At 66.5% G+C, this 57,671-nt stretch carries 49 protein-coding genes, 1 tRNA gene and 2 pseudogenes (1 of these 52 running past the window's edge); 35 read left to right on the top strand and 17 right to left on the bottom strand.

Annotated elements, in window-relative coordinates; translation table 11 throughout:
* The 6 genes in view from ASG92_RS29765 to recN are tightly spaced (at most 13 nt apart) and all read left to right on the top strand, a layout consistent with a single transcriptional unit that may run on beyond the window.
* On the top strand, nt 1-212 hold the end of the coding sequence (locus ASG92_RS29765) for a hypothetical protein (protein ID WP_240987105.1). 667 nt of this gene lie to the left of the window's left edge; the window shows 212 of its 879 coding nt (coding positions 668-879); its start codon lies beyond the left edge, outside the window; its stop codon occupies nt 210-212.
* Between the two features lie 6 nt (nt 213-218).
* Nucleotides 219-1,208, top strand: a complete 990-nt coding sequence (locus tag ASG92_RS11865; RefSeq protein ID WP_056628328.1) for an HAD-IIA family hydrolase — start codon at nt 219-221, stop codon at nt 1,206-1,208.
* A 9-nt stretch (nt 1,209-1,217) separates the two neighbouring features.
* Nucleotides 1,218-1,547 carry a hypothetical protein gene (locus ASG92_RS11860; protein ID WP_056628325.1) on the top strand — a complete coding sequence of 110 codons (330 nt, stop codon included), beginning with the start codon at nt 1,218-1,220 and terminating at the stop codon, nt 1,545-1,547.
* Nucleotides 1,548-1,549: 2 nt separating this feature from the next.
* Nucleotides 1,550-2,362: a TlyA family RNA methyltransferase gene (locus ASG92_RS11855; protein WP_056628322.1), complete on the top strand. Its 813-nt coding sequence runs from the start codon at nt 1,550-1,552 to the stop codon at nt 2,360-2,362.
* A 13-nt stretch (nt 2,363-2,375) separates the two neighbouring features.
* A complete protein-coding gene (locus ASG92_RS11850; protein ID WP_056628320.1) occupies nt 2,376-3,404 on the top strand; it encodes an NAD kinase in 1,029 nt (342 codons plus the stop codon).
* Between the two features lie 3 nt (nt 3,405-3,407).
* Entirely contained in the window at nt 3,408-5,147 is a 1,740-nt protein-coding gene (gene recN, locus ASG92_RS11845; protein WP_056628316.1) for a DNA repair protein RecN, read from the top strand.
* 37 nt (nt 5,148-5,184) lie between these two features.
* On the opposite strand, the gene ASG92_RS11840 is transcribed toward recN, so the two are convergent.
* A complete protein-coding gene (locus ASG92_RS11840) occupies nt 5,185-5,703 on the bottom strand; it encodes a DUF2867 domain-containing protein (RefSeq protein ID WP_240987104.1) in 519 nt (172 codons plus the stop codon).
* Between the two features lie 77 nt (nt 5,704-5,780).
* Here ASG92_RS11840 and ASG92_RS11835 point away from each other — a divergent pair, with 77 nt between their 5' ends.
* The 5 genes from ASG92_RS11835 (at nt 5,781) to ASG92_RS29760 (ending at nt 11,463) form a co-directional block, all read left to right on the top strand.
* On the top strand, nt 5,781-7,601 hold the full coding sequence (locus ASG92_RS11835; RefSeq protein WP_056628313.1) for a CTP synthase: 1,821 nt from the start codon (nt 5,781-5,783) through the stop codon (nt 7,599-7,601).
* Nucleotides 7,602-7,628: 27 nt separating this feature from the next.
* Entirely contained in the window at nt 7,629-8,291 is a 663-nt protein-coding gene (locus ASG92_RS11830) for an NUDIX hydrolase (RefSeq protein ID WP_056628309.1), read from the top strand.
* Nucleotides 8,291-9,376 carry a site-specific tyrosine recombinase XerD gene (gene xerD, locus ASG92_RS11825; RefSeq protein WP_082579466.1) on the top strand — a complete coding sequence of 362 codons (1,086 nt, stop codon included), beginning with the start codon at nt 8,291-8,293 and terminating at the stop codon, nt 9,374-9,376. The genes ASG92_RS11830 and xerD overlap by 1 nt, the downstream gene beginning before the upstream one ends.
* A 99-nt stretch (nt 9,377-9,475) precedes the next feature.
* Nucleotides 9,476-9,967 (top strand): 8-oxo-dGTP diphosphatase, encoded by a 492-nt coding sequence (locus tag ASG92_RS11820; protein ID WP_056628307.1) that lies wholly within the window; start codon nt 9,476-9,478, stop codon nt 9,965-9,967.
* 74 nt (nt 9,968-10,041) lie between these two features.
* On the top strand, nt 10,042-11,463 hold the full coding sequence (locus tag ASG92_RS29760; protein ID WP_240987103.1) for a sigma factor: 1,422 nt from the start codon (nt 10,042-10,044) through the stop codon (nt 11,461-11,463).
* A 106-nt stretch (nt 11,464-11,569) separates the two neighbouring features.
* Here ASG92_RS29760 and ASG92_RS11810 read toward each other — a convergent pair whose 3' ends face one another.
* The 4 genes from ASG92_RS11810 to ASG92_RS11795 all read right to left on the bottom strand — a co-directional run bounded on the left by ASG92_RS11810 (nt 11,570) and on the right by ASG92_RS11795 (nt 15,858).
* The gene (locus ASG92_RS11810) at nt 11,570-12,709 is read right to left on the bottom strand and encodes a bifunctional 2-methylcitrate synthase/citrate synthase (protein WP_056628302.1); all 1,140 of its coding nucleotides are present in this window, start codon (nt 12,707-12,709) and stop codon (nt 11,570-11,572) included.
* A gap of 68 nt (nt 12,710-12,777) precedes the next feature.
* A complete protein-coding gene (gene prpB / locus ASG92_RS11805; RefSeq protein WP_056628299.1) occupies nt 12,778-13,683 on the bottom strand; it encodes a methylisocitrate lyase in 906 nt (301 codons plus the stop codon).
* On the bottom strand, nt 13,684-15,204 hold the full coding sequence (locus ASG92_RS11800; RefSeq protein WP_056628295.1) for an MmgE/PrpD family protein: 1,521 nt from the start codon (nt 15,202-15,204) through the stop codon (nt 13,684-13,686).
* 12 nt (nt 15,205-15,216) lie between these two features.
* Nucleotides 15,217-15,858: a GntR family transcriptional regulator gene (locus tag ASG92_RS11795; RefSeq protein WP_056628292.1), complete on the bottom strand. Its 642-nt coding sequence runs from the start codon at nt 15,856-15,858 to the stop codon at nt 15,217-15,219.
* 173 nt (nt 15,859-16,031) lie between these two features.
* Between ASG92_RS11795 and ASG92_RS11790 the strand changes: the two genes are divergently transcribed.
* The gene (locus ASG92_RS11790; RefSeq protein WP_056628289.1) at nt 16,032-17,939 is read left to right on the top strand and encodes an AMP-binding protein; all 1,908 of its coding nucleotides are present in this window, start codon (nt 16,032-16,034) and stop codon (nt 17,937-17,939) included.
* A 37-nt stretch (nt 17,940-17,976) separates the two neighbouring features.
* On the opposite strand, the gene ASG92_RS11785 is transcribed toward ASG92_RS11790, so the two are convergent.
* On the bottom strand, nt 17,977-18,690 hold the full coding sequence (locus ASG92_RS11785; protein WP_056628287.1) for a response regulator: 714 nt from the start codon (nt 18,688-18,690) through the stop codon (nt 17,977-17,979).
* The gene (locus ASG92_RS11780; RefSeq protein WP_056628284.1) at nt 18,687-20,333 is read right to left on the bottom strand and encodes a sensor histidine kinase; all 1,647 of its coding nucleotides are present in this window, start codon (nt 20,331-20,333) and stop codon (nt 18,687-18,689) included. The genes ASG92_RS11785 and ASG92_RS11780 overlap by 4 nt, the downstream gene beginning before the upstream one ends.
* A 139-nt stretch (nt 20,334-20,472) precedes the next feature.
* Here ASG92_RS11780 and ASG92_RS11775 point away from each other — a divergent pair, with 139 nt between their 5' ends.
* The 10 genes from ASG92_RS11775 to ASG92_RS11730 all read left to right on the top strand — a co-directional run bounded on the left by ASG92_RS11775 (nt 20,473) and on the right by ASG92_RS11730 (nt 30,225).
* On the top strand, nt 20,473-21,822 hold the full coding sequence (locus tag ASG92_RS11775; RefSeq protein WP_056628280.1) for a cation:dicarboxylase symporter family transporter: 1,350 nt from the start codon (nt 20,473-20,475) through the stop codon (nt 21,820-21,822).
* A gap of 262 nt (nt 21,823-22,084) precedes the next feature.
* Complete coding sequence (locus ASG92_RS11770; RefSeq protein ID WP_056628275.1) at nt 22,085-22,984, top strand: AAA family ATPase; 900 nt, start codon at nt 22,085-22,087, stop codon at nt 22,982-22,984.
* Between the two features lie 5 nt (nt 22,985-22,989).
* Entirely contained in the window at nt 22,990-23,892 is a 903-nt protein-coding gene (locus tag ASG92_RS11765; RefSeq protein ID WP_056628273.1) for a ScpA family protein, read from the top strand.
* A gap of 32 nt (nt 23,893-23,924) precedes the next feature.
* Entirely contained in the window at nt 23,925-24,563 is a 639-nt protein-coding gene (locus tag ASG92_RS11760; protein WP_056628355.1) for an SMC-Scp complex subunit ScpB, read from the top strand.
* A 107-nt stretch (nt 24,564-24,670) separates the two neighbouring features.
* Nucleotides 24,671-25,879: a pseudouridine synthase gene (locus tag ASG92_RS11755; protein ID WP_056628269.1), complete on the top strand. Its 1,209-nt coding sequence runs from the start codon at nt 24,671-24,673 to the stop codon at nt 25,877-25,879.
* Nucleotides 25,880-25,882: 3 nt separating this feature from the next.
* Complete coding sequence (locus tag ASG92_RS11750; protein ID WP_056628264.1) at nt 25,883-26,992, top strand: prephenate dehydrogenase; 1,110 nt, start codon at nt 25,883-25,885, stop codon at nt 26,990-26,992.
* Nucleotides 26,993-27,706, top strand: a complete 714-nt coding sequence (gene cmk / locus ASG92_RS11745; protein ID WP_056628261.1) for a (d)CMP kinase — start codon at nt 26,993-26,995, stop codon at nt 27,704-27,706.
* A gap of 58 nt (nt 27,707-27,764) precedes the next feature.
* The gene (locus ASG92_RS11740) at nt 27,765-28,448 is read left to right on the top strand and encodes a lysophospholipid acyltransferase family protein (RefSeq protein ID WP_157372193.1); all 684 of its coding nucleotides are present in this window, start codon (nt 27,765-27,767) and stop codon (nt 28,446-28,448) included.
* A gap of 10 nt (nt 28,449-28,458) precedes the next feature.
* Nucleotides 28,459-30,009, top strand: coding sequence for a ribosome biogenesis GTPase Der (gene der, locus ASG92_RS11735; RefSeq protein ID WP_056628255.1), 1,551 nt, complete (start codon nt 28,459-28,461; stop codon nt 30,007-30,009).
* A 139-nt stretch (nt 30,010-30,148) separates the two neighbouring features.
* Nucleotides 30,149-30,225: transfer RNA gene (locus tag ASG92_RS11730), tRNA-Pro, on the top strand.
* Nucleotides 30,226-30,311: 86 nt separating this feature from the next.
* Here ASG92_RS11730 and ASG92_RS11725 read toward each other — a convergent pair.
* Entirely contained in the window at nt 30,312-31,184 is an 873-nt protein-coding gene (locus ASG92_RS11725; RefSeq protein WP_056628353.1) for a DNA-formamidopyrimidine glycosylase family protein, read from the bottom strand.
* Between the two features lie 142 nt (nt 31,185-31,326).
* On the opposite strand from ASG92_RS11725, the gene gcvH reads away from it, so the two are divergent.
* The 5 genes from gcvH to ASG92_RS11700 all read left to right on the top strand — a co-directional run bounded on the left by gcvH (nt 31,327) and on the right by ASG92_RS11700 (nt 34,404).
* Nucleotides 31,327-31,713, top strand: a complete 387-nt coding sequence (gene gcvH, locus ASG92_RS11720; protein WP_056628252.1) for a glycine cleavage system protein GcvH — start codon at nt 31,327-31,329, stop codon at nt 31,711-31,713.
* Nucleotides 31,714-31,845: 132 nt separating this feature from the next.
* Nucleotides 31,846-32,322 carry an FHA domain-containing protein gene (locus tag ASG92_RS11715; protein WP_056628249.1) on the top strand — a complete coding sequence of 159 codons (477 nt, stop codon included), beginning with the start codon at nt 31,846-31,848 and terminating at the stop codon, nt 32,320-32,322.
* A gap of 22 nt (nt 32,323-32,344) precedes the next feature.
* The gene (locus tag ASG92_RS11710) at nt 32,345-33,061 is read left to right on the top strand and encodes a MerR family transcriptional regulator (RefSeq protein ID WP_056628248.1); all 717 of its coding nucleotides are present in this window, start codon (nt 32,345-32,347) and stop codon (nt 33,059-33,061) included.
* Nucleotides 33,061-33,564, top strand: coding sequence for a bifunctional nuclease family protein (locus ASG92_RS11705; protein WP_056628245.1), 504 nt, complete (start codon nt 33,061-33,063; stop codon nt 33,562-33,564). Before ASG92_RS11710 ends, ASG92_RS11705 begins: the two co-directional genes overlap by 1 nt.
* 243 nt (nt 33,565-33,807) lie before the next feature.
* Nucleotides 33,808-34,404 (top strand): MerR family transcriptional regulator, encoded by a 597-nt coding sequence (locus tag ASG92_RS11700; RefSeq protein WP_056628244.1) that lies wholly within the window; start codon nt 33,808-33,810, stop codon nt 34,402-34,404.
* Nucleotides 34,405-34,515: 111 nt separating this feature from the next.
* Here the strand turns inward: ASG92_RS11700 and ASG92_RS11695 are convergent, their stop codons facing one another.
* A complete protein-coding gene (locus ASG92_RS11695) occupies nt 34,516-35,337 on the bottom strand; it encodes a ParA family protein (RefSeq protein ID WP_056628349.1) in 822 nt (273 codons plus the stop codon).
* A gap of 304 nt (nt 35,338-35,641) precedes the next feature.
* Between ASG92_RS11695 and ASG92_RS11690 the strand changes: the two genes are divergently transcribed.
* From ASG92_RS11690 to ASG92_RS11680, 3 genes and pseudogenes are all read left to right on the top strand, one after another.
* Complete coding sequence (locus ASG92_RS11690; protein WP_056628241.1) at nt 35,642-39,037, top strand: pyruvate carboxylase; 3,396 nt, start codon at nt 35,642-35,644, stop codon at nt 39,035-39,037.
* A 142-nt stretch (nt 39,038-39,179) separates the two neighbouring features.
* Entirely contained in the window at nt 39,180-40,574 is a 1,395-nt protein-coding gene (locus tag ASG92_RS11685) for a MinD/ParA family protein (RefSeq protein WP_056628239.1), read from the top strand.
* 99 nt (nt 40,575-40,673) lie between these two features.
* A pseudogene (locus ASG92_RS11680) lies at nt 40,674-41,999 on the top strand (aspartate aminotransferase family protein); the annotation flags it as partial.
* 65 nt (nt 42,000-42,064) lie between these two features.
* Here the strand turns inward: ASG92_RS11680 and ASG92_RS11675 are convergent.
* Nucleotides 42,065-43,912 carry a long-chain fatty acid--CoA ligase gene (locus tag ASG92_RS11675; protein WP_056628235.1) on the bottom strand — a complete coding sequence of 616 codons (1,848 nt, stop codon included), beginning with the start codon at nt 43,910-43,912 and terminating at the stop codon, nt 42,065-42,067.
* A gap of 298 nt (nt 43,913-44,210) precedes the next feature.
* Here ASG92_RS11675 and ASG92_RS11670 point away from each other — a divergent pair, with 298 nt between their 5' ends.
* A complete protein-coding gene (locus ASG92_RS11670) occupies nt 44,211-45,200 on the top strand; it encodes an ROK family glucokinase (RefSeq protein ID WP_157372191.1) in 990 nt (329 codons plus the stop codon).
* A gap of 28 nt (nt 45,201-45,228) precedes the next feature.
* Here ASG92_RS11670 and ASG92_RS11665 read toward each other — a convergent pair whose 3' ends face one another.
* The 3 genes from ASG92_RS11665 to ASG92_RS11655 are packed head-to-tail and all read right to left on the bottom strand — an operon-like array spanning nt 45,229 to nt 47,433.
* Complete coding sequence (locus ASG92_RS11665) at nt 45,229-45,843, bottom strand: hypothetical protein (protein ID WP_056628233.1); 615 nt, start codon at nt 45,841-45,843, stop codon at nt 45,229-45,231.
* Nucleotides 45,836-46,648, bottom strand: a complete 813-nt coding sequence (locus ASG92_RS11660) for an alpha/beta fold hydrolase (protein ID WP_056628230.1) — start codon at nt 46,646-46,648, stop codon at nt 45,836-45,838. Before ASG92_RS11660 ends, ASG92_RS11665 begins: the two co-directional genes overlap by 8 nt.
* Nucleotides 46,645-47,433 (bottom strand): alpha/beta fold hydrolase, encoded by a 789-nt coding sequence (locus tag ASG92_RS11655; protein WP_056628227.1) that lies wholly within the window; start codon nt 47,431-47,433, stop codon nt 46,645-46,647. Before ASG92_RS11655 ends, ASG92_RS11660 begins: the two co-directional genes overlap by 4 nt.
* Before the next feature lie 111 nt (nt 47,434-47,544).
* Here ASG92_RS11655 and ASG92_RS11650 point away from each other — a divergent pair.
* Nucleotides 47,545-48,225 (top strand): annotated as a pseudogene (locus tag ASG92_RS11650) (lysophospholipid acyltransferase family protein); the annotation flags it as partial.
* Nucleotides 48,226-48,737: 512 nt separating this feature from the next.
* Complete coding sequence (locus ASG92_RS11645; protein WP_200951952.1) at nt 48,738-50,129, top strand: 3-deoxy-7-phosphoheptulonate synthase class II; 1,392 nt, start codon at nt 48,738-48,740, stop codon at nt 50,127-50,129.
* A 127-nt stretch (nt 50,130-50,256) separates the two neighbouring features.
* Here the strand turns inward: ASG92_RS11645 and ASG92_RS11640 are convergent, their stop codons facing one another.
* Together ASG92_RS11640 and ASG92_RS11635 are read right to left on the bottom strand one after the other, a co-directional pair.
* Nucleotides 50,257-52,476, bottom strand: a complete 2,220-nt coding sequence (locus ASG92_RS11640) for a PASTA domain-containing protein (protein ID WP_056628221.1) — start codon at nt 52,474-52,476, stop codon at nt 50,257-50,259.
* Nucleotides 52,477-52,578: 102 nt separating this feature from the next.
* Nucleotides 52,579-53,889: a lytic transglycosylase domain-containing protein gene (locus ASG92_RS11635; protein WP_056628218.1), complete on the bottom strand. Its 1,311-nt coding sequence runs from the start codon at nt 53,887-53,889 to the stop codon at nt 52,579-52,581.
* A gap of 248 nt (nt 53,890-54,137) precedes the next feature.
* Here ASG92_RS11635 and ASG92_RS11630 point away from each other — a divergent pair, with 248 nt between their 5' ends.
* Entirely contained in the window at nt 54,138-54,491 is a 354-nt protein-coding gene (locus ASG92_RS11630) for an Rv2175c family DNA-binding protein (RefSeq protein ID WP_056628216.1), read from the top strand.
* Nucleotides 54,492-54,560: 69 nt separating this feature from the next.
* On the opposite strand, the gene ASG92_RS11625 is transcribed toward ASG92_RS11630, so the two are convergent.
* Nucleotides 54,561-55,655 carry a polyprenyl synthetase family protein gene (locus ASG92_RS11625; RefSeq protein ID WP_056628213.1) on the bottom strand — a complete coding sequence of 365 codons (1,095 nt, stop codon included), beginning with the start codon at nt 55,653-55,655 and terminating at the stop codon, nt 54,561-54,563.
* Nucleotides 55,652-56,185 carry a hypothetical protein gene (locus tag ASG92_RS11620; protein WP_082579464.1) on the bottom strand — a complete coding sequence of 178 codons (534 nt, stop codon included), beginning with the start codon at nt 56,183-56,185 and terminating at the stop codon, nt 55,652-55,654. The genes ASG92_RS11625 and ASG92_RS11620 overlap by 4 nt, the downstream gene beginning before the upstream one ends.
* 74 nt (nt 56,186-56,259) lie before the next feature.
* On the opposite strand from ASG92_RS11620, the gene dinB reads away from it, so the two are divergent.
* Nucleotides 56,260-57,486, top strand: coding sequence for a DNA polymerase IV (gene dinB, locus ASG92_RS11615; protein WP_056628209.1), 1,227 nt, complete (start codon nt 56,260-56,262; stop codon nt 57,484-57,486).
* Nucleotides 57,487-57,671: the final 185 nt, after the last annotated feature.

Genomic DNA, 57,671 nt, shown 5'->3' with positions numbered 1-57,671 from the left:
AGCAGGCCGCCGGCATCACGCCGGCCGCCGAGACGGCTCCCGCCCGGCCGGACGGGACGTCCGCCGATGACAACATCGACGACGTCGAATCGGACTACTTTGAGTCCGACGACGCCGAGTCCGACGCCGACTCCGCAGAACCGGATGAGGACGAAGACAGCGAGGGTGAGGCAGCCGCCAAGGATCCCCGGCGCGAGGGCCAGGAGGACTAGGCACGCATGGGTGACGCTCAACTGATCTCGCGATTCGACGCCCTGCTCTCGGACCTGGACGGCGTGGTCTACGCAGGCCCGCATGCCATCCCCGGAGCGGTCGAGTCGCTGCTGCGGCTGTCCGGCATCGGCGTGGGCCTCGGCTACGTGACCAACAACGCCTCACGCACGCCGGCGCAGGTGGCCGCTCATCTGCGCGAGCTCGGGGCTCCGGCCGAAGACCACCAGGTGGTGAGCTCCTCGCAGGCGGCGGCGGAGCTGCTGGCATCGCTGCTCCCTGCCGGCGCCGCAGTCCTGATCACCGGCAGCCCGGCGCTGGCCCACGAAATAGAGCTCGTGGGCCTCAAGCCCGTACACGGCGCCGAGGACAAGCCGGTGGCCGTGGTCCAGGGCTTCAACCCGGGAATCGGCTGGAAGGATCTGGCGGAAGCGTCGTACGTCGTGGCGGGCGGCGCACTGTGGGTCGCCACCAACACGGACATGTCCATTCCGCAGGCCCGCGGAATTGCGCCGGGCAACGGCACCCTCGTAGCGGCCGTCGCTGCAGCAACACGCCAGACCCCCCTCGTCGCAGGCAAACCCGAGGCCCCGCTCTTCCATGCCGCGGCGAAGCGGCTTTCCGCGGAGCGTCCGCTCGTGGTGGGCGACAGGCTGGACACGGACATCCTGGGCGGCAACAAGGCCGGCTTTGCAACGGTCGCCGTCCTGACCGGCGTCGACACGCTGGAAACCATCCTGGCCGCCCGGACGGACGAACGGCCCGGGTACATCATCAACAACCTGACCGAGCTGTATGAGCCGTATCCGGATGTGGAGAGCGACGACGGAACGTACCGCTGCGGCGACGCAACAGCGTCCGTGGACAGCAACGGCATCCGGGTCAGGGGTGACAAGTCGAGCCTCGATTCGTGGCGTGCGGCGTGCGCTGCCTGGTGGGCGGCCCACCCCCATGCGGCGGAGCCCACGGCTCCCGAGCTTGAGTGGCTGGATCAATAGACTGGTGCCATGACCGAGCTGAATCACAACGCCCTCGCCGAGGCCGCGCCCGAGGTTGCCTGGCCTGAACTGCCCCTCTCCGAGGCCGAAGACTCCGAAGCCACGGTCCCGGACTCCGAACCGTCCGGCAGTACGGCAGCCGGCGGTACGGCGTCCGACAATACGGTCCAGGCGGTCCTCCGCCGGGTCCGGGACGTTCCGGGGCTCCCGGTCTCCGAGCACCCTGCCGCCTACACGGACATGCATGACGCCCTGCTCGAAGCGCTGAACGAGGACACGTCGTCCGCGCCAGGTGCCGGGTCCGGAGCCGCGCCAGGTGCCGGGCCCGGGGCCGCCTGACCATGGCAAGACTCGACCAGATACTCGTCAGCAGGGGACTGGCGCGGTCCCGCACGCACGCCGCGCGGCTCATCGCCGAGGGCAAAGTCTCGTCGGCGGGCGATGTGCTCGCGAAGGCGTCCCTGCAGGTCGCCGATGACCGTGAGCTATCCGTGGCGGAAGACGCCACGGATGCGTATGTCAGCCGCGCCGGCCACAAGCTTGCCGGGGCGCTCGACGCGTTCCCCGCCGTCGCCGTCGGCGGCAAAAGGTGCCTGGACGCGGGTGCGTCCACCGGAGGTTTCACTGATGTCCTGCTGCGGCGGGGCGCCGCGAATGTGGTGGCGGTCGACGTCGGGCACGGCCAGCTGGTCCCGCAGCTCCGAAGCGACCCGCGCGTGACGGTCCACGAAGGGCTGAACGTCCGCTACATGGATCCGGAAGCGATCGGCGGCACGGCCGAGCTGACCGTGGCGGACCTCTCCTTCATTTCCCTGACGCTGGTTCTGGCACCGCTGGCTGCATGCACCAGCCCCGGCGGCGACCTCGTGCTCATGGTCAAGCCGCAGTTCGAGATCGGCAAGGACCGGCTGGGACGCACCGGCGTGGTCACGTCGGAGCGCGAACGGCGGATGGCTGTCGGTAAAGTGGCGGGAGCCGCGATCGACGCAGGCCTCGAACTGCGCGGACTGGCCGCCAGCCCCTTGCCCGGGCAGGACGGAAATGTCGAATACTTCCTGTGGATAAAACGAAGAATTGCCGAAGACTTGCCTAAGATCGAAGAGCGGGATGCAGCCGTGGCTGCGTTGCTGGGAAAGATCTGGCCGAACCATTAGAGAGCGGAACCCGATGAGCAGGCGTGTACTGGTACTTGCCCACACCGGCCGCGAAGAATCCCTGAAGGCTGCCTGGGAGGCGTGCGCCCAGCTGCACGCCTCGGGCATCATCCCCGTGATGCAGAAGTCGGAACTGGGTGACATGGAAGGGTTTTTCGGCCGGCTGGAGCAGCCGGTCGAGATCCTGCATGACCATATCCAACTGCCCGACGTCGAACTCGTCATGGTCCTCGGAGGGGACGGCACCATCCTGCGCGCCGCGGAACTGGTGCGGGAAGTGGACGTACCGCTGCTGGGCGTGAACCTTGGCCACGTCGGCTTCCTGGCCGAAAGCGAGCGCGCGGACCTCGCCCAGACGGTCGAATGGATCGCCAGCCGTGAATACACGGTGGAGGAACGGATGACCATCGACGTCCAGGTCTGGGTCCGCGGCCACAAGATCTGGCACACCTGGGCCCTCAACGAAGCCGCCATCGAAAAGGGCAACCGGGAGCGAATGCTGGAAGTGGTCACCGAAGTGGACGAACGTCCGCTGACCTCCTTCGGCTGCGACGGCGTGGTGCTGGCAACTCCCACGGGCTCCACCGCCTACGCCTTCTCCGCCGGCGGCCCCGTGGTGTGGCCCGAAGTGGAGGCCCTGCTGATCGTCCCCATCAGCGCCCACGCCCTGTTCGCGAAGCCGCTGGTGGTGTCCCCCCGTTCCCGGCTGGCAGTGGAGGTGCTGAACCGGACGGATGCCCAGGGCGTGCTGTGGTGCGACGGCCGGCGTTCGGTGGACCTGCCGCCCGGCGCCCGCGTCGAAGTCACCAGGTCCGCCACGCCGGTCCGGCTGGCGCGCACTCACCAGACGCCGTTTTCGGCGCGGCTGGTCCGCAAGTTTGAACTGCCCATCCATGGCTGGCGCGGACCCGTGCCGCAGTCAGAGGCCGTCAACACCGGCCCGGTGCCCATAGTGCGCACGCCCCGGCCCATGACGCCGCCCTCCGCGCAGCACCCTGCTGCCGCGTCCGACGAAGAATCCGAGCCTCCGACGGAGAAGTGAACCATGATTGAAGAACTGAGAATCCGAGATCTGGGCGTCATCACCGACGCCACGCTGCCGCTGGGCCCCGGGCTCAGCGTGGTCACCGGCGAGACCGGTGCCGGCAAGACCATGGTGGTCACCGCCGTCGGGCTGCTGCTCGGCGCGCGATCGGATGCGGGCGCCGTGCGCAGCGGAGCCAAGAGCGCCTCCGCCGAAGCCGTGGTGCGGCTCGACGCCGGGCACTTCGCCCTGGAACGCGCCCGTGACGCGGGCGCGGAGATCGAGGAGTTCGACGGCGGCGCGGAACTGCTGCTGGCCCGGCGCCTGGGCGCGGACGGACGCAGCCGGGCCTTCCTGGGCGGCAGGGGCGCCCCCGTGGGCGTGCTGGCCGAAATCGGCGAATCGCTCGTGGTGGTGCACGGGCAGTCGGACCAGATCAGGCTCAAGGGCTCCGCGGCGCAGCGTGAAGCCCTCGACAGGTTTGCGGGGGAAAACCTGGCCGCCACGCTGGGCGGCTTCCAGGAACTGTACGGCTCGTGGAAGTCCAGCCAGGCCGAGCTCGAATCGCTCCGCAGCGCCGCGAGGGACCGGCTGCGCGAGGCGGAGTCACTGGAGGCGGCCCTGGCGGAAATTGATGCCGTGGACCCGCAGCCGGGCGAGGACGATGCCCTCAAGGCCGAGGCCGTGAAGCTCGCCAACGTCGAGGAACTTCGCATCGCGGCCACCACGGCGCACCAGGCCATCATCGCCGAGGACTTCGCAGAGACCGGCGATGCCACGTCCCTCGTGGACGCGGCCAAGCGGACGCTGGAGCACGTGGCCGAGCACGATGAGGAGCTCGGCGCGGCCGCGGCGCGCCTCGCCGAAGTGGGCTTCCTGCTCAACGACATCGCCACGGAACTGGCCAGCTACCAGGCCGGTCTGGATTCGGAGGGCCCGGAGCGGCTGGCCGAGATCGAAGACCGCCGGGCGGCCCTGGCCAAGCTGGTCCGCAAGTACGCGCCGAGCATCGACGAAGTCCTCGTGTGGGCGGAAAACGCCCGTGTCCGCTTCGACGAACTCCAGGATGACTCCACCCGCATTGAGGCCCTGGACGCCGAAGTGGTGCGGGCCGAGGCTGAACTCAGGAAACAGGCAACGGCCATCAGCAAGATCCGGGCCAAGGCGGCCAAGGACCTGTCGGCACGGGTCAGTGCGGAGCTGAAGGCCCTTGCCATGGCGGATGCCACGCTGGTGATCACCATCGAAACCGCCGGACAGCTGGGGCCCCACGGTGCGGACGAGATTTCCTTCCTCCTCCAGCCGCACTCCGGCGCGCCCGCGCGGCCGCTGGGCAAGGGCGCCTCCGGCGGTGAGCTTTCCCGCGTCATGCTCGCCATCGAGGTGGTGCTGGCTGCCGTTGATCCGGTGCCGACCTTCGTCTTCGATGAGGTGGATGCCGGGGTGGGCGGGCGTGCCGCCGTCGAGATCGGACGGCGGCTGGCCATGCTGGCGCGGCATGTGCAGGTCCTGGTGGTCACACACCTGCCCCAGGTTGCGGCCTTCGCCGATCAGCACATCCGCGTGACCAAGACCTCCGTACGGGGCTCCGACGGCGGCACCGCCACCGGGTTCACCTCCAGTGACGTCCAGCTCCTCGACGAGGCGGAACGGGTCAGGGAACTGGCCCGGATGCTCGCCGGCCAGGAGGACTCCGAAACGGCGCAGGCCCACGCGCAGGAACTGCTGGACGACGCCAGGCTGCTGCCGCAACGCGCCTGAGGCGGGGCGGCCGGCAGGCCTACGGAGCCCCGGGGTCCTACGGACGCCGCAGGCGGGCCGCTGCCCGGAACATCATCGCGCGCACCACAAGCGGGTGCAGCACGCGGACAGGTGCGAAGTAGAGCCGCCCCCGCCGGCCTTTGAGGCGCACGGCGGTGGTCACCCGCAGGAGCCGTGCGCCGGCGTCGAACGCCACGCCGCAGCGGAAGTCTAGGTGCGTGTCGTCGGCGCTGATAAGCGCCTCCTCGCCGCGGACATCCGAGACGGCGAAGACGTCTTTGGGGGCCCTGTTGATTCCGGCGAGGCCCACGAGGGCCTGCCGCAGGCCCATGAGGGCCGCCACCCAAGCCGGCATGGACTGCGGCGAGAATATGGTCTGCGCCCAGATCCGCGGATCGGACGGGCCTCCCTCGGGAACTGGGAGGACAATCACATCGGCATAGTCCGGGACCGGGATCGAGTCGAGCGCGAGGGACCTGAAAACCGGGCTGAGCGCCGTCCGGGCCGTGTCCTGCTGGTGTTCCCGGGGTTCGCCGGACGTATCCTCCGTGGTCACCCCTTGATCGTAGTGGGGCGGCAGGGGAGACTGAAGCATTTGGGGAATCCGATTTTCGACCGTGGAAGGCTCAATTGATGATAGGCTCGAATTCCGTGGTGCAGCGATCAAATTCCCGTGTAAATTCCCGGTTCCCGGGCTCGTCCAAGACGACCAAACACATCTTCGTCACCGGTGGTGTGGCGTCCTCGCTAGGCAAGGGACTGACGGCTTCGAGCCTCGGCCACCTGCTGCGGGCACGCGGTTTGTCTGTAACTATGCAGAAGCTCGATCCCTATCTGAACGTGGATCCGGGCACGATGAACCCCTTCCAGCACGGCGAGGTCTTCGTCACGGACGACGGCGCCGAGACCGACCTGGACATCGGCCACTACGAGCGCTTCCTCGACGAGAACCTCGAGGGCTCGGCCAACGTGACCACGGGCCAGATCTACTCCACCGTGATCGCCAAGGAACGCCGCGGCGAGTACCTCGGCGACACCGTCCAGGTCATCCCGCACATCACCGATGAGATCAAGCGCCGCATGCGGCTTCCCGCCGAGGGCAAGAACGCGCCGGACGTCATCATCACCGAGATCGGCGGCACGGTAGGCGACATCGAGTCGCAGCCGTTCCTTGAGTCCGCCCGCCAGGTCCGCCAGGACATCGGCCGCGGCAACGTCTTCTTCCTCCACGTCTCCCTGGTTCCCTACATCGGACCGTCCCAGGAACTGAAGACCAAGCCCACGCAGCACTCCGTGGCCGCCCTGCGTTCGATCGGCATCCAGCCGGAGGCGATCGTGATCCGCTCGGACCGCGAAGTCCCCGACGCCATGCGCGAGAAGATCGGCCGCATGTGCGACGTCGACATAGACGCCGTGGTCAACGCCGCCGATGCTCCCAGCATCTACGACATCCCCAAGACGCTGCACAGCCAGGGCCTGGACTCCTACATCGTCCGCGCCCTGGACCTGCCGTTCAAGGACGTCGACTGGACGAGCTGGGACAAGCTGCTGGAGGCCGTCCACAACCCCAAGCATGAGGTTGAGGTTGCCCTCGTGGGCAAGTACATCGACCTTCCGGACGCCTACCTGTCCGTGACTGAGGCCCTGCGCGCCGGCGGCTTCGCCAACAACGCCAAGGTCAAGATCCGCTGGGTCCCGTCGGATGAGTGCGAAACGCATGAAGGCGCCGTCAGGTCGCTGGAGGGCGTGGACGCCATCTGCGTGCCGGGCGGTTTCGGCATCCGCGGCCTGGAAGGCAAGCTGGGCGCGCTGAAGTTCGCGCGTGAAACCCGCCTGCCGGTGCTGGGCCTGTGCCTGGGCCTGCAGTGCATGGTCATTGAATACGCCCGCAACGTGGTGGGCCTCGAGGGAGCTTCCTCCAGCGAGTTCGAGCCGGACTCCAAGTATCCGGTGATCGCCACGATGGAAGAGCAGCTGGACATCGTTGAAGGCAAGGGCGACCTCGGCGGCACCATGCGCCTGGGCCTCTACGAAGCCAGGCTCGATGAAGGCTCCGTCATTGCCGAAACCTACGGCACCACCACGGTCAGCGAACGCCACCGCCACCGCTACGAGGTCAACAACAAGTACCGCGAGCAGATTGCCGCCCAGGGCCTGGTGTTCTCCGGAACGTCCCCCGACGGCAAGCTCGTGGAATACGTGGAGCTGCCGCGCGAGGTGCACCCGTACTACGTGGCAACACAGGCCCACCCGGAGCTGAGCTCACGCCCCACCAGGCCGCACCCGCTGTTCGCCGGCCTCGTCAAGGCCGCCCTGGAGCACCAGAGCAGCAGCGCTGAGAACGGCTCCGTGCCCACCGGCGCAACGGCCGGGGAAGCAGCAACAACGGAAGCAGCAACTGCCCAAGCAGGTGCCGATGCCAGCAAGTCTGCCCGCACCGTAACCGCAAAGTAGATACAGCCACAACGTAAGGACGGCGCGATGCCCGGTACTTCTGAAAATACTCCTGCTGCCCGGCAGGTTTCGGATGCGCCGAGCCCGCGCCGTCTGTTGTCTACGGCAAAGGTCTACGAGGGACGGATCTGGGACGTCGTCAGTGACAGCTTCAAGCTCACTGACGACGGCGAGGCCCTGGTCCGCGACTACATCGACCACCCGGGGGCCGTCGCCGTGCTGCCCATGAATGACGCCGGCGAGGTGCTGCTGATCAAGCAGTACCGGCATCCGGTGGGAATGGACCTCTGGGAGATTCCGGCCGGCCTGCTGGACGTGGAGGGCGAAGACTTCGTGGCGGGCGCCGCACGGGAACTCGCCGAGGAGGCGGACCTCGTGGCCGGCACCTGGAATGTCCTGGTCGATTTCTTCAATTCGCCGGGGTCCTCCAGCGAGGCGATCCGCATCTACCTGGCGCGCGGGATCAGCGAGGTGCCGCATCACGAGCTCCATGTGCGCACCGACGAGGAGGCGGAAATCGAACTCCACTGGATTCCGCTCGAGGACGCCGTTGCGGCGGTCCTGGACGGCCGCCTGCACAACCCGTCCGCCGTCGTCGGGATTCTTGCCGCGGCGGCGGCGAAGGCCGATGGCTTCGGCGGCCTCCGCCCGGCTGACGCGCCGTGGCCCGCCCATCCAAGCCAGCGCTGATGACTGCGGGCACGGCAGCAGCAGAAAAGCCTCCGGCAGGCGCTCCCGGGGAATCAGCGCATGGAGAACCGGCGCCTCCGGAACCCGCACGCCAGGAACCCGCACGCCAGGAACCCGCACGCCAGGAACCCGCACGGCAGGAACGCCCGCGCACGGCCGTCGACCGCGCCGTGACGGATTACCTCCAGCACATGGGCGTCGAACGCGGACTGGCCGCCAATACGCTCGCTGCCTACCGACGTGACCTTGCCCGCTACTCGAACTACCTCGCCGCCGAGGGCGTCAGCCGCCCGGGCGATGTGACCCGCCACCACGTGACAGGCTTCGCGCAGGCACTGTCCGACGGCTCCGACGGCGGCACGCCCCTTGGGGTGCGGTCCGCGGCCCGGACGGTGGTGGCCGTCCGCGGGCTGCACAAGTTCTGGGCGCTGGAAGGCACCACGACGGCGGATCCGGCCAGCGATGTCCACCCGCCCATGCCCGGGAAGAGGCTGCCCAAGGCCATCACGGTGGACGAAGTCACCAGGATCCTCGAGGCGGCCGGCACTGACACCGCCACCGGCCTGCGGGACCGGGCACTGCTTGAGTTCCTCTACTCCACGGGTGCACGCATCAGCGAAGCCGTGGGGCTTGACGTGGATGACATCTCGCTGCAGCCGGCCGAGCACGGGCCCGCGATTGTGCGCCTGTTCGGCAAGGGGTCCAAGGAGCGGCTCGTTCCGCTGGGTTCGTACGGAGCCCGGGCCCTTGATGCCTATCTGGTCCGCGGCCGCCCCCTGCTGGCCGCGAAAGGCAAGGGCACGCCAGCGCTTTTCCTTAACGCCAGGGGAGGGCGCATCAGCAGGCAGAGCGCCTGGACCATCCTGAAGGCCGCCGCGGACAAGGCCAATATCACCAAGGACGTTTCCCCCCACACCCTCCGTCACTCCTTCGCCACCCATCTGCTTGAGGGCGGGGCGGATGTGCGCGTGGTCCAGGAGCTCCTCGGCCACGCGTCCGTGACCACCACGCAGGTCTACACCCTGGTGACGGCCGATACCCTGCGGGAAATCTACGCCGCCGCGCACCCCCGGGCCTTGGGCTAAGCGCCCCGGGCGTTTCGCCGGTCTCGATGCGGCCCGTGCCTGCACACACGTCGCTCCGGATTGCGGCCTGACAGTACTTCCGCGGCTAGGCTGGTCTGCATGACCTCTGTGCCCGTCACCCTGTGCTTCCTCCTCCGGGAGCGCCCGGATGAAGGAACCGAGGTTCTGCTGGGCCTGAAAAAGACCGGATTCGGAACCGGGAAGATCGTCGGCCTGGGCGGGCACGTGGAAGCGGGGGAGACGGACGCCGAGGCCGCCTGCCGTGAGGTGCTGGAAGAGGCCGGCATCGTTGTCCTTGAGGAGGACCTGCGCGATGCGGGAACGGTGGAGTTTGTTTTTCCCGCCCGACCGGACTGGAACATGTCCACACGACTCTTCACGACTCGTCGATGGGCGGGCGACCCCGTGGAGAGTTCCGAGATTATTCCGGAGTGGTTCCTGACCTCCGCCCTACCCCTGGACCGCATGTGGCAAGATGCAGAGCACTGGCTGCCTGTGGCGCTAAACGGGGGCGTCGTCGATGCGGTCATCACGCTGAATGAGGACAACGAAACAGTGGCGTCCGCCGAATATTCTTATCGGGGCGTGTAACCGCGCGCTACTTCGCGGAAACTAAACGGTTAGCCTGCAAGGTCAGGACACAACTTGTTTACGTTTGGGGATGCGTGGAATCGGAACGCGAACTGGCGTTCATCGCCGTTCACAGGGACAGCTATCCGCGGGTTTACAGATTTGTGCGGCGGCGCGTGGAATCGACGGAGCTTGCCGAAGAGCTCGCCGCGGACGTGTTCCGCGTGGTGTGGCAGATATGGGGTGACCCGCCGCGGACCGACATCGCGTGGATGTTCACAGTGGCGCGGAACCTGATCGGAAATGCCTACAGGATCCGTGACGGGCTCCTGGCGCTCAAGACAAAACTCCGGGCATCCGCTGAGCTCTGCTCCGGCACGGAGTCCGAGGACCTGGTGGTCCACGACGCGCTGGCCGCCCTGCGCGACAGTGATTGCGACATCCTCCAAATGGCCTATTGGGACGAGCTGAGCAATGCCGAGATCGTCCACTTTCAGCATCCGGCCATCTGGCGAGTAACCGAAACCATTGAAAGCACCGTCAGCGATCTCCGGTACTGGAACAGGACCATCCGGGTCAAGGACGCCAGCGGAAAACTGCTGAGCAGCCTTCACATCGCCCCGGACGCGGCGGGGGGAAGCTGTACGCCGGTCCCGTATCAAACCCTCGACCCGGTCACGCTGGACATTCCGCAGAGGCCCACGTCGAGTCCGTACGTAGGCCCCACCCAGTTCAAATATCGCGTGATGGAGGGCGCCCAGGTCTTCGGTGCCCTGACCATCGACTCTTCCAGCGTCGCCCCGGTAGGCACGGCCTGCCTCCTGCTGTCAGCTATTCAACCTCCCCAGAACGTCCCGGCGGTCTCCTTCGGCATGGGCGCTTTCCTGGAGGCCGAAGGTAAAGGTGGAGGCGAGGGCGCGGCCGCACAGAAATCATTCGCCTCGGTGGCTGAGGCGAAGGCCTATATGGACACACCTGAGTACCGGGACATCAAGCGCGGGGGTAAGGCCTCCTTCAACCTGCCGCTCGGCTGGACGGCGAAGGACGTACCGGTGGATTCGCCGGATTACCCAGGCTCGGCAATCCGAGTGACCGACGAAACCGGCAAAACGGTGGCCAACTTCCACCACGGTGCAACCGGCGGTCTTGGTAGTGCCTGCGCCAGGAATTACCCGATAACCGAACTGGACACGGCCACGACATCACTGAACGCACAATGGCCTACGTCTGCGGTGGTCCGGTTCTCCTACCGTGTGAGGGACCAGACGTCCGTCGGGAAGGGACTCAGCTACCAGGTGGGGCTGGTGGACAAGGACAGCGGCCAGGTGCAGGACACCCTCCTGATGTACACGGTTGTCACCGGGACCCCCAGAGGCATCCTGTCCTTCGCGGACCGGGCGGTGCAGGACGCAGCCGAGCCGCGGTTTGCCAGCATGGCTGAGGCACGCGCGTATATGGAGACGCCCGAATACCGGAAGCTGAAGGCCATGATCCGAAGCCTGGAGATCAACTCCTGACAGGGTGATCTCCCGACCCGGTTATCTCACATCAGGCGTAACGGCGCCGGGCCGGGCACCCCATAAGGTGACCGGCCCGGCGTCGTGCGTTCTGCGGAAGTGGAAGCTACGGGACGTGCCGTTCGTCCACGCCGTTGTAGGCGCTCAGCGGACGGATCAGCGAGTTCGAATCCAGCTGCTCCATGAAGTGGGCGGTCCAGCCGGTGATCCGGCTGGCGACGAACAGTGGCGTGAACATGAGCGTGTCGAAGCCCATCAGGTGGTAGGTCGGGCCGGCCGGGTAGTCGAGGTTCGGCTTGATTCCCTTGGCCTCATCCATGGCGGTCTCGAGCCCGTTGTACAGTCCCAGCAGTTCCGGCCGGCCATAGTGCGCGATCATCTTGTCCAGGGCGGCCTTCATGGTGGGCACCCGGGAGTCGCCGTGCTTGTAGACCCTGTGCCCGAAGCCCATCACTTTCTTCTTCTGTGCCAGGGCGTGTTCCATCCAGGCCTTGGCACGGGCTGCTGCCTCTTCGAGCGATTCCTCGGGACGGATGCCGATCTCGTCGAAGGTGTGCATGACGGCTTCGTTGGCGCCGCCGTGCAGCGGGCCCTTGAGCGCACCGATGGCACCCGTGACTGCCGAATGGAGATCGGACAAGGTGGACACGATCACACGTCCGGCGAAGGTGGAGGCGTTAAACGAGTGTTCCGCGTACAGGATCATTGAGACGTTGAACGCGTCCACCACCTCGGGAACTGCTTCCTCCCCGAAGGCCATCCACAGGAAGTTGGCGGAGTAACCCAGGTCGTCCCGGGGTTCCACCAAATCCTGCCCGCGACGGCGGCGCTGGTCATAGGCGACCACCGCGGGCATGGCCGCGAACAGGTCTACGGCCTTGATCATGTTGGCTTCGCGGGACGAATCCTCCGAGAGCTCATGGCGTGCACCCATCACGGACGCCGCCGTCCGGCAGACATCCATGGGGTGTGCCGTGGTGGGGATGGCGTCAACCACTTGCTTGACCACCGGATCCAGGCGACGGCCGGCCCGCTCCCGGGCCATGAAGGCAGCCAGTTCCTCGGCGTTGGGGAGCTCGCCGTTCCATAGCAGGAAGGCGACCTCCTCGAAGCTGCACCGTGCCGCCAATTCCTGGACGGGGTAGCCGCGGTACAGCAGTGAATTCGTGTCGGGATTGACCTTGGAGACGGCGGTGTAGTCCACCACGACGCCCGCGAGGCCCTTCTTGATCTCTTCTTCAGCCATGCTGAACTCCTTCGTTCCTTGCGTCTGTACACCGGCCCCGCGGCCGGTGATCCTGGGTGGAATGCGCGTCAGTGGGTTCCGGGGATCCGGAAGTTGAAGACGCCGGTGTCAAAGCGGTTGTAGGCCTCATAATCCACGAGGTCATACAGCCGCGCGCGGGTCAGCATGCTCCCTACCTGTGCCTCCTGGGTTCCGTCAGCCTTAATCGATTCCAGCGTACGCTCCGCAGCGCCCATGGCACTACGGAGCAGGGTCACGGGATATATCACCATGTTCACGCCCACTCCCTGCAGCTGGTCCGCCGTGAACAGGGCGCTCTTGCCGAATTCGGTCATGTTGGCCAGGATCGGCACATCAACCACGTCCCGGATGGCCTGGAATTCGCTGAGGTCCTTCATCGCTTCGGGGAAAATGGCGTCGGCGCCGGCCTCCACCAGGGCCTTCGCCCGTTCCTGCGCTGCTTCCAGCCCGTCCACCGCACGGATGTCCGTGCGGGCCATGATCAGGAAGTTCGGATCGCGGCGTGCGTCGGCCGCGGCCCGGATCCGTTTCGTGGCGGTGTCGAGGTCCACCACGTTCTTGCCGTCCAGGTGGCCGCAGCGCTTCGGGTTGAACTGGTCCTCGATGTGGCAGCCGGCCAGGCCGGCGTTCTCCAGTTCCTGGACGCTCCGGGCCACATTCATGGGCTCGCCGAAGCCGGTATCGGCATCCACGATGGACGGCAGATCGGTCATGCGGGCGATCTGCCCGGCGCGGGTGGCCACTTCGGTAAGGGTGGTGAGGCCGATGTCCGGCAGGCCCAGGTCGTTCGCCAGCACAGCGCCGGAAATGTAGACGCCGGCGAAACCCTTCTCCTCGATCAGCCGGGCCGAGAGCGGATTGAAGGCTCCCGGGAACTGCTGGATGGTCCCGGACGCGAGCAGTTCACGGAAGCGGATGCGTTTCTGCTCCGGAGTGGTCTTGGAATACAGCATCTAGAACAGCCCCTTGGGCGCGGCGGCGAAGTCGATGACGCCGGGTGCGGCGGTGATGTTCAGCTGGTCAAGCTCGCCGGCGGCCAGCTGCGGAAGCCGGGCAGCGGCGTTGAGGAACCGGTCTATTTCTTCCTCTTCGACCAGTCCGGCTGCGAGCGTGCGGAACTTGTTCACGTACTGCTCGCGGGCGAACGGCCGGGCGCCCAGCGGATGGGCGTCCGCCACGGCAATCTCGTCGGTGATGACGGTGCCGTCGGCCAGCGTGATCTCCACGGAGCCGCCGAATGCCTTCTCGGAGATGTCCGGGGAGTGATAGCGGCGGGTCCACTCCGGATCTTCCACCGTGGAAACCTTCTGCCACAGCTCCACGGTGTCCGGGCGGCCGGCGCGTTCGGGGGAGTAGGAATCCACGTGGTGCCATGAGCCGTCCTGCAGGGCCACGGAGAAGATGTAGGGGATGGAGTGGTCCAGGGTTTCGCGGCTGGCGGTGGGGCTGTACTTCTGCGGATCGTTCGCTCCGGAGCCGATCACATAGTGCGTGTGGTGGCTCGTCCTGATCAGCACGGACTTCACGTTGGCCGGGTCTGTGGCTTCCGGGTGCTCCTTGTGGAGCTTCCGGGCCAGGTCGATCCAGGCCTGGGCCTGGTACTCGGCGGAGTGTTCCTTGGTGTAGGTGTCCAGGATGGCGCGCTTGGCCTCGCCGGCTTCAGGAAGCGGAACCATGTAGGAGGCGTCCGGGCCGTCGAGCATCCAGGCGATCACACCGTCTTCGCCCTCATAGATCGGCACCGGGGACGTCTGGCCGCGCATGGACCGGTCAACCGCTTCGACGGCCATCTTGCCGGCAAACGCGGGTGCGTGCGCCTTCCACGTGGAGATCTCACCCTTCCGGGACTGACGGGTTGCCGTGGTGGTGTGCAGTGCCTGCCCCACCGACTGGAAGATCGTTTCGACGTCGAGCCCCAGCAGTGTGCCGATGCCGGCGGCGGCGGACGGACCGAGGTGCGCCACGTGGTCAATCTTGTGCTTGTGCAGGCAGATCGCCTTGACCAGGTTGACCTGGATCTCATAGCCGGTGGCGATGCCGCGGATGAGGTCCGCTCCGCTGGAGCCCACGTGCTGTGCCACGGCCAGGATGGGCGGGATGTTGTCGCCGGGGTGGGAGTAGTCGGCAGCCAGGAAGGTGTCGTGGTAGTCCAGCTCGCGGACCGCCACTCCGTTGGCCCACGCGGCCCATTCGGGGGAAACGCGCTCGCCGATGCCGAAGACCTTCGAGCCCTTGCCGTTGGTCGAGGGGCCATGGGTGAGGGCCTGTGCCCGCGCGGCGATGATCGGGGCGCGGTTCAGCGAGGCAATGGCTACGGAGGCGTTGTCGATGATGCGGTTGATCACCATATCGGTGACGTCATCCGTGACTGCCACGGGGTCGGCCGCCACCACGGCGATCTTGTGGGCGAGCTGGTCCTCGCGGGGGAGGTTTTCCTCGCTCTTGTACACGCGGACGTGGTGTTCCTTAACCATGGGGGCTCCTTGCTAATGAGGTTTATGGGTGGCTTTGACGTGGGAAAGGCTGCGGTGCAGGTGCATGGTGGTGGCGGCCTGGGCCAGCCGCGGGTTGCCGGCCGCTATCGCCTCGGCGATGGCGGCGTGTTCGGCAGCGGCGGCCGTTAGCCGCGCGTGGTCGTCGGCGGCCAGCCGGCGGACCCGGACCAGGTGCACCCGCAGGCTCCGCATGGCCTGCGCCAGGTAGGAGTTGGAGATGGCGGCATCGATCGCCGAATCGAGCCGGCCCACGAGCTCGTAGTAATCGTGGCGGGCCGGATCAGCGGCGCTGATGAGGGCCGGCGCCTCGAGCAACTCGCCCTGCAGCTGCAGAAAAACCGCGGCGTCACCGCGCTCGGCGGCCAGTGCGGCAGCTTTTCCTTCGAGCGTTTCACGGAGCTCGAACAGTTCGTCGATGTCCTCCAGCGAGATGTCGGTGACGACGACGCCGCGGCTGCCGGCCGTCGTCGTGAGTCCTTCGGCCGTTAGCCTGCTCAAGGCTTCGCGGAGGGGCGTCCGGGAAATCCCCAGCCGCTCGGACTGTTCCACTTCGGCCAGGACGGTACCGGGGCGGAGGCGCCACTCAATGATGTCGTCGCGTAGTGCCGCATACGCCCTGTCGCTGGCGCGCATCTCGCCTCCCTTCGTTGGTAGTCGCAATCAGTGTATACAGAAATCCCCGTTCAGCCCAGCTATTGGGGGAAAATAGCCGGAAATCATCGCGCTGTGTATACACAACCCTTGTTTGCGACCCGCCGCCGGGGATAGCATGGGCCGCAACACAACGTAGTGGACAGGAAATTTTCATGGTCACCAACAGCTACCGCGCCGCCTATGACCGAAGCCTCGCCGATCCCGACGGATTCTGGCTGGAGGCGGCCGAGCGGGTGTCCTGGTCGCAGGCCCCGCACCAGGCGGTGGACAGCACCCGCGCACCGCTTTACGGCTGGTACCCGGACGGCGTCCTCAACACTGCCTTCAACGCGCTGGACCGCCATGTCCTGGCCGGCCGCGGGGACCAGGACGCACTCATCTATGACTCCGCCGTGATGGGCAGCCAGCGGCGATACAGCTACGCCGAGCTCACCGACCTCGTGGCCAGGTTCGCCGGCGTCCTGAGGGCGCGCGGCGTGGGCAAGGGGGACCGCGTGGTGATCTACATGCCCATGATTCCGGAGGCCGCCATTGCCATGCTCGCAGCGGCCCGGCTGGGGGCAGTCCATTCCGTGGTATTTGGCGGATTCGCCCCCAAGGAACTGGCCGCCCGCATCAAGGATGCTTCCCCCGTGGCCGTCGTAACCGCTTCCGGCGGAATAGAGCCGTCACGCCGCGTCGAGTACCTGCCTGCGGTGGCGGAAGCCCTGGCGCTCGCAGGCGCGGAAGGCACCCCGGTCCTGGTCAAGGAACGGGACGGCTTCGACGCGCGGCGCACCGACTTTGCCGGGTGGCTGGACTGGGATGACGAAATGGCCCGGGCCGAACCGGCAGCGCCGGTCGGCGTCGCCGCCACGGATCCGCTCTACATCCTGTACACGTCCGGCACCACGGGGAGCCCCAAGGGGGTGGTCCGCGACAACGGCGGGCACGCGGTGGCCCTGAGCTGGACCATGGAAAACATCTACGGCGTCGGCCCGGGGGACGTGATGTGGACCGCGTCCGACGTCGGGTGGGTGGTGGGCCATTCCTACATCGTGTACGGTCCCCTCATTGCCGGGGCCACCACCGTGCTGTACGAGGGCAAGCCCGTAGGCACGCCCGACGCCGGGGCTTTCTGGCGTGTCATCGGTGACCACAAAGTCGACGTTCTGTTTACCGCGCCGACTGCACTGCGTGCCATCCGCAAAGCGGATCCCGATGCCGCCCTACTGCCCGGCTACGACACCTCCAGCCTCAAGACGCTCTTCGTCGCCGGTGAGCGGCTGGACACCGACACCTACTACTGGGCCGCGGAAGCGCTGGGCGTCCCGGTCGTGGACCACTGGTGGCAGACCGAAACAGGCTGGGCGATTTGCGCCAACCCCCGGGGCTTGGATGCCCTTCCCATCAAGCCCGGCTCACCCACGGTGCCGATGCCCGGCTTCAACCTCAGCATCGTGGATGCCGGCGGCGAAGTGGTGGAGGCTGGCGTGGAAGGCAACATCGTGCTGGGCCTTCCGCTGCCGCCGGGGACCCTCACCACGCTATGGGGAGACGATGACCGGTATGTCTCCTCCTACCTCCTGGCGTTTGAGGGCTGCTACACCACCGGTGACTCCGGATACCGGGACGAGGCCGGCTATGTCTTCGTGATGGGGCGCACCGACGACGTCATCAACGTTGCCGGACACCGGCTGTCCACGGGATCGATGGAGCAGGTCATCGGGCAGCACCCGGCAGTGGCGGAGTGCGCCGTCATCGGCGTGGCGGACCCCCTGAAGGGCCAGCGTGCCAGCGGCTATGTGGTGCTCAAGGCCGGAGTTGACGTGCCGGAGGACGCGCTGGCGCGGGAGCTTATCGCCCTGGTCCGGCGGGACATCGGGGCGGTGGCCGATTTCAAGCACGTTGCCGTGGTGGAGGCGCTGCCCAAGACCAGGTCCGGGAAGATCCTTCGAAAGACGATGCGGCAAATTGCGGACGGCGATGATTATGTGGTGCCGTCCACCATTGAGGATGCCGACGTGCTCGACCGGCTGATCGGAACCCTGCGTCCGGCGGCTGCCGGCGGCGCTGGTTGAGCTAGTCGAAACCTCAGGCGCGATCAGCGGCACTGCCTCAGGCGCGGGACCAGCGGTATTCGTTCTCGGGGCGCCCCGGTGCGCCGTAGCGGGCGGTTCTGGAGACGGTGCCGGCGTCGGCCAGATACTCCAGGTAGCGCCGGGCCGTCACGCGGGACATGCCCAGTGCCGTCATGACCTCTGTAGCTGAGACCGCCCCCGGCTGCTTCCGAATGAAATCGCGGACGGCGTCGAGGGTCGAGGGTGCGAGGCCTTTCGGAAGGGGAAGCTCCGATGGCGCCCTGAGGCTGGCAAAAGCCTGGTCGACGTCGCTCTGGGAGGCGGCGGCCTTGGCCGAGCCCGCCTCGGGGCTGGCAAGCTGCTCGCGGAACTGGCGGTAGCTGTCCAGCTTGTCCGCGAACGTGGCAAACGTAAATGGCTTGATGAGGTACTGCACCACGCCGATTGACACGGCGTTGCGGACGATCGCGAGCTCCCTGACTGCCGTGATGGCGATGATGTCGGCAAAGTGGCCGGAGGAGCGCATCCGGCGCGCGATATCGAGCCCGTGCAGGTCCGGGAGGTTCATGTCCAGGAGCACCAGTTCCACCGGGCTGCCGGCAGCGGCGAATTCCGTAAGCATCCGCAGCGCAGACTGTCCGTCGGGAGCGGTGCCCGCCAGGGTGAACCCCTCCAGCCTGCCGACGTACGCGGCATGGGCCGCCGAAGCAATCGGCTCGTCCTCGACGACGAGGACTCGGATGTCTGTCACGCGTGTTCCTCCGGGAGGCTGGGCGGGTCCGACGCGGGCAGCACAATGTGGAAGCGTGCCCCGCCGGTGCTGTCGGAATTGGTGATCGTCATCGTACCGGCCAGCCGCTGAACTGCCTGCTTCACGAGCGCCAGTCCGAGGCCGCGGCCGAAGGGCCCGGCGGCCTTCGTGCTGAAGCCATACCGGAAAACGTCGTCGATGGCATCCGGTTCAATGCCCTTTCCGGAATCCTGCACGGTGACCTCCAGTCCGCCGTCGTGTGAATCCACCCTCAGCTCCACGCGCCTGGGGGCAGGAGCCTCGGCGGCGGCGTCGATCGCGTTGTCCAGCAGGTTGCCGAGGATCGTGACGAGGTCCTGCACGGCGAGGCCGGCGGCACCCGTCGGCCCGGACGCTTCGATGACAAGTTCCACGCCCCGCTCATGGGCCTCAGCGGCTTTGCCCATGATGAGCGCGCTGATGACGGGTTCCTGCACGGAGTTCAGCATGTCATCCGTCAGCTGCTGGCTCAGCTCGAGATCCTTGGTAGCGAAGTCGAGGGCCTCTCCGGTGCGGCCGAGCTCGAGGAGAGAAACCATGGTGTGGAGCCGGTTCGCGTGCTCGTGGGTCTGGGCCCGCAGCGCGCCGGACAGCGTTCGCATGGTTTCGAGCTCGCTTCCCAGGGACTCGATTTCGGTGCGGTCACGGATCGTGGCCACTGTTCCGAAAACAGCCGGGCGCTGCCGCACGGGAGGGGAGTCCGGACCCACCGCCGGGCCCTGGTTCACGACGAGAACGCCGGAGTCGGTCAGATGGATCTCATCGTGGGCCGTGCGGCCCGACTCGAAGAGGCTTTTGAGGCTTGGCGCCAACGGGAGGTCCGCGAGGAAAGGAGTGTCCGACTGATCGCCGCCCGAGTGCGGCGCGAGCCCCAGCAGTTCAGCCGCCTGGTCGTTGTACATCACCACTCTTCCCTTGGGATCGATCAGTATGACGCCTTCGCGGACCGAGTGGAGCACGGATTCGTAGTACGCAAAGAGCTGCGCCAGCTGCTCGGGTCCCCAGCCGCGCGTTACCCTACGGAGATAGCGTCCGAGGAGCCATGACGTCAGCCATCCGCCCAGCAGGAGGGCGCCCGCGATGGCCAGCAGGGCCGGAATCCTGCCGGCTACCGCCACGTCAACGTTTCTGACAGTGACGCCGGCGGCGACCAGCGCTTTCACCGAGCCGTTCGCGTCCTTGACCGGAGCGATGGTGCGCACAGAGGGGCCAAGGGTTCCGGCCGTGATTTCAGTGAACACGTGCCCCTCAAGGGCAGCGGAGATTGAGCCGATGTACGGCTGGCCAATCTCCTCGTTCCGGGGGTGTGTCCAGCGTGTCCGGTCCGGCGCCATGATGGTGATGAAGTCGGCGTCGGCGTCATTCATCACTCGGAGCGCATAGGGCTGGAGCGTGGCCGAGGGATCACGGGAGGCCGCGGCCTGGAGCACCAGCGGGTTGTCGGCAATGGAGATAGCCACGGCGGCCATCCGGCGTCCGGCCTCGTCATACGTGCGGTCCCGGGCGTCCAGGAATGCGGCCGTTCCCACGACTGCGGTGAGCGCCAGCACGAACAGAAGGTTCGCCACGAACAGCCGCCTGGCAATGCTCCAACGGTGGATCACAACACCTCCTATGACCAATATGAACGCAACGGTGAGCCAAGTCACTCCATGCCTAATGATGGAAATCACAAAGGACCGACGCGAAGAGCCCAGAGACTGTGCCGAAGCGTCTTCCAGATTATCCATAAGGAGACACATCATGGCTTCTCAACGAGGAGAGTCGGCTGTACCGGCCAAGGCCGGGCGCAAAGGGCTGGACAAGTCCCACTATCTTTACATCGCCGTCATCGCCGCCGTTATCCTGGGCGCAGTGGTCGGACTGCTGTTCCCTGAGGTCGGCAAGTCCCTCAAACCGCTGGGAGACGGGTTTATCAAGCTCATCAAGATGATGATCGCCCCGATCATCTTCTGCACCATCGTTTTGGGTATCGGCTCCATCGCCAAGGCTGCAACCGTCGGCAAGGTGGGCGGCCTGGCCCTCGGTTACTTCGTCCTCATGTCGACCTTCGCGCTCGCCATCGGCCTCGTGGTCGGCAACCTCATCCACCCCGGTGAGGGCCTGAAGCTGGCGCCGTACGATCCCAACAAGAAGGCCGCCACGGACAGCACCGTTGACTTCCTCCTGGGCATCATTCCCGGCGACATTCCAGTGCTCCCCACCCTCCTTGCCGCCATCCTCCTAGGCTTCGCTCTGCAGAAGATGGGTCCGCAGGGCGCCCCCGTCCTCAAGGCCATCGGCCACGGCCAGGCGGTCGTCTTCCGGATCCTCATCATGATCATGTGGCTCGCCCCGGTGGGTGCTTTCGGTGCCATCGCGGCCGTTGTCGGTGCCACCGGCTTCCAGGCAATCGTGAGCATGTTCACCCTGATGGTCGCCTTCTACATCACCTGCGCACTCTTCATCGTCGTGATCCTCGGCGGCCTGCTGCAGGTGGTGGCCGGCGTGAACATCTTCAAGCTCATGAAGTACCTGGCCCGTGAATACCTGCTGATCTTCTCCACCTCCTCCTCCGAGGCCGCGCTGCCCCGCCTGATCGCCAAGATGGAGCACCTGGGTGTCTCCAAGCCGGTCGTCGGCGTCACGGTCCCCACGGGATACTCGTTCAACCTCGACGGCACCGCCATCTACCTGACCATGGCGTCGCTGTTCGTGGCCAACGCCATGGGAACCCCGCTGGACCTCGGCGCCCAGATCTCCCTGCTGATCTTCATGATCATCGCCTCCAAGGGCGCCGCCGGTGTCACCGGTGCAGGCCTCGCCACGCTGGCCGCCGGCCTCCAGGCCCATGCGCCCCAGCTGCTGGGCGGCGTGGGCATGATCGTCGGCATCGACCGCTTTATGTCCGAGGCCCGCGCCCTGACCAACTTCACCGGAAACGCCGTGGCCACGGTCCTGATCGGCACCTGGGTCAAGGAGATCGACGGCGAGCAGGTCGGGCGCGTCCTGTCCGGCGAAGAACCCTTCGACGAGCAGACCATGATCGCCGGCCACCACGAGGTCCCCGAGGTCCGCGAGGCCCCGGTGCAGCCCGTTCCGGCCAACGCCTAAAGTCCCGAATACCAAAGGCGCTCCGGCGCCGGCCAACCGCCCGTACAGGCCCAGCCTGTGCGGGCGGTTTGCGTGGGCGGAAGACCAACCTTCGACCTCAGGTAAAAGGTCAAGGCTCAAACGCCATCAAAAGTCAAGTTCCACGGAATGCCGTGTCGGGCGCTGTAGCCTTGGGTGGAAGCAGCATGGGCGCCGGGCAGATAGCGGCCCGGGCATTCAGCGGCAGAGAACAATCACCGTCATCGAAAGTGTGGATAGATACGTGAGCAGCGAACAGGGTTCAGCAACTCTGGAAGGCACGGAACTCGACCTGGAAGACGCCGTGATGGGTCCCACAGGACGTCCCTACCGCGAATTTCCGGAGCCCGCGCCGCTGTCCTCCCATGGACCGGCCCGCGTGATTGCCATGGTCAACCAGAAGGGCGGCGTGGGTAAGACCACGTCAACCATCAATCTCGCGGCTGCGCTGGCAGAATATGGCCGCCGCGTGCTCCTGGTGGACTTCGACCCCCAGGGCGCATTGTCCGCCGGGCTGGGAGTCAACCCCCACGAACTCGACCTGACTGTCTACAACGTCCTCATGGACCGCAAGGTGGACATCCGCGACGCCATCCACCAGACCGGCGTGGACAACGTTGACCTCCTGCCCGCCAACATCGACCTTTCCGCTGCCGAGGTCCAGCTGGTCAACGAGGTTGCCCGCGAACAGGTGCTCGACCGGGCGCTGAAAAAGGTTGAAGACGATTACGACGTCGTCCTCATCGACTGCCAGCCGTCCCTCGGGCTGCTCACCGTCAACGCCCTGACGGCCGCCCACGGCGTGATCATCCCGCTGATCTGCGAATTCTTCGCGTTGCGGGCCGTGGCCCTCCTGGTCGAGACCATCGACAAAGTCCAGGACCGCCTCAACCCGCGGCTGCAGGTGGACGGCGTGCTCGCCACCATGTACGACGCCCGCACCCTCCACAGCCGTGAGGTCATCACGCGCCTCGTCGAGGCCTTCGGCGACAAAGTCTTCGAGACCGTCATCAAGCGTTCCATCAAGTTCGCCGATGCCACCGTGGCCGCCGAACCGATCACCATCTACGCCGGCAACCACATCGGCGCCGACGCCTACCGCCGCCTCGCCAAGGAACTCATCTCGCGCGGCGGCGCGCCCTAGCCTGGATGACGGCTGAGTCGGCAACGCCGCTCGCGCAGCGCGGTCAGCAGTCGGACGCGGACGACGGCGGAGCCCCGCCGGAGGCGGTTAATCCACCGGAGGCCAGGAAGTCCGGCTTTGAGGTGCGGCTGGCCAACTTCACCGGTCCGTTCGACCTCCTTCTCGGCCTGATCTCCAAGCACCAGCTGGACATCACCGAGGTGGCACTGGCCACGGTGACCGATGAGTTCATCAAGTACATCCGGAACCTGCAGAAACTGGGGGAGGAGTGGGCGCTCGATGAAGCCAGCGAGTTCCTCGTCATCGCTGCCACCCTGCTGGATCTGAAGGCCGCACGCCTGCTTCCGGCAGGTGAGGTCGAGGACGATGACGACATCGCCCTGCTGGAGGCGCGGGACCTGCTCTTTGCGCGGCTGCTGCAGTACAAGGCGTTCAAGCAGGTGGCCGCCCTGCTGGATTCCACGCTCGAGCTGGAGGCCCGGCGGTACCCGAGGCAGGTGGCGCTGGAAGAGCATTTTGCGGCCATGCTGCCGGAGCTCGTCTGGAAGCACACGCCGCAGCAGTTCGCTGCCCTCGCCGAGACTGCACTGAAACCCAAGACGCCCGCGCCCACGGAAGTGGGGCTGGCCCACCTCCACGGCAGTCCCGTCAGCGTCAAGGAACAGGCGGAGCTGATCGGACTGCGCCTGCAGCAGGGCAGGCCGCTGTCGTTCCGCGCGCTGATTGCAGATGCGGAATCCACGCTGGTGGTGGTTGCCCGATTCCTGGCGTTGCTTGAGCTGTTCCGGGACCAGGTGGTGGCTTTCAACCAGCTTGCGCCGCTGGGCGACCTCACCGTCCGCTGGACGGCGCCCGGCGCCGAGTGGAGCAGCGACCACCTGACAGAAGAATATGAGGAGCAGCCGTGAGGAAAGCCGTGCAGGAACCGTCGTCGGATGACATGGGTAGCGGCGGCGCCGACGTCACGGCGTTGCCCGGCGGAGCACGGGCTGCCCTTGAGGCCGTGCTGATGGTGCTGGACCAGCCTGCATCAGCAACGGACCTCGCCGCCGGACTCAATCTGACCGTGGCCGCCGTGGAGGAGTTGCTGCTGGAACTGCAGCGCGAGTATGACGGCTATACTGTTAAAGCCCCGGATATGGAAATTGCCAGTAACGCTGGCTTCACCTCCAGCCCCCGGGGTTTTGAATTGCGGAATGTCGCCGGCGGCTGGCGCATCTACTCCAGGGCTGAATTCGCTGACGTCGTCGGTGCGTTCGTCCTGGAGGGACAGACGGCCAGGCTGACGCAGGCGGCGCTCGAGACGCTCGCCGTCATCGCGTACCGTCAGCCCGTTTCCAGGGCGGGGGTGTCTGCAATTCGCGGAGTCAACGTTGACTCTGTCGTGCGGACGCTGACCCAGCGGGGGCTGATCGAGGACACCGGAACTGAGCCGGAGTCAGGCGCTGTCCTGTACCGCACGACGTCGTATTTCCTTGAGCGCATGGGAATCGGCTCGGTGGCTGAGTTGCCTCAGCTTTCTCCGCACCTTCCGGGGCTTGAAGGAATTGAAGAGTTCTACGACGCCGGAAGAATGTAGGCAGTTTTGCCTGCGCAACAGTATTTACCAGGGCAGATTTAATCTGCACGGCTGGCTAGTGTTGTCCTAGGACAACCGTTGCCGGTCAACATAACGAAGGACGGGTCATGACACAGGCGGGACGCCAGGGTTCACCACGTAACAGTTCAGGACGTAAAGGTCCGGAACGAAAGTCAGCGGGCAGCGCAGGACGCGGTGCCCCCAGCCCCCGGGGCGGCGGATTTGGCGCCGGCCAGCGGGACTTCTCCAAGGGCGGCGACCGCCCGTACAAGGCGCCCAAGCCGCGCGAGGAGCGCTTCATCGATCCCGACGAAGCAGCCGCCGCGCAGGCGGGCCGGCCTGCCGCGGGCGACTGGAAGTCCGGTGCCAAGCCGGCAGCCCGGAAGCCCGGAGCCCGCAAGCCGGGGGCAGGAAAGGCGCCCGGCACTCCCGGCGCGCCCAAGGCCAAGCCGCGCTCCGCCGCGGCCAAGACCTTCGGTACGCGCGCGTTCGGCGGCGAACGGTTCGGCCAGAACCTCGGCGCCGTCCGCAAGCCTTCGCGCAAGCGCGGCCCCAGCGGGCCCGTGCCGCAGTCCGAACTGCACGACGCCGACGGCGTACGCCTGCAGAAGGTCATGGCCCAGGCCGGAGTTGCTTCCCGGCGCGTCTGCGAAGAAATGATCGCCGAAGGCCGCGTGGAAGTCGACGGCCAGGTAGTCACCGAGCTTGGTGTCCGCGTCGATCCCAAGACATCCGTTATCCACGTGGACGGCCTCCGCATCCAGCTGGATGAGTCCCTCGTGTACATGGTCTTCAACAAGCCCAAGGGCGTCGTGTCCACCATGGAGGACCCGGACGGGCGTCCCTGCATCAGCGACTTTGTCCGCAACACGCATGGTGAGCGGCTCTTCCACGTCGGCCGCCTGGACGTCGCCACCGAGGGCCTGCTGCTGCTGACGAACGACGGCGAACTGGCCAACCGCCTGACGCACCCTTCCTACGAGGTTCCCAAGACGTACCTGGTCCAGGTCCGGGGGCCGTTCCCGCAGGGAATCGGCGCGCAGTTGAAGGCCGGCGTTGAACTCGAGGACGGGTTCGCCTCGGTGGACTCGTTCAAACTGGTGGACTCCACACCGGGCCACGTGCTGATCGAGGTTGTCCTGCACTCCGGCAAGAACCGGATTGTGCGCCGGCTTTTCGACGCCGTCGGGTTCCCCGTGCTGCGCCTGGTGCGCGTCAAGGTGGGCCCCATCGGCCTGGGCGACCAGCGCCAGGGGAGCATCCGCAACCTCGGCAAGCAGGAAGTCGGCCACCTGCTGGCATCCGTGGGGCTGTAGGGCATGTCTGCTTTCCGCACGCACGGCCGCGGGCACCTCAACGGCCCGGTCGCCGTGATCGGCACCGGGCTGCTCGGCGCGAGCATCGGACTCGGCCTCCGCGGCCGGGGTGTCGCCGTGTACCTCTCGGACCCGTCGCCCACCAACCAGGCGGTTGCCGTGGACATCGGCGCCGGCCTGCCTCTGGAGGCACTGGGCCAGGAGCAGCCGGAACTCGTCGTCGTTGCGGCTCCGCCGGACGTCACGGCGGACGTCGTGGAGCGTGCCCTGGCCGACTACCCGGAGGCCACCGTGGTAGACATCGCCAGCGTCAAGGCGGCCATCCTGGACGAACTGCGCCGCCGGGGCGTGGACCTGGCGCGGTACGTCGGGACCCACCCCATGGCAGGGCGCGAGAAGTCCGGGCCTGTCGCCGCCCGCGGCGAGCTCTTCACATCCATGCCCTGGGTGGTGTGCCCCTCCGAGGAGTCTTCCCCGGGGGCGCTGCAGGCCGCGCGTGCGCTGGCCGGTGACCTCGGCGCCGTCGTCTCGCAGTTCACTGCGGACGAACACGACGAAGCCGTGGCGCTCGTATCCCACCTGCCCCAGGTCATGTCGTCGCTGCTGGCCAGCCGGCTGCAGGGCACTCCGCTGCACGCGCTTTCCCTCTCCGGAAACGGGCTGCGGGACGTCACCCGCATCGCCGCCAGCGATCCCACGCTCTGGGTACAGATCCTGGGGGCCAACGCGGAAAAGGTCGTTGGCATCCTGCACGGAGTCCGCGAAGACCTGAACAGGCTGATCGGCACGCTGGAGGATCCCACTGCCCCGGGAGCCCGCCTGGACCTGGCCCAGCTGATCAGCGAAGGCAACGCAGGGCAGGCGCGGATCCCCGGCAAGCACGGCGGGCCGCCGCAGGCGTATTCCTGGCTGACGGTCCTGGTGGACGACAAGCCGGGCCAGATCGCACGGCTCCTGACGGAGATCGGCGAGATCGGCGTCAACGTGGAGGACCTGCGGCTCGACCATTCATCCGGCCAAAACGTCGGCATGGTGGAACTGTCCGTTCTCCCCAACAGGCACGATCTCCTGATCGAGGCCCTCAATGACCGCGGATGGCGGGTACTGCAGTAAATGACACAGGAACTGATTGATACTTTGCCTGCCCTGCGCCTGGGCCGGCCCCTCGTTGTCGCCATCGACGGGCCGTCCGGATCCGGAAAGTCGAGCGTCAGCAAGGAAGTGGCCCGCCGGCTGAACCTGGCCTACCTGGACACGGGCGCCATGTACCGGGCGCTGACCTGGTTCTGCCTTGACCGGGCCATCGACCTCACCGACGCAGCGGCCGTAGAGCTTGCGGCCGAAGAACTGCCGCTCGACATCAGCACCACTCCGCATGAAGAGTATGTGCGGGTGGACGGCGCCGACGTCACCGAAGCCATTCGGGAACCGGAGATCTCCTCCGCGGTCAGCGCCGTGGCCACAACGCTGGGAGCCCGGACGGAACTCATCCGGCGCCAGCGCGCGCTGATCGAAAAGCACCACCGCCGCATGGTGGTGGAAGGCAGGGACATCACCACCGTCGTCGTGCCCGGTGCGCAGGTGCGCATGCTGCTGACCGCAAGCGAGGAAGCCCGCCTGCGCCGCCGCGGCATCCAGCTCGGCGGCACGCAAAGCGCAGAACAGCTGGCCGCCCAGGTGATCCAGCGCGATGCCAGGGATTCAACCGTGGTGAACTTCACCCAGGCCGCGGACGGCGTGGTCACCCTGGATTCGTCGGAGCTGGACTTCGAGGAAACCGTGGCCGCGGCGCTGCGGATTGTCACCAAGGTCATCAACCATGAGTGACGCCTCTGGCGCCGCTGGCAACAGTGTTCCCGGCAGCGGTGTTCCCGGGGCCTGGACCATGGGATGGAGCCGGCCCGTGGGCTGGTTGCTGGACCACGTCATCTACCGGACCTCCGTCACGGGGCGCGCCAACGTGCCGGCCGACGGCCCGGTGATCTTCGCAGGCAACCACATCAGCTTACTGGACGGCCCGGTGATGTTCGGCGCATCCCCGCGCCCCATGCACATCCTCGTCAAACAGGAGATGTTCAAGGGATTCCTGGGGCGCGTGCTGAGGGCTTCCGGCCAGCTTCCGGTGGACCGCGCCGGGGACCGGTCCGCGCTTCAGCTCAGCAAGGCAGTGCTCGACGCCGGCCGTTGCGTCGGGATTCTTCCCGAAGGCACGCGGGGGAGCGGCAAGGCCTCCGGAATCAGCAACGGAGTGGCATGGCTCGCCCTGAACTCCGCGGCAGTGGTGGTCCCCGTGGCCATCCTCGGCACGCGGAAGGGCGGCGAACACCTGGACACGGTACCCCGGCCCGGCCGGAGACTGCACGTCAGCTTCGGCGAGCCCATCAGCGTAGGCCGAAAACCCAACGAAACCGGGCGTGCTTCAATGGACAGGGCGGGAATGGATATCCGCGCTGCGCTGGCGAAACACGTCCAGGACACCATTTACCTGAGCGGGCAGGCTTTGCCCGACGCGGAATTCCCGCAAGAACGTTCCAACGCAGTAGCCGGGTCGCCGGCAGATCACCACTAAGGAAAGTGCAATGAGCGATACGACTCAAACCTCCGGCCTCTCGGGCGCCGGCGAAGACGAATACACGCCCACCGGCACCGACCAGGTGGCTGAGCATCTCGCAGCCCTGGACGATGACGAGGCGGAGCTCCGCGCGGCCTCCCTCCGGGCCGGGCTGGACGACTACGAACTCGACGAGGAAGACGCAGCGCTGCTCAGCGGCCGCTACGACGACGAGGATCTTGAAGGTCCGGTCAAGCTCGATCCCGTGCTGGCCATCATCGGCCGCCCGAACGTGGGCAAGTCCACCCTTGTCAACCGCATCCTGGGCCGCCGCGAGGCCGTCGTGGAGGACACCCCGGGCGTGACCCGCGACCGCGTGATGTACTCCGCCCACTGGAACGGCCGTAACTTCACCGTGGTGGACACCGGCGGCTGGGAGCACGATGCCCGCGGCATTCACGCCCGGGTGGCGGAACAGGCCGAAATGGCCGTGGAGCTGGCCGACGCCGTACTGTTCGTCGTTGACTCCGCCGTGGGCGCGACTGCCACGGACGAAGGCGTCATGAAGATGCTGCGCAGGAGCAAGAAGCCGGTCATCATGGTCGCCAACAAGGTGGATGACTTTGCCCAGGAAGCCGATTCCGCCACGCTCTGGGGACTGGGATTCGGCGAGCCGTATCCCGTGTCCGCCCTGCACGGCCGCGGCGTCGCCGACCTTCTGGACCATGTCATGGACACGCTGCCGGAATTCTCCACCATCGAGGGCCTGGAACGCTCCGGCGGCCCCCGGCGTGTGGCCCTGATCGGCCGCCCGAACGTAGGCAAGTCATCGCTCCTGAACAAGCTGGCCGGCTCCGAGCGCGTAGTGGTGGACAACACTGCCGGCACGACGCGTGACCCGGTGGATGAATTCATCGAGCTGGGCGGCCGTACCTGGCGCTTCGTCGACACGGCCGGCATCCGGCGCCGCCAGCACATGGCCCAGGGCGCCGACTTCTACGCCTCCCTGCGGACCCAGAGCGCGCTCGAAAAGGCGGAGGTCGCCGTCGTGCTCCTCGCGGTGGACGAGGTCCTCAGCGAGCAGGATGTCCGCATTCTCCAGCTGGCTATCGAATCCGGACGAGCCATGGTGCTGGCGTTCAACAAGTGGGACCTGCTGGACGACGAACGCCGCCGGTACCTTGAGCGCGAAATCGAGCAGGACCTGGCGCACGTTGAGTGGGCGCCGCGGGTCAACATCTCGGCCAAGACCGGCTGGCACAAGGACCGCCTCGTGCCCGCACTGGACCTCGCCCTCGAAAACTGGGACAAGCGCATCCCCACCGGACGGCTCAACGCCTTCCTGGGCGAACTTGTGGCCGCCCACCCGCACCCGGTCCGCGGCGGCAAGCAGCCCAGGATCCTCTTCGGCACCCAGGCCTCCAGCCGGCCGCCGAAGTTCGTCCTGTTCACCACCGGGTTCCTGGACCCGGGATACCGCCGGTTCATCACCCGGCGGCTGCGCGAAACGTTTGGTTTCGAGGGCACGCCCATCGAAGTCAACATGCGTGTCCGCGAAAAACGGGGTAAGAAGCGTTAATTAGGACACACCGGGCCCGTGGCGGGTGAAAATGTCACGGGCACCCTCCGGAATCGTGTAAGCTTTTGGAGGTGGTTCGGCCGGACTGCTTAGGTGAAATTCTTCTGAACTTCACTGAAGCGGAGAACGGCAGAACTGACGGGCTGTAGCGCAGCTTGGTAGCGCACTTGACTGGGGGTCAAGGGGTCGCAGGTTCAAATCCTGTCAGCCCGACCAAAGAAAACCCCGCCAATCCGGTATCGGATTGGCGGGGTTTTTTTGTTGTCCGGAGTCCGCCGCGCCGGCACCCCCATGGAACGGCCCTATTTGAGGAAGCGGGAGGTCCTGCGGTCTGCGAGGATCTTGCCCTTGGTCTGGCACGTGGGGCAGTACTGGAGCGCGGTGTCGGCGAAGGACACTTCACGCACGGTATCGCCGCAGACCGGGCACGGCAGGCCGGTCCGGCCATGAACGCTCATTGCGTTCCGCTTCGTATCCTTCAGGTCGGCGGGGGCCTTGCCTGTGGCCTCCTTCACCGCCGCTCCCAGGACACTGTGGATGGCGTCGTACAGGACCCGCACGCTCTCCTGGTCCAGCGAACTGGCGATGGCAAATGGCGAGATTCTTGCCGCGTGCAGGATTTCGTCGCTGTAGGCGTTGCCGATGCCGGCCATGACGCCCTGGCTCCGCAGCACGCCCTTGATCTGCTGCGAATGGGACGCGAGGATCTCCGCGAACTGCCCGGGGCCGAATCCGGGGTCCAGCGGATCGGGCCCCAGCCCGGCAATTCCCGGAACGTCGCGGGGATCACCCACCACGTAGACCGCCAGGCTCTTCTTGGTTCCGGCTTCAGTCAGGTCGACGCCGACATGATGGCCGTCCGCTCCGGCGAACCCGATCCGGGCGGCGATGGGGCCCTTTCCCGGACGAAGCGGAGCCGCTGAGGGGGATTCCGTGTACCGGACCCAGCCCGCCCTGGCGAGGTGAAAGACGAGGTGCAGCCCGTCGGCGTCGATGCTGATGAATTTACCGAAGCGTTCCACGCCGGTGACGGTGCGGCCCACCAGGGCCGTGTAGGGCGGGTCGGCCGTCTTGAGCACGGCCACGGACAGCACCTGGAGCTTCTCCAGCACTGTGCCCCGCAGGCGCCCGCTGAGGAACGACGTCAGACCGGCCACTTCCGGTAGTTCTGGCATGCCACCACTTTGCCACAGCCGGACGGCGGATTGGGCGTTCCGGCCGCGTCCGGTGGCTGTGGAGTTGTGCATATACTTTCAGCGGTGGCTTGTTCCCTACGCCTCCGTTGACATTGGTGATAAACCCGATGAAAGGCCCCTGATGAGCAACATTCCCTCTGATCTGTCCTACACCGCCGAGCACGAATGGGTGTCCGCTCCGAATACTGACGGTGTGGTCCGCGTGGGGATCACCGACTTCGCCCAGGATGCACTCGGGGACGTCGTTTACGCCCAGATGCCGGAAATCGGAACCACCGTTAAGGCAAACGACGTCATCGGCGAGGTTGAGTCCACCAAGAGCGTGAGCGACATTTACGCTCCGGTCTCGGGCGAGATTGTGGCCCGGAATGACGCGCTGGACACCGATTCGGCCCTGATCAACTCCGATCCCTACGGCGACGGCTGGCTCATCGAGGTCAAGCTCGCCGAAGCTGACGCAGTGGACTCCCTGCTCAGTGCATCCGAGTACGAACAGCAGGTAGGCTAAAGCTAACCAGTCCCGCTGACCGGCCATTGAATCCAATGGCTGGCCAGCAGGCGGTAAACCGGATTTGCCGGGCATTTCCGGACGGTATGCGTTGATTGCAGGGGGACATCTGCAACGAAGGAGGAGGATTCCATGGTTGGCGGCGAACAGAACCACACCAACAGCGATTACGGCACGGGCGTGGGCAGGGCTTCGGAGACAACCTCGATCAACCTCACTCCCGTTCGTGATGAGCCCACGATCGTACCTAAGCTCTCCCCGGAGGAACGCGCCGCGGTTGAGGCGTTGCCTTTCGGCTCTGCGCTGCTTGTGGCCCACAGCGGGCCAAACTCGGGTGCCCGATTCCTGCTTGACTCCGACGTCACCACGGCCGGGCGGCACCCGGACGCCGACATCTTCCTCGACGACGTGACGGTTTCCCGCCGCCACGTTGAGTTCCGGCGAACGGCCCGGAGCTTTGAGGTGGTGGACACCGGCAGCCTGAACGGCACATACGTTAACCACGACCGCGTGGACAGCGTGGAACTGAAGTCCGGAAACGAAGTCCAGATCGGCAAATTCCGACTCACCTTCTACCTGAGCCCTGCCCGCGCAGCAGGACGCGTCTGATTCGGAGCGGCTGCCTGTGGCAATGGCACAACCGGAGCGCCGGGGACCCCTGGTCCTGAACATCGGGGAAGTTCTCGCTCAGTTGAGCGATGACTTTCCGAGCATGACCGCGTCCAAAATCAGGTTCCTCGAGGAAAAAGGACTCATCAATCCGCGGCGCACGCCCGCGGGATACCGGCAGTATTCGGACAGCGCCGTCGAGCGCCTCCGCTTCGTCCTCTCGCTCCAGCGGGACCAGTACCTGCCGCTGAAGGTGATCAAGGACTACCTTGACGCGATAGACCGCGGGGAACGCCCCGAGAACCTCCCGCCCGGCGTGACGGTGTCCCCGCGGATCGTGTCCGATGAGCTCGCCGCTGAACTGCAGAACAAGGCCCGCAAGCTGAGCGAGGAACAGTTGCGGGCAGAGTCCGGGGCCAGCGTTCCGCTCCTGCAGTCCCTGCTGAGCTTCGGCCTGATCGGCCACACCAACGGCAAGTTCGACGAGCACGCCCTGCAGGTGGCCCGAGCGTGCGTCCAACTGGAGGGACACGGCCTGGAGCCCCGGCACCTGCGCCCCTTCCAGGCGGCTGCCGAGCGGGAATTCGGCCTGGTGGAACGCGCCGTTGCCACGCTGACGTCGCGCAAGGACGCGGCATCGCAGGCACGGGCCGCCGAGGCAGCCCGTGAAATCAGCGACCTCTGCCTGACACTGCACCGGGCGCTGGTCCAGGACCGTATTTCGCGGATGGAAATCTGATGATCGAAGTAGAGATTGTGGGCGTACGGATCGAGTTGCCCTCCAACCAGCCTCTGGTTCTGCTTCGGGAGATCCACGGTGAACGGCACGTGCCGATCTGGATCGGCACGCCGGAAGCAAGTGCGATCGCCCTTGCGCAACAAGGCGTGGTGCCGCCGCGGCCCATGACCCATGACCTCCTTGTCGACGTCGTGGAAACCTTGGGGCACGCCGTGGTCAGCGTGAACATCGTGGCGGTTGAAGACAACATCTTTTACGGCCAGCTCCAGTTCGACAACGGCGCCACAGTCAGTTCCCGGGCTTCGGATGCCCTGGCCATTGCCCTTCGGGCGAAATGCCGCATCTGGTGCGCCGACTCCGTCATGGATGAGGCCGGCGTGAGGATCACCGAACACGACGACGGCGAGGACACCGAGCCCGGCCCCACCGTGGACGAAGAACGCGAACTGCGCAGGTTCCGTGAGTTCCTGGATGACGTGGAACCCGAGGACTTCGACGGCTGAAGGTCACGTTAAGGTTAAAGTTGAGGCTGAATCTTTCGACACGCCCCAACAATGACCCGAACGTCTTTGACCTTGGGCCGTGGCAGGCCTAACGTCGAAGGTACCAAGTTCCCATTGCGTACAACAGCCGCGCAAGTCACACTGGAAAGTGCTACTCCGGCCAAATTACATGCGTGATCTTCATGCCTGTAGAAGCTGTTGCGGCAAGTTCCCCAAGGGGAGCTCATGACAAGGAGGATCCACGTGAGTCCGAAAGGCGAAGCAGGCGAGCTAAAGCAGCCCTCCACGGCCGGCGTAGCTGTGCCCGCGAGCGGCGCTCAGGGCCTTCTCTTCACTGAGGACCTCCCCGTCCTTGACGAGGACGCCGGCTACCGCGGCCCCACGGCCTGCAAGGCAGCCGGCATCACGTACCGGCAGCTGGACTACTGGGCCCGCACCGGACTGGTGGAACCTGCCGTGCGCGGCGCTGCCGGCTCGGGTTCGCAGCGGCTCTACGGCTTCCGTGACATCCTCGTGCTCAAGGTCGTCAAACGGCTCCTGGACACCGGCGTCTCCCTCCAGCAGATCCGCTCCGCGGTGGAACACCTGCGCGAGCGCGGCGTGGAGGATCTGGCCCAGATCACCCTCATGAGCGATGGCGCGAGCGTCTACGAATGTACCTCCGCAGATGAGGTCATTGACCTCGTCCAGGGCGGACAGGGCGTGTTTGGCATTGCCGTGGGCCGGGTTTGGCGCGAGGTTGAAGGAAGCCTGGCGTCCCTGCCCAGTGAGCACGCAAGCGAGCAGACGTTTCCCGACGACGAATTGAGCAAGCGCCGGGCAGCCCGCAAGATCGGCTAGGCATTCCCCGGAATCCAGCACGCACGGCGAAGGCCGCCTCCCCGTCGGGGAGGCGGCCTTCGTTCATTTCGGCCTGCCGGGGAAAGCTCCCTGCCGGGGAAAGCCCGGACCTCAGCGGTGGCTGCGGCTGCGGCTGCCCTTGTTCAGCGACATCAGATTGCCGAGCAGCGTGTCGTAGAGGCCGGCCGCGGACTTGGCGGAGTCGCCGGGCCAATGATGCACGGAGTGTGCGGCGCCCTGGATCTGCTGCCAGTTGGCCTGTTCCGGGATGTGCGGCGCCAGCAGGAGGTCACCGAACATGGACTTCATTTCGGCGAGCCGGAACGCGTGCTCGGAGGATCCGGTCCGGACCCGGTTGGCCACGATGCCCGCAGGGGAAAGATTGGGGGCGAACTCCTGCCGGAACAGCTGGATGGCGCGCATGGTGCGCTCCGTGCCGGCAACCGAAAACAGTCCCGGCTCGGCAACCAGGGCCACCTTGTTGCTGGCCGACCACGCCATTCGGGTCAGGCCGTTCAGGGACGGCGGGCAGTCCACCAGGACCAGCTCATACTTGTCTGCGCCGGCCAGGACCGTGGAGAGCCTGCGCAGGTCCCTTTTGCCGAGATCGGGGCGGTCATAGATTCCGGTGTAGGCAGATCCCACGGCCACATCCAGCACGGCGGGGCCGGAGCCGTTGCTTTCCGCACGCCCGATCCAGCCGCTGGGGACGACGTTCTCAAGAAGCCGGGCCTTGCGCGGGCTCCTGAGCATCCTTCCGATATCCAGGTTGTCGGTTGGCTGCACTCCGAGGGCAGTGCTGGCGTCGGCATGCGGATCGAGGTCCACCACGAGCGTGGGAATGCCTGCGGCCAGTGCCGCAGACGCCAATCCGGTTGTGACCGATGTCTTGCCGACACCGCCTTTGAGGCTGCTGATGCTGACTACTTGCACTTGAAAGACCAATACCTAACGCCGGTTGCCGTGTTGGGGTAGTTTCCGTTCCGGTACTGCCGGAACCGGGGACAGGCTTCCGCCGCCCCACTCATCATATGTTGACCCCGTCCGGAATCCGTCCTTATCAGGCCCGGCATGGCTCATCGCGGAGCAGTTCCGGCGCCAGCGGAACGCAGGAGTGAATGTGGTCCCGAGATGACGGATAATTCTGTGATGGTGGACACAATGATTTGTGTTTCAATGCGCCCGTCTTACACACTGTGACCACTTACCGATACACCCGCAATGATGCAGGAGAAGTATGTTTTCCAAGATTCTGGTGGCCAACCGCGGCGAAATCGCTATCCGCGCTTTCCGCGCCGGCTATGAGCTCGGCGCTAAAACAGTCGCCGTGTTCCCCAACGAGGACCGCAACTCGATCCACCGCCAGAAGGCCGACGAGGCGTATCTGATCGGTGAAGAGGGCCACCCCGTCCGCGCCTACCTGGACGTCGACGAAGTGGTGCGCGTGGCCAAGGAGTCCGGGGCCGACGCCATCTACCCCGGTTACGGCTTCCTTTCCGAAAACCCCGACCTTGCCCGGGCCGCGAAAGCCGCCGGCATCACCTTCGTCGGGCCGCCGGCCGAAGTCCTCGAGCTCGCCGGCAACAAGGTCGCAGCCCTGGAGGCCGCCCGCAAGGCCGGCGTCCCCGTCCTCAAGTCCAGCCAGCCCTCGAAGGACCTCGACGAACTGATCGCAGCCGCGGACGAGATCGGCTTCCCGATCTTCGCCAAGGCCGTGGCCGGCGGCGGCGGACGCGGCATGCGCCGGGTGGACACCCGCGATGCACTGCCCGAAGCCCTGCAGTCAGCCATGCGCGAGGCCGACGCCGCATTCGGCGATCCCACGATGTTCCTTGAGCAGGCCGTGCTGCGCCCGCGCCACATCGAGGTGCAGATCCTGGCGGACGCCGAGGGCAACGTCATGCACCTCTTCGAACGTGACTGCTCCATTCAGCGGCGCCACCAGAAGGTGATCGAGATCGCTCCGGCCCCCAACCTGGACGAAGGCATCCGGCAGGCGCTGTACCGCGACGCCGTGAAGTTCGCCAAGGCCCTCAACTACGTCAACGCCGGAACGGTCGAGTTCCTCGTGGACACCGTGGGGGAGCGCGCCGGTCAGCACGTGTTCATCGAAATGAACCCCCGCATCCAGGTGGAGCACACCGTCACGGAAGAGGTCACCGACGTCGACCTCGTCCAGGCACAGATGCGGATTGCCTCCGGTGAAACGCTGGCAGACCTCGGCCTCTCCCAGGAAACCGTCTTCCTCAAGGGCGCGGCGCTGCAGTGCCGCATCACCACCGAGGACCCGGCCAACGGCTTCCGCCCCGACGTCGGAAAGATCACCGGCTACCGCTCTGCCGGCGGTGCCGGCGTCAGGCTCGACGGCGGCACCGTCTACTCGGGTGCCGAAATCAGCCCGCACTTTGACTCAATGCTCGTGAAGCTCACGTGCCGCGGCAGGGATTACCCCGCAGCGGTGGCCAGGGCGCGCCGTGCCCTGGCGGAGTTCCGTATCCGCGGCGTGTCCACCAACATCTCCTTCCTGCAGGCCGTGCTGGACGATGCCGACTTCATCGCCGGCAACGTGGCAACGTCGTTCATCGACGAGCGTCCCGAGCTGCTGAAGGCCCGCGTTTCCGCCGACCGCGGCACCAAGCTGCTGACGTGGCTCGCCGAGGTCACTGTCAACAAGCCCAACGGCGAGCTCAAGGTCCACACCGATCCGGCCACGAAGCTGCCCGCGGTGGCCGGCCACGAGCCGCAGGCCGGCTCACGCCAGCGGCTGCAGGAGCTCGGACCGGAAGGGTTTGCCCGCGCCCTGCGCGAGCAGACGGCGGTGGCGGTCACCGACACCACCTTCCGCGACGCCCACCAGTCGCTGCTGGCCACCCGCGTGCGCACCAGGGACCTGGTTGCCGCCGGCCCCGCAGTCTCCTCGCTGCTGCCCGGGCTGCTCTCCGTCGAGGCCTGGGGCGGCGCCACCTACGACGTCGCCCTGCGCTTCCTGGGCGAAGACCCCTGGGACCGCCTCGCGGCACTGCGGAAGGCATTGCCGAACATCTGTCTGCAGATGCTGCTCCGCGGCCGGAACACGGTGGGCTACACGCCGTACCCGGAAGAGGTCACCGAGGCGTTCGTGAACGAGGCGGCCGCCACCGGCATCGACATCTTCCGGATCTTCGACGCCCTGAACGACGTCAACCAGATGGCACCTGCCATCCGCGCCGTCCGCGCCACCGGAACGGCCGTCGCCGAAGTCGCACTTTGCTACACGGCCGACATGCTGGACCCGGACGAGAAGCTCTACACCCTGGACTACTACCTGGAGCTGGCGCAGAAGATCGTCGACGCCGGAGCCCACATCCTCGCGATCAAGGACATGGCCGGACTCCTGCGGCCTGCCGCCGCCGCGAAACTCGTGACGGCGCTCCGGGAACGGTTCGACCTCCCCGTCCACCTGCACACCCACGACACCGCCGGCGGACAGCTCGCCACGTTGCTCGCCGCGGTTGATGCGGGCGTCGACGCCGTGGACGTCGCCTCGGCGTCCCTGGCCGGGACCACCAGCCAGCCGTCGGCTTCCGCGCTGGTCGCGGCGCTGGCCCACACCGAGCGGGACACCGGGCTGAGCCTCGCCAACGTCAGTTCGCTGGAACCCTACTGGGAAGCAGTGCGCCGGGTCTACGCTCCGTTCGAGTCCGGCCTTCCGGGCCCCACAGGCCGCGTGTACCAGCACGAAATCCCGGGCGGGCAGCTCTCGAACCTCCGGCAGCAGGCCATGGCCCTGGGCCTGGGCGAGCGCTTCGAGGCGATCGAGGACATGTACACCGCGGCGGACCGCATCCTGGGCCGCCTGGTCAAGGTGACGCCGTCCTCCAAGGTGGTGGGCGACCTCGCCCTGCACCTCGTGGGGCTCAACGCCGACCCGGCCGACTTCAACGAGAATCCGCAGAACTACGACATCCCGGACTCGGTCATCGGCTTCCTGTCCGGCGAGCTCGGCGATCCTCCCGGTGGCTGGCCGGAGCCCTTCCGCACGAAGGCCCTGCAGGGCAGGAGCATCAAGGTCCGCGACGCCGAGCTCAGCGCCGAAGACAGCGCAGCGCTCCGCGGCGATTCGAAGACCCGGCAGCAGACGCTGAACCGGCTGCTCTTTGCCGGTCCCACGAAGGACTACCAGAAGAGCGTGGAAACGTACGGCAACGTCTCTGTCCTGGATACGCGGGACTACCTCTACGGCCTGCAGCGCGGCGAGGAGCACGTCATCCAGCTGGAGAAGGGCGTCCGCCTCATCGCTTCGCTGGAGGCCGTCTCGGAACCGGACGAGAAGGGCATGCGCTCGGTCATGTGCACGCTCAACGGCCAGTCCCGGCCGGTCCTGGTGCGCGACAAGTCCGTGGTCAGCAACGTGAAAGCCGCGGAGAAGGCCGACCCCGCCCAGCAGGGCCAAGTCGCCGCCCCGTTCGCCGGAGCCGTGACGGTCACCGTCAAGGCGGGCGACACCGTCAAGGCAGGCGACACCGTTGCCACCATTGAGGCCATGAAGATGGAGGCATCCATCACGACGCCGGTGGGCGGCAAGGTGACGCGGCTGGCCATTTCCGCTGTGGAACAGGTACAGGGCGGGGACCTGCTGCTCGTGGTTGAGTAGCCGCCGGCTCCGTAGCGGGGCAGTGCTCCTGCTCCCCGCGACTCCATACCGGTAGGCTGGAATCCTGAGTGAAGGCTGTGAGGGCGGCAAATGCCGCCCTCACAGCCTTCGCATACCGAGATGATCACACTGAGCGGGAGCCATGACGCAGACGAACACGCCCAAGCCCGCGCCGCGGCCCGACCGGAGTCCCAGGGCTGCACTTCCGGCGCCGCAGCAGAGCCCTGAGCAGATGAGCCCGGAGCAGATGAACGCAGAGCCGACAAATGCAGCCACTCCGGAGGCAGCCGCTCCGGAGGCAGCCGAAGGCGCGGCTCCCGCGGACGCCGTTGACGAAGTCACCGTCGACGAAGACGCTATTCAAGCAGACATGCCGGACGTTCCGCCGTCCGGCGAAATCAGCGTCGTGACCGTGTCCGACGCGCAGGACCGCACGTCTGCCGGGTCGCTGTCGGCCGTCAACAGCATTCCGCAGCCCGTCGCGGCACCAGCGATTCCGGCAGTCACTGCAGGACCAGGCCCCGTCGACGGACCGGGTGAGCCCGGTACCGCACCTGCATCAGGTCAGGCACCTGAACACGTGAGCGAACGCCGGGAACGCGCCGAAGGCCCGGAGCCGGCTGCGGCGCTGACCGCTGACCGCCTGCTGAACAGAACGGCGGCCCCGCCCGTCGAAGGCTGGCGCCGGTGGCTGTTCCAGGCGACCTTCGGCTACGTGAACCTGGGCGATCCGGACCGGATCCGGATCCAGCGCGCCATGGAACACCGGATCGCCATGCGCCTGGGGGAGCGGACGCGGTACGTGCCGGTCCTGTCCCGCAAGGGCGGCGTCGGAAAGACCACGGTCACCACCCTCCTGGGCATGGTGCTCGCAGACCTGCGCGAGGACCGCGTCATCGCCATGGACGCCAATCCGGACCGCGGAACGCTGTCGGACCGTTCTCCCGGCCGAGCGGACTTCACGGCACGCCAGCTGGTCAAGGACAGGTTCACGGTGAATTCCTTCGCACAGCTGTCCAACTACACCGCCCGGGACGGTTCGCGGCTCGACGTCCTGGCCTCGGACACCGATCCCATGGTGGCCCATGCGTTCGACGACGCCGATTACCGGGCCGTCACTGACATCCTCGGCCGCTACTACTCAATCGTCCTGACTGATTCCGGCACCGGCATGGTGCACTCCGTCATGAAGGGCACCCTCGAGAAGGCCGACGCCGTGGTCCTCGTCTCGGGCGGCAGCGTGGACGAAGCGCGGCTGGCCTCCGAGACGCTGTCCTGGCTGGAGGCCCACGGCCGCCAGGACCTGGTAGCCAAGGCCACGGTGGTCATCAACATGGCGGCAGGCGACCGGACACTGGTCAACATCGACGAGATCGAGCAGCACTTCCTGTCCCGGGTCAAGAATGTGGTCCGGATTCCGCACGACCGGCACCTTGCAGAGGGATCACGGATCCAGCTGAGCCAGCTCAGGCCCGCAACACGGGGTGCTGCCGTGGAGCTTGCCGCTTTGGTGATGGACGAACTCCAGCACGCCTGACATTCAGCGGGCGGCTTGGGATGTTGCAAGTGCTCTGGACGCTGCCGGGTGACGGTGCCAAGGTGAAGCAGTGCAGGTGAACAGTCCGGCACTGAAGCAACGGAGGTTGTCATGAATCTCGACGAACTGGTCTTCCACCCCTGGGTTGTTCAGGGGCCGCGCGACGTGCCTACCTTGGTCGGCGGCTCCGGGAGCTACGTCATCGACGCCAGCGGACGGCGCTACCTGGACTTCGGCTCGCAGCTGGTGTTCACCAACCTCGGTCACCAACATCCGCGCATCGTCGCTGCGATCAAGGAGCAAGCCGACCGTCTGTGCACGCTCGCACCCGGCCACGCGTCCGACGTCCGGGGCGAAGCGGCGCGGCTGATTGTGGAGGTCGCGCCGGAGCGCCTCGGGCACGTGTTGTTCACCACCGGCGGAACGGAGGCCATCGAGCACGCGGTTCGAATGGCGCGCCTTTACACCGGACGACCAAAGGTGCTCGCCGCCTACCGCTCGTACCATGGTTCGACGGCGGCATCGATCCACCTCACCGGAGACCCGCGCCGCTGGGCTTCGGACACCGGCGCGGCCGGTGCCGTCCACTTCTTCGGTCCGTTCCTGTACCGGTCGGCGTTCGGGTCGAGGACCCCGGAGGAAGAGTCCGAGCGGGCGCTCGCCCATCTCGAGCAGGTGATCCTCCTGGAAGGCCCGTCGACGATCGCCGGCCTGGTCCTGGAATCTGTGGTCGGCAGCTCGGGCGTCATCGTCCCACCAACGGGCTACCTGCGCGGGGTCCGCGATCTGTGCGACCGCCACGGCATCGTCTACATCGCCGACGAGGTGATGGTCGGCTTCGGCCGCACGGGAGCCTGGTTCGGCGTCGACCACGGTGGCGTGGCACCAGACCTGATGGCGTTCGCGAAGGGCGTGAACTCCGGGTACGTCCCGCTGGGCGGCGTGCTGGTCGGCGACGCGATCTACGAGGCGTTCACCAAACGCCCCTACCCCGCAGGCTTGACGTACAGCGGCCACCCACTAGCCTGCGCAGCAGCCGTCGGCGCCATCAATGCGATGCACGAGGAGGACACCGTCGCGGCAGCTGCCCGACTCGGCACGGACGTCCTTGGGCCAGGACTCAGGGAGCTTGCCGCGAAGCACGAGTCCGTCGGGGACGTTCGCGGCATCGGCGGCCTCTGGACCGTCGAACTGGTCCGCGACCGGCTGACCAAAGAGCCGCTCGTGCCCACAGGAGCCACTGGCCCGGCGAACGCGCCGATGGTCTCCTTCGCCAAGGCGTGCCTGGATCGGGGTCTGTTGCCGCTGACCATGGGCAACCGCGTCAATGTCGCGCCTCCCCTCAACGTGAACGACTCCGACGCCGCCGCGGGCCTGGCCATCCTGGACGAGGCACTGGCAGCAGCCGACGCATTCCTGACGTAACGGAACGTCGGTCCCGGCCACGGCCAGCAGATCGAACAGATTCAGAACCCGGATAGCTGACTGAACTACGACGCGCCGAACGTCCCGCCTGGCGAAGCCGGGGTGGGCTTCGGCGCCTTGTACATCTCGTCAATCACGTTCTCGAAGTCCTTCATGACCTGCGCCCGCTTGACCTTCATGGACGGGGTCAGGTGGCCGGACGCTTCGGTGAAGTCGCTGGGCACGATCCGGAATGCCTTGATGGCCTCCGCCTGCGATACAGACTGGTTCGCATGGTTGATCAGCTCCTGCACCGCCGCCTTCACCACGGCGTTGTCTGCCGCGTCGGTGACGGTGGTCTCCGCCGGCAGTCCGTGGCGCTGCAGCCACCCGGGAAGGGCTTCCTCATCGAGTGTCACCAGTGCGCCGATGAAGGGGCGGTTGTCGCCAACCACCAGCACCTGTGAGACCAGCGCGTCTGCGCGGATCTGGTCCTCGAGCTGGGCGGGCACCACGTTCTTGCCGCCGGCCGTCACAATGATTTCCTTCTTCCGGCCGGTGATCGTCAGGAAGCCGTCGCCGTCGAGCTGGCCGATGTCCCCGGTGCGGAACCAGCCGTCCACGAACGCCTCCGCCGTCAGGTCATCACGCTTGTAGTAGCCGCGCATGACGCACGTGCCCTTGGTGAGGATCTCGCCGTCGTCGGCAATTTTGACGCTAGTGCCGGGAATCGGCGCGCCGACCGTGCCGATCTTGATCCTTTCGGGCGTGTTAACGCTGATCGGCGCCGTGGTCTCGGTAAGGCCGTAGCCTTCCAGGATCTGGAGTCCGATTCCCTGGAAGAAGTGGCCGAGCCGTTCGCCCAGCGGACCGCCACCGGATACGGCATGGGCCACCTGGCCCCCCATGGCCGCCCGGAGCTTGCTGTAAACGAGCCTGTCGAAGATCGCATGCTTGATTTTGAGGCCGAATCCGACGCCGCCGTCCTGCCTGGCGCGGGAATAGGCGATGGCCGTATCCGCGGCCTTGTGGAAGATCGCTCCCTTTCCGCCGTCCTCTGCCTTGGTGAGGGCCGAGTTGTACACCTTTTCGAACACCCGGGGCACGGCGAGGATGAACGTGGGCTTGTAGCTCTGCAGATCGGGCAGCAGGTGCTTGATGTCGGGCGTGTGGGCCACGGTGACCCCGGCTGCGACGGACAGGACGGAGATGAACCGCGCGAACACATGGGCCAAGGGGAGGAACATGATGGTCCTGGCCTGCTGATTGACGATCTGGCTCAGCGACGTGGCCAGGGCATTCTCGGACAGTTCCACGAAGTTGCCGTGGGTGAGTTCGCAGCCCTTGGGCCGGCCCGTTGTTCCGGAGGTGTAGATGATGGTGGCGAGGTCGCTGAGCCCGGCAGCCCGCCGCCGCGATTCGAGGTCGTCGTCGCTGACGCCGGTTCCGGCCTCGCGGACGGCGTCGAGGCCGCTCCCTTCAAGCTGCCACACGTGGGCCAGTGCGGTGAGCCCCTCGGACGCTGCGGCCTGCCTGATGATGTTCTCGTGATGGGCTGACTCGCCGAAGGCCGCCACCGCACCGGAGTCGCCCAGGTTCCAGGCGACCTGGGATGGCGAGGACGTCTCATAGATCGGAACGGACACGCCGCCCGCGAACCAGATGGCAAAGTCGATCAATGCCCACTCGTAGCGTGTCCGGGACATGATCCCCACGCGGTCGCCCGCGCCAACGCCGCTGGCCATGAGGCCCTTGGCCAGGGCGGAGACGTCCGCGAGGAATTCCGTGGCGGAGATGTCCTGCCACTGGCCGGAGGAATCCAGCCGCGAAAACAGCGCAGGATTCGACGACTTCGAGGCTTGGCGCAGCACAAGGTCCGTGATGTTGGTGTCCGAAGGGACGTTTGCCAGAGGCGGAACAGTGAATTCGCGCACGATAGCTCCTTTGATATCCGTAGGCCGCAGCGGGTAGTCCTTACCTTAGTACGCCGCCCTCAGGGTCAGTCGCACATTACCTACTGGCCAGTAACTTTACGTCGGCAAGCCGTGATGCGCCACTGTGTCGCGGCCGGACGGTGGACCGTCGGGACACCTAGAATGGGGAATTATGCAGCCACCCCCGCCCACTGAACAGTCCAGCCAAACGGAGCTCCACGGCAGAACCGGGCAATACAGAATCCGCGCGTGGCAGCGGGGACCCCTGAAACAGCAGCGCCGTGGGTTGCACCCCCGGATGTTCCGGCAACAGCTGCGGCTGCGGCGCCGGGGACTGGCCATCGGCATCGACATCGGCGGCACCAAGGTTGCGGCCGGCGTGGTTGATGCAGACGGAAGGATTCTCCGCGAAGCCCGGCGTTCCACTCCCGGAAGCGATCCCCGCGCCGTGGAGCAGGTCATCGTGGAGTTGGTTGAGGAGCTGAGCCGGGGTTCACGCATCCGGTCGGTGGGCATCGGCGCGGCCGGCTGGATGGACCTCGACGGCGGCACCGTCCTCTTCAGCCCGCACCTCGCCTGGCGCAACGAACCGCTGCGGGACAATCTGCAGCGCCTGCTCCGCCGCCCGGTCATGCTGGTCAACGATGCCGACGCCGCGGCGTGGGCGGAATGGCGCTTCGGCGCCGGGCGGGGCCAGGACCGCCTGGTGTGCATCACCCTGGGGACCGGCATCGGCGGTGCCATGGTCATGGACGGGCGGGTGGAACGCGGCAGGTTCGGCGTCGCGGGTGAGTTCGGCCACCAGATCATCATGCCCGGGGGTCACCGGTGTGAATGCGGCAACCGCGGCTGCTGGGAACAGTACGCATCCGGCAACGCCCTTGGCAGGGAGGCCCGGGAACTGGCTTTGGCCAATTCCCCGGTGGCCCAGGAACTCCTGAAGGCAGTCGACGGCCAGGCGGACCGCATCACCGGCGCCACCGTGACCGAGCTGGCCATCGCCGGCGACGCTGCCTCCAGGGAACTCCTGGAGGATGTCGGGGACTGGCTGGGACTGGGGCTGGCCAACCTTGCCGCGGCCCTTGACCCGGGAAAATTCGTGATCGGCGGAGGGCTTTGCGCCGCCGGAGAGCTGCTCGTGGCACCGGCCCGGAAGGCCTTTGCCCGGAACCTGACCGGGCGCGGGTTCCGTCCCGCCGCGGAAATCGACCTTGCCGCCCTCGGGCCGAATGCAGGGCTGATCGGCGCCGCGGACCTGTCCCGCGTGAGCAGCCGAACGCACGTCTGACCCGGCCGGCGCAGCGGGTCAGGCGCCCTCAGACGCGCGCGCCGTCGTCGTTTTCGTCCTTCTCCTGGGGCAGCTTCATGATCAGGTACACCACCGCTCCGATAAAGGTGGCCACCATGCCAAGGATTGCCAGCAGCGGCGCTGAACGCCAGAACATCGCCGACAGGACCAGGGCCACGGGCGCGCCCACGGCGCCTAGCCACGCCAGCATGGTCAGGGGATCCGTGGCGGAAAGACTGGGGGGCTCCTCCGGCACGAACACGCCGTCGTCGTCCTCCACGCCGTAGTCACGCGGTCCCTCGGCCGCGGGTGGCCCGGCGGGTTCGCCGGTCCGGGCGTCCCGCTGCCGGGCGGCAGCCGCTTGGCGCTCCGCGGCCGACAATTCCGTCGGAGCCCCGGCGGCGAGTCCCAGGGGATCAAAATCAGTGAACCGCTTGGCCTGGCCGTGTTCCGGTCCGGCGTCAGGTTCGCGATCGCTTGCCGTAGCTGCGCCGCCGCTCCGCTCTGAACCGGCAACGTCGTCGGGCCCGGCACCGGTGCCGGGAGCGGGCGTGTCGCCCTGGAGCCTGGCCACGAGGTCAAGCCAGACGGCGTCGTCCTGGTTGGCGCTCGGATCGGACGGGTTTGAATCGGGCCTATTCATCGGGCGTGCCCTTCTGGCTGGCTGTCGCGGACTGGTTCGGAGCGTGGAGGGAGTCCGCAGCCACGGAGCGGATGAAGTCCACCGAGCCGCTGAAAATCTCCTCGGCGTCGTTGTCAAGCGTGGCCACGTGATAGCTGTTCTCCAGCATGCTGACCTGCAGCGGGGCGTGAGTCAGTCCCCGCCGGAGCGCCACAATGCTGGAGTCGGAAACAACGTGGTCCACGGTGGAGCGGAAGACCCGCACCGGCGCGGTGACGCGCGGGAGCAGCCGCAGCGTGTCCTTGAACATCTTGTTCAGCTGGTGGGCCGCCGCCACCGGCGTCCGGGCGTACGCGCCTTCGTCCATGCCGGGCTTGAGGATGTCGTTGGCTATGGCCGGCGTGCTCTTAAGCACGAGCTTGAGGATGCCGGCCAGCGGGGCACGGGGGTCGTCAATGACCAGGCCGGGATTGACCAGGATGACTCCGGCAACCGGACGCGTGGCGGCGATGCGCAGCGCCAGGGCGCCTCCCATGGACAGGCCCGCGGAGAAGACGTGGTCACACTCGGATTCGAGTTCAAGATAGGCGGCATCCAGGGCATCGTGCCATTCGGTCCAGCGGCTGCGCGACAGCTCCTGCCACGTGGTGCCGTGGCCGGGGAGCAAGGGCATGCGGACCGAGAAGCCGGCGGCGGCCAGTGCCGCGGCCCAGGCCCGGACGCCGTGCGGGCTGCCGGTGAATCCATGGGACAGGGCCACGCCGACGCGGGGACCCTCGCCGGAGAACGGGCTGCTGAACGGACTGTGGTCCGGAACTATGCTCATGATTTCTCCGACGATATGTTGCTCCGCGCGTGCACCTGGAAGAACCGCGCCGAGGCTTCGAAAATTTCCGCGGCGTCCACGTCAAGGGTTGCCACATGCCCGCTGTTTTCCAGCGGAACAACGTCCAATGTTGTCGATGCCAGCCGCTTCCTGATCAGCGCCAGGGACGTGGGCGGCACCACGATGTCGTTGCGCGACTTGAAGACCAGGACGGGCGCGGTGACGCGCGGAAGTCCGCGGGCTGCGGCTGCGAAGAGCCTTTTCAGCTGATGGACAGCTGCCAACGGCGTAAGGGAGTAGTCACCGTCCTCGGTGGGGGCCGACGTCGGATTCTCTTCCTCGATGGGACTTGTGGTCCGCTGGAAGTACTTGAGCAGGCCGATGATCCGGACGCGGCGGTCATAGAAGCTCAGGCCCGGGTTCACCACTGCCACACCGGACACGCTGTGGCGGGCGGCGGTCAGCAGCGCGACGGCGCCCCCCATGGACAGGCCGGCCACGTAGCAGTCGTCCGTCCTGGCGGCGAGGTCCAGATATGCCTTTTCAAAGGTTCTGTGCCAGTCCCGCCATCCCGAGCGGGCCAGATCCTGCCAGTGGGTCCCGTGCCCCGGGAGCAGCGGCACCGATACGGCGAAGCCGCGCCCGGCAAGGAACTCGGCCCACGGCAGGATGCTCAGCGGGCTGCCCGTGAAGCCGTGGCAAATGGCTATTCCGATGTGCGCATTGGGTCCGTGGCCCGGGTAGCTGAAAGCGGCGGGCGTAGTCCGGGCGCTGCCTTCTGTCATGAGACCATCGTGTCACTGTTCCGGACAATTCTCACTAGAGTAGGGTTGCATTGCAGTGCTGGCCGGGCCCTTTGGAGCGCCTGCCAGTTGCCTTCCGGAGGGGTAAGACACGTGTTCTACTGGGTCATGAAAAGGATCTTCCTGGGGCCGGTGCTCCGCACCCTCTTCCGGCCATGGGTCAAAGGACTGGACAACGTTCCGGCTGAAGGCGCGGCGATCATCGCCTCGAACCACCTGTCATTCTCCGATTCCATTTTCATGCCGCTCATGGTGCCGCGGCCAGTCATCTTCCTGGCCAAGTTGGAGTACTTCACCGGCACCGGCCTCAAAGGCCGGCTGACCGCCCTGTTTTTCCGGCTCACCAACCAGCTCCCCATGGACCGCTCAGGCGGCGCGGCCTCCGCCGCGTCATTGGAGGCCGGCATGGATGTGCTGACCCACGGCGGGCTGCTGGGCATCTATCCCGAGGGCACGCGCAGCCCCGACGGGCGGCTCTACCGTGGGAAGGTGGGCGTAGCCCGGCTAGCGCTTGCTGCCGGCGTTCCGGTCATTCCCGTGGCCATGATCGGAACCGACAAGGTCCAGCCGATCGGAAAACGGCTGCCCCATATCCGCCGCATCGGCATGATCTTCGGCGAACCGCTGGACTTCAGCCGCTATCAGGGCATGGCGGACGACCGGCTGATCCAGCGGTCCGTGGCCGACGAAATCATGTATGAGCTCATGCGGCTCTCCGGCCAGGAATACGTCGACGAGTACGCCGCCGTCGTCAAGCTCCAGCTGGCGGGGAAGGCGACTGCCGTGCCGGCCGACGCCGGAGCTGCGGCCGCAGAGCCTGGCGCGGGGGCAGCCGGGCCAGACGCCGCGCCTGCCGAGCCCGGCCCTGTGCCAGCCGAGCCCGGCCCTGTGCCAGCTGAGCCCGGCCCCGGGGCAGCCCAGCCCGGCCCTGTGCCAGCCCAGCCCGGCCCTGTGCCAGCCCAGCCCGGCCCTGTGCCAGCCCAGCCCGGCCCTGGGGCAGCCCAGCCCGGCCCTGGGGCAGCCCAGCCCGGCCCTGGGGCAGCCCAGCCCGGCATCGGGCCGGACGATTCGTCCGCAGGGCCTGAGCATCTGCCCGGGGTCCCGCCGGGTACGGAAACCGGGCGGGACTCCGGCGAGGGTAACGACGTCGGTTCCTCCCGGTCGGCCTAGGCCGTACGTCCAGGCCGATCGTCCAGGCCGGCGGAGCGTATCTCTGTGACGCCAGACGCGGGGTCGATGACAAAGCGGGTGTCCGGATGCCGGTTCCGGCAACTACTCTTAGTACTGTGACTGAGCTATCTGCAAAACCTGCCTCTTCCCTGACCAGCACCTCCCAGAGCGGTGCAGCCAACTATCCGGGACTGGACAACTGGCGGGACCTTCCGGTTTCCCAGCAGCCGAGCTGGCAGGACAGGGACGTTTTCGACGCGTCGGTCAAGGAACTTTCGGTGCTTCCTCCCCTCGTGTTTGCCGGTGAGGTCGATATCCTCCGGGAGCGCCTCGCTGCCGCAGCCCAAGGCAAGGCGTTCCTGCTCCAGGGCGGTGACTGCGCCGAGACATTCGGCGACGCGACCGCGGACAAGATCAGCGCACGCGTGAAGACCATCCTGCAGATGGCGGTTGTGCTGACGTACGGTGCCGCGATGCCGGTAATCAAGATGGGCCGGATGGCAGGGCAGTTCGCCAAGCCGCGTTCCTCGAATGAGGAGACCCGCGACGGCGTGACCCTGCCGGCGTACCGCGGGGACATCGTCAACGGCTACGATTTCACTCCCGAATCCCGGGGCCACGATGCCAGCCGGATGCTCCGGGCCTATCACACGTCCGCTTCCACGCTGAACCTGATCCGGGCCTTCACCCAGGGCGGCTTCGCGGATCTTCGCCTCGTCCACCAGTGGAACAAGGGCTTCACGGAAAACCCTGCCCACGCGCGCTACGAATCGCTGGCACGGGACATCGACCGCGCCATCAAGTTCATGGCGTCCTGCGGCGCGGATTTCGAGGCGCTGAAGCGCGTCGAATTCTATGCCAGCCACGAGGCGCTGCTGCTCGACTACGAACGGGCCCTGACCCGCATCGACTCGCGCACCGGCTTCCCCTATGACACCTCCGCGCACTTTCTCTGGATCGGCGAGCGGACCCGCGAGCTGGACCACGCACATGTTGACTTCCTGTCCCGCGTCCGCAACCCGATCGGCGTCAAGCTGGGGCCGACCACCTCCGGGGACGACGCTTTGCGGCTGATCGACAAGCTGGATCCGGAACGGGAGCCCGGCAGGCTCACGTTCATCACCCGCATGGGTGCGGGCAACATCCGCGAAAAGCTTCCCGCCGTCGTGGAAAAAGTCACCGCCTCCGGCGCGAAGGTCCTCTGGGTCACCGACCCGATGCACGGCAACACGGTCACCTCGCCCAACGGCTACAAGACCCGTAATTTCGACGACGTCATCGACGAGGTCCGCGGGTTCTTCGAGGTGCACCACGCCCTCGGGACTGTGCCGGGCGGTCTCCACGTCGAGATGACCGGGGACGACGTCGCGGAGTGCCTCGGCGGCGCCGACCCCATCGACCAGGAGGCATTCCTGGACCGCTACGAGTCGGTGTGCGATCCGCGGCTGAACCACATGCAGTCGCTGGAGATGGCCTTCCTCGTGGCCGGGGCCCTGGCACGGCACTAGATAGCGCCGGTGTTGAGAAGGCGTTGAGATAGAGTTCGGCGCCAAGACGGAGCCAGCCACTGCGCGCTCCCGCTGATGCCTGCGCCGTTCAGGCGGCGGCATCAGCGGGAGAGCCGGCCAGGGCCGGCTAAACGACTGTGAGCGTGACGACGGACCCTTCAGGCACCTCGGTGTCAACGGGATCCTGGTCACGCACCGTGCCGAAGAATCCGCCCAGGATGTTGTTCACCCGGACTTCGAAGCCGCGTTTCTCCAAGGCCTCACGGGCGTCACGCACCTGCTTGCCGATGTAATTCGGCACCTTTACAAGCTTCGGTCCATCGGAAATCGTCAGCGTGACGGTCTGTCCCCGGGTCAGGGTTCCCGAGGCCGGCTCCTGCTTCACGACGGCGCCCTTGGGGACGTTCCTGTCTTTGACGGTTTCGTCCGCCACCACTGCCTTCAGCCCGGCTGCCTCAATGGCCCTGACAGCCGCGCTCTGCTCCTCGCCGCTGACGTCCGGAACCGGAATGGGCTCAGGGCCTTTCGATACCGTCAGGCCGACGGGGGTGCCGTGCCTGACCGCGGTCCCGGAGGCAGGAGTCTGGCTAAGGACCGTACCGGCCGCCGCCTGTTCGTCGAATTTTTCCGTGATTTTCCCCAGGGCCATCTCGGCGCGGTTAAGTTCACTCTTGGCGGCGTCGAGGGTTTTTCCCGACAGCTGCGGCAGGGGGAAAAGCTGGGGTCCCTTGGAAACGAACAGCGAAACCGGCTGGAATTTTCGGATCTCCGTCCCCGCTGTGGGTTCAGAACCCACCACCAGACCCGCCCTGACGTCGTCGTCGAACACATCTTGGGTGCTGGACTGGAAGCCGGCGGACCGGAGAAGCGCCTGGGCCTCCGCGACGGTCCTGTTTGCCACCGACGGCACCGTGCCGGGGGAGCCGGGCCCCATGCCGAAGAACCAGCCGGCCCCCGTAGCCAGGAGCGCCGCGATGATGAGTATCACGATCCAGAGAGCCCCGCGGCGCCTGGAATTGCCCTCCCGCAGCGTGCGGACCGGAGTGGCTGCGGCACGTTCCCGGGCTTTTTGATCGTCACGGGCCAGCTTCCGCAGTTCCCTCTTGCTCAGGGCTGCGGCGGGAGGGGGGCCTTGTGCGTCGGCCGGTTCGAACGCGAACCCAGGCGGCAGCTGCCGGGCGTGGGGGAAGACCGCGGTCGGGTTGCTGGTGTGCGAGATGATTTCCGTGGGCCGCTGCACACCGGGACCCTGAGCTGAGGAACCCTGAGCTGCGGGACCCTGAGCAGGGGGCATTTGCGCTGTGGGCGCTTGTGCACCGGGCATTTGCGCTGGCGGCATGTGAACAGGCGACAGCAGCTCCGTGTGGTTCCCGGGGGACGGCATGCGGTCCGGCATGGGACGCGCCTCCATGCCCCTCGCCGCAGGGACCTGGCCCGCAGCCCCGGCCGCGGCGGACGCAATGGCGGCGCCCACGGCCGCAGGGGGCTGCAGGTCAAGTTCGGCGTCCGAAAGGTTGGTCCGGATGTGCCGCAGCTCCGCCAGGAGCGCATTTCCGTCCACCGGGCGTTTTTCGGGGTCGTTGGCAGTGCACCACTGCACAAGCTCGTCCACTTCTTCAGCCAGCCCGGGAACCACCTCCGACGGCGGTCCGACCGTTGAATTGACGTGCTGGTAGGCGACCTGAATGGGGACCTCGCCGTCAAAGGGCTGCCGGCCGGTCAGCATCTCGAACAGCATGATTCCGGTTGAATAGATGTCGCTGCGTGCGTCGGCGGGTTTGCCGAGCACCAGCTCCGGCGAGAGATACCCCACCGTGCCGATCAGGGCACCGGTACTCGTGTTTGCAGTCACCGCCCGGGCCAAGCCGAAGTCGCCGATCTTGATCCGGCCGTCGTCGGCGATGAGGACGTTTTCGGGTTTCACGTCACGGTGGATGAGGCCGGCCGCGTGGGCGGCGCCCAGCCCTTCGACCACCGGGTCAATCAGTGCGAGGGCGAGCCGGGGGGACAGGGCACCCTTGGTGTTGATGACGTCTCGGAGGGTGTGGCCTTTGATGTACTCCATCACAAGGTAGGCCGTGCGGCCGTCGTGCCCCTGGTCGAGGACGCCCACCACGTGGGGGTGGGAGAGCTTCGCGGCGGCCCGCGCCTCGCGGGCCAGGCGGTCCAGGAAGTTGCCGTCGTTGACCAGGTGCGGGTGGAGGACCTTCAAGGCCACATCCCGGTCCAGCCGCTGGTCCGTAGCGACGTAGACGGTGGACATCCCGCCCCTCGCCAACCTCGAATTGACCTGGTAGCGATTGTCTACCAGGGAGCCAACGAGACTGTCCGACACATTTTCCTGCACCTTAAGATACTAATTGCTGCACGGAAACGGGTCCGGACCAACATGCGATCCGGACCCGTATCGTTATCCTCAGCCCGGCATCAGGAGGCCGGGCCCGCGAGGCTAGCTGAAGTTCTTTCGGTGCGCCTTGATGGCTGCGACGTAGGTCTTCGTGTCGGAAAACATGCCGTGCTTGCTGACTGAGTACTGGCCCTGGTAATAACCGGCGATCGCGTAATCCACGTTCTTGCTGGTCCGGATCAGCTGCCGGATGATGGCTACGCCGGCGGTCGCGTTGTCATACGGGTCAAGCAGATTGAGCTTGCGCCCCACAAGATCGGATGCCCACTCGCCGGAGGACGGGATGACCTGCATCGTCCCGATGGCGTTCGCCGGGGAGACTGCGCGCTGGTTGAATCCGGACTCCTGGTACGCGAAGGCCTGGGCAAGCGCGGGATCCACTCCCATCCGGCGGGCAGTATCAGCCACGATGGACTGCATCTGTGCCAGGGACGGGACCGGCGAGGCGTTCAGCAGTGCCTTGTTCTTGTTGGCGGAGCTGACCACGGCGGCCGGGTACGTGAACCCGAGGAAGGAGCTCGGCACCAGCGGTGTCACGCTCGACGCCGGCTGGACGGCGGACGCCTTCGCTGGAATGACGAGCTTGTGCCCGGGGTAGATGACACTGGTCAGTTTGAGCCGGTTCGCCGACAGGATGTCGGCCAGCCGCACGCCGTGCCTCGACGCAATGCCGGACAACGTGTCGCCGGCTTTGATGACATAGGAGCCTGAGGGCGCGGCCGCCGGTTTGCCGGCCGCTGACGCCGCCACGCCCGCCCCGATGCGGATCTTCTGGCCCGGATAGATGACGGATGAAAGCTTCAGGCGGTTCCAGCTGAGAACCTGGGAGAGCTTGACGCCGTGCCGCGCGGCGATGCCGCCCAGGGTGTCCCCGGACTTCACTGTGTAGGTCCTGCTGGTCGTGCTGGCGGGAGTGGCCGCCGCCTTCCTTGCCGCCGTGGTGGCCGTGCCTGTCAGCTTGATCCGCTGGCCAGGGTAGATCACGGAGTTCGATTTCAGGTTGTTCAGCTTGAGCACAGCCGAGGTGCTGAGGCCGTAACGCCCGGCTATGCCGCTGACCGTGTCGCCACGGACAACCGTGTGAGCGCCTGGCGTCGCGCGTGCGGGCTGCAGGCCGGCGGGAATCGCGGCCGGTACGGAGGCGGCCGGAATGATGCCGGCATTGACGGCGGCAGCCTGTGCCTCCATGGCCGCGGCGAGCGTCGCCGGAATGGCGCTGGGCCTGGATTCCGCGGCGGCGGGCTGGGCAACAGCCAAGGAGGAGAGCATGACAGCGGGCAGCGTTGCCGTCGTCGCCGCAATCATGGGCAAGCTCGGCCGGGGAGGCTGCTTGGGTGAGCGGGTCGTCGTCATGGGAAAGATCCTCTTCTCAGCGGCGAATGCTGTCGGCCAGTGTGACTATTGGTATCAATGTTACTTGAGTTATTCGTGTTACAAATGTGACCAATGAGAATCTCTCACGATTTCGCGGATAGCACAAGAATCGGCGTACGTGCAGAAAGTCAGGGTATCCGGGTGTGTCGCGCACGGAAAGCACTGGAAACGCACCGGGGCGCCGCTCTGACTAGGCGCGCGGGCGCCCGTCGTGGCAACCTTGACCCGTGAGTACTGTAGAAAGCCTTGTTGGCGATTGGTTGCCACTGCCCGACGTCGCCCAGTTGCTGGATGTTTCCATTACCAAAGTCCACGGGCTGCTCGATGAGCGCGCGCTGGCAGCGCTGAGGATTGGCGAACGCCGCATCAGGTCCATCCCGGCGGCCTTCATCCAGGACGGGCACGTCGTGGAAAGCCTCAAGGGCACGATTGTGGTGTTGGCAGACGCCGGATATTCCGACGAAGAACTCATTACGTGGCTCTTCACTGCCGATGAATCGCTCCGCGGGCGGCCAATTGACGCCCTTCGGGAAGGCCGAAAGACCGAAATCCGGCGAAGGGCCCAGTCCCTGGCCTGGTAGCCGCCCTGGTCTGATAAGCCGGCCCCGGCCGGCCCGCGTGGCAATCCGTGCGGGCCGGCGGCGGGCCGCTCAGGCGGCTCGGCTCACCGTTGCTTCGGCCAACTTGCGGAGCGCCGTCTTCGGGAGGTCTTCCAAAGGAAGAAGCTCGAGGGCCGCGAACGCGGCTGCGCCGAATTCCTCGATGAGTGCTTCCGTTGCCTGCAGCGCCCCACAGTCCGCAATGATCCTGCGGATCTCCGCCACGTCCTCTTCGCTCAGGTCGGGACTGCCCAGCCTGGCGTCGATGAAGGCGGACTCCTCAGGGGTGGACAGGTCCAGGGCGAACGCCACCAGGACGGTCCGTTTCCCTTCGCGGAGGTCGTCGCCGGCGGGCTTCCCTGTGGTGACGGGGTCGCCGAATACGCCCAGGACGTCGTCGCGAAGCTGGAAGGCCTCTCCCAGCGGCAGGGCGAAGGCCGAGTAGCCCCGAAGCAGTTCGTCCGAGGCCCCGCCCAGCGCCCCGCCGAGGGCGAGCGGGTGCTCGGTGGAATACTTGGCCGACTTGAAGCGGATAATCGACTGGGCCCGGCTGACGGCGCCGGCGCGGTCCCGCACCGGGCCCGCCACCTCTTCCAGGATGTCCAGGTACTGCCCGGCCATGACTTCGGCCCGCATGAGGTTGAAGATCAGCCTCGCCCTGCTCCCGGATGCGGCATGCACGCCGATCTCCGTGAAGGCTTCCTCGCTGAAGGACAGGCACAGGTCGCCGGCAAGGATGGCTGCCGCGTGACCGAACCGTTCGCTGTCCAATGCCCACCCCTGGGCCTCGTGGAGCTGCATGAACCTGCGGTGGACGCTAGGGCCGCCCCGCCGTGTGTCGGACCGGTCGATGATGTCGTCGTGGATGAGGGCGGCGGCCTGGAAGAGCTCAAGTGCCGCCCCTGCGGTGACGACGTCGTCGGCCGACGCCGGTCCGCCGGCACCCCGCCATCCCCAGTAGCACATGAGGGCGCGCAGCCTCTTGCCTCCGGTGACCAGGTTGGAGATGGACCCCATGATGGGGTCGATATCCGGGGAGATCGAGGCCATGACCGACTGCCTCGTGGTCAGGAAATCGGTGAGCCTTCCGGCAACGGCAGCGACAAAGGCTGTCTGCTCGACGCGCAGCTGCTCTGCCACGGTCACTTGACGGACTCAGGAGCCACGTTGGCGCCGATCGTAAAGGTGGATACTCCGGCAACCTCGGGAACCGCAATGTTGACCGTTTCATTTCCGGCGCGGACAAAGTCCTTGGAGACCACCGTGCCCACCGTATTGCCCGGAACGGCCTTGAAGCCCTGCGCCTGGAGCGCTTTGGTGTAAAAGTCGACGACGGCGGCCGGCTTGTCAGCGATGGAACCGACCAAGGCGACCGTCGCGGGGGAGGAGGACTTATCGAAACTGCTGGCGACGACCTTGGCCCCGGGCATGACCGGAAGGAGTTTTTGCGGGAATCCCGCTACGAGCGCCCCCACTGCCGCCGAGGTGCCCGGCGAGGCCGACGGACTTGGCGGCGCCGTAGTGCTCGCCTGTCCTGATGCCGAGGTGGAAGCCGAAGCTTCAGGGGACGGAGCGGAGCCTGGCGACGGCGCACTGCACGCCGACACCGCCATCAATACCGTTCCGGCCGCTAGCAGGCCAAGGCGGGCAGGCATGGGCGTTCCAATGACCTTCACAGGTGCATTCCTCCTGGGGTTGATGCCGGATTCAGCCTCCAGTTTAGTCAGTCGCAGGGCATAGGATTGCAGATGTGGGGCCGGACCAGGACAAAGAGCAAGTTGAAGCGCGTCTTCGGGACCTCCGGCGCAGCAGCATTATGCACGTGGACATGGACGCCTTCTTCGTCTCCGTCGAACTGCGGGGACGCCCCGAACTGCGCGGCAAACCGGTCATCGTGGGGTATCCGGCAGGCCGCTCCGTAGTGCTGTCAGCCTCCTACGAAGCCCGCGCCTTCGGCGTGAAGTCCGCGATGCCGATGGTGGTTGCCCACCGCATGTGCCCGCAGGCAGTGATTATCGAGCCCCGGCACAAGCTCTACTACAAAGTCTCCGGCCAGCTGATGTCCATTTTTGAGTCGATCACCGAGCTCGTCGAGCCCCTGAGCGTGGATGAGGCGTTCCTCGATGTGGGCGGAGCGATCCGCCGCCTCGGTCCGCCGCTGCAGATCGGGGAGCTGATCCGGACCAGGGTCTCCAAGGAACTGGGAATCACGGCCTCCGTGGGGATCGCGGCCAGCAAGTTCGTGGCCAAGATCGCCTCCACCCGGTGCAAACCGGACGGCATATTGCTGATCCGGCCCGAGCAGACCGTCCCGTACCTGCACAGCCTCCCCGTCAACGCGCTTTGGGGCGTGGGTGCCAAGACCGCGGACGTACTTGCAAGGATGGGAATCCGCACCGTGGCCGATGTCGCCGCGACGCCCGTCTCATCCCTCAAGAAGGTGCTCGGCGCCAGCGGCGAACATGTCCACCGGCTGGCGTGGGGGATCGATCCGCGGGTGGTGACTCCCGTGCGGCTTGAGAAAAGCATCGGAGCCGAGGAAACGTTCGCGGTGGACACTGCCGACGACGCCCTGCTTCACCGGGAACTGCTGCGTCTGTGCCACAGGACTGCCGAACGCCTGCGCGCGTCCGGCCTGGTGGCACGCACCGTTGCCCTCAAACTGCGCTATGCCGATTTTTCGACCGTTACGCGGAGCCGGACGGTCCATGCGCCGCTGGACAGTGCGCAGCTCCTCTACGCTGTGGCCGTGCAATTGCTGGAGTCGCTGGGGGACCGGTCCATGACCGTCCGGCTCGTAGGCGTGCGTGCCGAGCATCTCGAGGCGGCAGCCCAGACCTCGCTCCAGCTGAGCTTCGACCGGCGTGACGACAATTGGCGGGCTGCGGAGCAGGCGCTGGACAGGGTGACGGAGAAATTCGGCTCTAAATCGGTGCTGCCGGCACGCCTCCTGGACCCTGGGAGCGGCACCCGCTGAGGCGGCTCCCGGCTGTGTCCCGGGAACAGCGATTTTTACCGGAATTTCGCGGCCAATTCGGGTTGCGCTCCGTGAACAGCGTCCGTAGTGACTCATGTCAAGATGCTCGCGAAAGTGTTGTGCGTGCCTCATCTATTTGTGCTCGCGTGGATGCTGTTTCCAGGGCCCGTGTTTTTGCGGCGGCG

The sequence above is a fragment of the Arthrobacter sp. Soil736 genome (assembly GCF_001428005.1).
Lineage (GTDB): Bacteria > Actinomycetota > Actinomycetes > Actinomycetales > Micrococcaceae > Arthrobacter.
Note: the sequence above shows the minus strand (reverse complement) of the source record. Positions and strands in the feature narration are given on the sequence as shown.

Bases quoted from the DNA above. Each gene is read 5' to 3' on its own strand.
- ASG92_RS11790 (WP_056628289.1), top strand. From the start codon at position 16,032: ATGGTCACCAACAGCTACCGCGCCGCCTATGACCGAAGCCTCGCCGAT.
- ASG92_RS11835 (WP_056628313.1), top strand. From the start codon at position 5,781: ATGATAGGCTCGAATTCCGTGGTGCAGCGATCAAATTCCCGTGTAAAT.
- ASG92_RS11820 (WP_056628307.1), top strand. From the start codon at position 9,476: ATGACCTCTGTGCCCGTCACCCTGTGCTTCCTCCTCCGGGAGCGCCCG.
- ASG92_RS11795 (WP_056628292.1), bottom strand. From the start codon at position 15,858: ATGCGCGCCAGCGACAGGGCGTATGCGGCACTACGCGACGACATCATT.
- ASG92_RS11865 (WP_056628328.1), top strand. From the start codon at position 219: ATGGGTGACGCTCAACTGATCTCGCGATTCGACGCCCTGCTCTCGGAC.
- ASG92_RS11710 (WP_056628248.1), top strand. From the start codon at position 32,345: ATGGCACAACCGGAGCGCCGGGGACCCCTGGTCCTGAACATCGGGGAA.
- ASG92_RS11705 (WP_056628245.1), top strand. From the start codon at position 33,061: ATGATCGAAGTAGAGATTGTGGGCGTACGGATCGAGTTGCCCTCCAAC.
- ASG92_RS11660 (WP_056628230.1), bottom strand. From the start codon at position 46,648: ATGAGCATAGTTCCGGACCACAGTCCGTTCAGCAGCCCGTTCTCCGGC.
- ASG92_RS11670 (WP_157372191.1), top strand. From the start codon at position 44,211: ATGTTCCGGCAACAGCTGCGGCTGCGGCGCCGGGGACTGGCCATCGGC.
- ASG92_RS11750 (WP_056628264.1), top strand. From the start codon at position 25,883: ATGTCTGCTTTCCGCACGCACGGCCGCGGGCACCTCAACGGCCCGGTC.
- recN (WP_056628316.1), top strand. From the start codon at position 3,408: ATGATTGAAGAACTGAGAATCCGAGATCTGGGCGTCATCACCGACGCC.
- ASG92_RS11760 (WP_056628355.1), top strand. From the start codon at position 23,925: ATGGGTAGCGGCGGCGCCGACGTCACGGCGTTGCCCGGCGGAGCACGG.
- ASG92_RS11810 (WP_056628302.1), bottom strand. From the start codon at position 12,709: ATGGCTGAAGAAGAGATCAAGAAGGGCCTCGCGGGCGTCGTGGTGGAC.
- ASG92_RS11800 (WP_056628295.1), bottom strand. From the start codon at position 15,204: ATGGTTAAGGAACACCACGTCCGCGTGTACAAGAGCGAGGAAAACCTC.
- ASG92_RS11855 (WP_056628322.1), top strand. From the start codon at position 1,550: ATGGCAAGACTCGACCAGATACTCGTCAGCAGGGGACTGGCGCGGTCC.
- ASG92_RS11655 (WP_056628227.1), bottom strand. From the start codon at position 47,433: ATGACAGAAGGCAGCGCCCGGACTACGCCCGCCGCTTTCAGCTACCCG.
- xerD (WP_082579466.1), top strand. From the start codon at position 8,291: ATGACTGCGGGCACGGCAGCAGCAGAAAAGCCTCCGGCAGGCGCTCCC.
- ASG92_RS11765 (WP_056628273.1), top strand. From the start codon at position 22,990: ATGACGGCTGAGTCGGCAACGCCGCTCGCGCAGCGCGGTCAGCAGTCG.
- cmk (WP_056628261.1), top strand. From the start codon at position 26,993: ATGACACAGGAACTGATTGATACTTTGCCTGCCCTGCGCCTGGGCCGG.
- ASG92_RS11860 (WP_056628325.1), top strand. From the start codon at position 1,218: ATGACCGAGCTGAATCACAACGCCCTCGCCGAGGCCGCGCCCGAGGTT.
- ASG92_RS11715 (WP_056628249.1), top strand. From the start codon at position 31,846: ATGGTTGGCGGCGAACAGAACCACACCAACAGCGATTACGGCACGGGC.
- der (WP_056628255.1), top strand. From the start codon at position 28,459: ATGAGCGATACGACTCAAACCTCCGGCCTCTCGGGCGCCGGCGAAGAC.
- ASG92_RS11740 (WP_157372193.1), top strand. From the start codon at position 27,765: ATGGGATGGAGCCGGCCCGTGGGCTGGTTGCTGGACCACGTCATCTAC.
- ASG92_RS11665 (WP_056628233.1), bottom strand. From the start codon at position 45,843: ATGAATAGGCCCGATTCAAACCCGTCCGATCCGAGCGCCAACCAGGAC.
- ASG92_RS11755 (WP_056628269.1), top strand. From the start codon at position 24,671: ATGACACAGGCGGGACGCCAGGGTTCACCACGTAACAGTTCAGGACGT.
- ASG92_RS11850 (WP_056628320.1), top strand. From the start codon at position 2,376: ATGAGCAGGCGTGTACTGGTACTTGCCCACACCGGCCGCGAAGAATCC.
- ASG92_RS11830 (WP_056628309.1), top strand. From the start codon at position 7,629: ATGCCCGGTACTTCTGAAAATACTCCTGCTGCCCGGCAGGTTTCGGAT.
- ASG92_RS11635 (WP_056628218.1), bottom strand. From the start codon at position 53,889: ATGACGACGACCCGCTCACCCAAGCAGCCTCCCCGGCCGAGCTTGCCC.
- ASG92_RS11685 (WP_056628239.1), top strand. From the start codon at position 39,180: ATGACGCAGACGAACACGCCCAAGCCCGCGCCGCGGCCCGACCGGAGT.
- prpB (WP_056628299.1), bottom strand. From the start codon at position 13,683: ATGCTGTATTCCAAGACCACTCCGGAGCAGAAACGCATCCGCTTCCGT.
- gcvH (WP_056628252.1), top strand. From the start codon at position 31,327: ATGAGCAACATTCCCTCTGATCTGTCCTACACCGCCGAGCACGAATGG.
- ASG92_RS11725 (WP_056628353.1), bottom strand. From the start codon at position 31,184: ATGCCAGAACTACCGGAAGTGGCCGGTCTGACGTCGTTCCTCAGCGGG.
- ASG92_RS11690 (WP_056628241.1), top strand. From the start codon at position 35,642: ATGTTTTCCAAGATTCTGGTGGCCAACCGCGGCGAAATCGCTATCCGC.
- ASG92_RS11775 (WP_056628280.1), top strand. From the start codon at position 20,473: ATGGCTTCTCAACGAGGAGAGTCGGCTGTACCGGCCAAGGCCGGGCGC.